This is a genomic window from Paenibacillus sp. JT22N15 (genome assembly GCF_059383755.1).
In genome coordinates this window covers 57,104-109,916 of record NZ_JBXENV010000019.1, presented here as the reverse complement: position 1 = coordinate 109,916, position 52,813 = coordinate 57,104, and the positions used below count along the sequence as shown (strand labels likewise).

46 protein-coding genes and 1 riboswitch (1 of these 47 only partly in view) are annotated in these 52,813 nt (G+C 50.9%); of the genes, 1 reads left to right on the top strand and 45 read right to left on the bottom strand.

Features of this window, described 5'->3' with window-relative positions; genetic code table 11:
- Positions 1 to 166: 166 nt before the first annotated feature.
- From AC50X8_RS28870 to yabN, 38 genes are all read right to left on the bottom strand, one after another.
- Positions 167 to 541 (bottom strand): GtrA family protein, encoded by a 375-nt coding sequence (locus AC50X8_RS28870; protein ID WP_177218100.1) that lies wholly within the window; start codon positions 539 to 541, stop codon positions 167 to 169.
- A 106-nt stretch (positions 542 to 647) separates the two neighbouring features.
- On the bottom strand, positions 648 to 4,502 hold the full coding sequence (locus AC50X8_RS28865) for a glycosyltransferase family 39 protein (protein WP_494882979.1): 3,855 nt from the start codon (positions 4,500 to 4,502) through the stop codon (positions 648 to 650).
- Positions 4,503 to 4,771: 269 nt separating this feature from the next.
- The gene (lysS, locus tag AC50X8_RS28860; protein WP_494865540.1) at positions 4,772 to 6,295 is read right to left on the bottom strand and encodes a lysine--tRNA ligase; all 1,524 of its coding nucleotides are present in this window, start codon (positions 6,293 to 6,295) and stop codon (positions 4,772 to 4,774) included.
- Positions 6,296 to 6,380: 85 nt separating this feature from the next.
- On the bottom strand, positions 6,381 to 6,857 hold the full coding sequence (gene greA / locus AC50X8_RS28855; RefSeq protein WP_056034744.1) for a transcription elongation factor GreA: 477 nt from the start codon (positions 6,855 to 6,857) through the stop codon (positions 6,381 to 6,383).
- 784 nt (positions 6,858 to 7,641) lie between these two features.
- A complete protein-coding gene (gene dusB, locus AC50X8_RS28850; protein ID WP_494882975.1) occupies positions 7,642 to 8,640 on the bottom strand; it encodes a tRNA dihydrouridine synthase DusB in 999 nt (332 codons plus the stop codon).
- Positions 8,641 to 8,770: 130 nt separating this feature from the next.
- Positions 8,771 to 8,992: a helix-turn-helix domain-containing protein gene (locus tag AC50X8_RS28845; protein WP_056034753.1), complete on the bottom strand. Its 222-nt coding sequence runs from the start codon at positions 8,990 to 8,992 to the stop codon at positions 8,771 to 8,773.
- Complete coding sequence (folK, locus tag AC50X8_RS28840; protein WP_056034756.1) at positions 8,944 to 9,495, bottom strand: 2-amino-4-hydroxy-6-hydroxymethyldihydropteridine diphosphokinase; 552 nt, start codon at positions 9,493 to 9,495, stop codon at positions 8,944 to 8,946. The genes AC50X8_RS28845 and folK overlap by 49 nt, the downstream gene beginning before the upstream one ends.
- The gene (gene folB, locus AC50X8_RS28835; protein WP_056034759.1) at positions 9,473 to 9,859 is read right to left on the bottom strand and encodes a dihydroneopterin aldolase; all 387 of its coding nucleotides are present in this window, start codon (positions 9,857 to 9,859) and stop codon (positions 9,473 to 9,475) included. Before folB ends, folK begins: the two co-directional genes overlap by 23 nt.
- A 31-nt stretch (positions 9,860 to 9,890) precedes the next feature.
- Complete coding sequence (folP, locus tag AC50X8_RS28830; protein ID WP_056034762.1) at positions 9,891 to 10,763, bottom strand: dihydropteroate synthase; 873 nt, start codon at positions 10,761 to 10,763, stop codon at positions 9,891 to 9,893.
- A 61-nt stretch (positions 10,764 to 10,824) separates the two neighbouring features.
- On the bottom strand, positions 10,825 to 11,790 hold the full coding sequence (locus AC50X8_RS28825; RefSeq protein ID WP_494882973.1) for an aminotransferase class IV: 966 nt from the start codon (positions 11,788 to 11,790) through the stop codon (positions 10,825 to 10,827).
- Positions 11,787 to 12,368 carry an aminodeoxychorismate/anthranilate synthase component II gene (gene pabA, locus AC50X8_RS28820; RefSeq protein ID WP_046234446.1) on the bottom strand — a complete coding sequence of 194 codons (582 nt, stop codon included), beginning with the start codon at positions 12,366 to 12,368 and terminating at the stop codon, positions 11,787 to 11,789. The genes AC50X8_RS28825 and pabA overlap by 4 nt, the downstream gene beginning before the upstream one ends.
- A 14-nt stretch (positions 12,369 to 12,382) precedes the next feature.
- Entirely contained in the window at positions 12,383 to 14,020 is a 1,638-nt protein-coding gene (locus AC50X8_RS28815) for an anthranilate synthase component I family protein (RefSeq protein ID WP_494882971.1), read from the bottom strand.
- Positions 14,021 to 14,317: 297 nt separating this feature from the next.
- On the bottom strand, positions 14,318 to 15,256 hold the full coding sequence (gene cysK / locus AC50X8_RS28810; RefSeq protein WP_056034771.1) for a cysteine synthase A: 939 nt from the start codon (positions 15,254 to 15,256) through the stop codon (positions 14,318 to 14,320).
- Positions 15,257 to 15,563: 307 nt separating this feature from the next.
- Entirely contained in the window at positions 15,564 to 16,535 is a 972-nt protein-coding gene (locus tag AC50X8_RS28805; RefSeq protein WP_494865528.1) for a peptidylprolyl isomerase, read from the bottom strand.
- Between the two features lie 18 nt (positions 16,536 to 16,553).
- Positions 16,554 to 17,453 (bottom strand): Hsp33 family molecular chaperone HslO, encoded by a 900-nt coding sequence (gene hslO / locus AC50X8_RS28800; RefSeq protein ID WP_056034777.1) that lies wholly within the window; start codon positions 17,451 to 17,453, stop codon positions 16,554 to 16,556.
- Between the two features lie 3 nt (positions 17,454 to 17,456).
- The gene (locus AC50X8_RS28795) at positions 17,457 to 18,227 is read right to left on the bottom strand and encodes a type III pantothenate kinase (RefSeq protein WP_056034779.1); all 771 of its coding nucleotides are present in this window, start codon (positions 18,225 to 18,227) and stop codon (positions 17,457 to 17,459) included.
- A complete protein-coding gene (nadC, locus tag AC50X8_RS28790) occupies positions 18,224 to 19,108 on the bottom strand; it encodes a carboxylating nicotinate-nucleotide diphosphorylase (protein ID WP_494882969.1) in 885 nt (294 codons plus the stop codon). Before nadC ends, AC50X8_RS28795 begins: the two co-directional genes overlap by 4 nt.
- Entirely contained in the window at positions 19,101 to 20,717 is a 1,617-nt protein-coding gene (gene nadB / locus AC50X8_RS28785; protein ID WP_494865525.1) for an L-aspartate oxidase, read from the bottom strand. Before nadB ends, nadC begins: the two co-directional genes overlap by 8 nt.
- Before the next feature lie 39 nt (positions 20,718 to 20,756).
- Positions 20,757 to 21,695, bottom strand: a complete 939-nt coding sequence (nadA, locus tag AC50X8_RS28780) for a quinolinate synthase NadA (protein WP_046234439.1) — start codon at positions 21,693 to 21,695, stop codon at positions 20,757 to 20,759.
- 416 nt (positions 21,696 to 22,111) lie between these two features.
- Positions 22,112 to 23,074, bottom strand: a complete 963-nt coding sequence (locus tag AC50X8_RS28775) for an ABC transporter permease (RefSeq protein ID WP_056034787.1) — start codon at positions 23,072 to 23,074, stop codon at positions 22,112 to 22,114.
- Position 23,075: 1 nt separating this feature from the next.
- Positions 23,076 to 24,170, bottom strand: coding sequence for an ABC transporter permease (locus tag AC50X8_RS28770; protein WP_056034790.1), 1,095 nt, complete (start codon positions 24,168 to 24,170; stop codon positions 23,076 to 23,078).
- Between the two features lie 5 nt (positions 24,171 to 24,175).
- Positions 24,176 to 25,723 carry an ABC transporter ATP-binding protein gene (locus tag AC50X8_RS28765; RefSeq protein WP_494882967.1) on the bottom strand — a complete coding sequence of 516 codons (1,548 nt, stop codon included), beginning with the start codon at positions 25,721 to 25,723 and terminating at the stop codon, positions 24,176 to 24,178.
- A 118-nt stretch (positions 25,724 to 25,841) separates the two neighbouring features.
- Positions 25,842 to 26,909 (bottom strand): BMP family lipoprotein, encoded by a 1,068-nt coding sequence (locus tag AC50X8_RS28760; protein WP_056034796.1) that lies wholly within the window; start codon positions 26,907 to 26,909, stop codon positions 25,842 to 25,844.
- Between the two features lie 517 nt (positions 26,910 to 27,426).
- Positions 27,427 to 29,427 carry an ATP-dependent zinc metalloprotease FtsH gene (gene ftsH / locus AC50X8_RS28755; RefSeq protein WP_494882965.1) on the bottom strand — a complete coding sequence of 667 codons (2,001 nt, stop codon included), beginning with the start codon at positions 29,425 to 29,427 and terminating at the stop codon, positions 27,427 to 27,429.
- A gap of 104 nt (positions 29,428 to 29,531) precedes the next feature.
- A complete protein-coding gene (gene hpt, locus AC50X8_RS28750) occupies positions 29,532 to 30,071 on the bottom strand; it encodes a hypoxanthine phosphoribosyltransferase (RefSeq protein WP_046234433.1) in 540 nt (179 codons plus the stop codon).
- Positions 30,072 to 30,120: 49 nt separating this feature from the next.
- A complete protein-coding gene (gene tilS, locus AC50X8_RS28745) occupies positions 30,121 to 31,566 on the bottom strand; it encodes a tRNA lysidine(34) synthetase TilS (RefSeq protein WP_494882963.1) in 1,446 nt (481 codons plus the stop codon).
- Positions 31,567 to 31,629: 63 nt separating this feature from the next.
- Complete coding sequence (locus AC50X8_RS28740; RefSeq protein ID WP_494882961.1) at positions 31,630 to 32,511, bottom strand: protein kinase domain-containing protein; 882 nt, start codon at positions 32,509 to 32,511, stop codon at positions 31,630 to 31,632.
- A 25-nt stretch (positions 32,512 to 32,536) separates the two neighbouring features.
- On the bottom strand, positions 32,537 to 33,262 hold the full coding sequence (locus tag AC50X8_RS28735; RefSeq protein ID WP_046234430.1) for a vWA domain-containing protein: 726 nt from the start codon (positions 33,260 to 33,262) through the stop codon (positions 32,537 to 32,539).
- Between the two features lie 610 nt (positions 33,263 to 33,872).
- The gene (gene spoIIE / locus AC50X8_RS28730) at positions 33,873 to 36,365 is read right to left on the bottom strand and encodes a stage II sporulation protein E (RefSeq protein WP_494882959.1); all 2,493 of its coding nucleotides are present in this window, start codon (positions 36,363 to 36,365) and stop codon (positions 33,873 to 33,875) included.
- 364 nt (positions 36,366 to 36,729) lie between these two features.
- Entirely contained in the window at positions 36,730 to 37,278 is a 549-nt protein-coding gene (locus AC50X8_RS28725; protein WP_056034813.1) for a S1 domain-containing RNA-binding protein, read from the bottom strand.
- Between the two features lie 103 nt (positions 37,279 to 37,381).
- Positions 37,382 to 37,693 (bottom strand): FtsB family cell division protein, encoded by a 312-nt coding sequence (locus AC50X8_RS28720; RefSeq protein ID WP_056034815.1) that lies wholly within the window; start codon positions 37,691 to 37,693, stop codon positions 37,382 to 37,384.
- A 69-nt stretch (positions 37,694 to 37,762) separates the two neighbouring features.
- Positions 37,763 to 38,365 carry a spore cortex biosynthesis protein YabQ gene (gene yabQ, locus AC50X8_RS28715; protein WP_063892552.1) on the bottom strand — a complete coding sequence of 201 codons (603 nt, stop codon included), beginning with the start codon at positions 38,363 to 38,365 and terminating at the stop codon, positions 37,763 to 37,765.
- Complete coding sequence (yabP, locus tag AC50X8_RS28710) at positions 38,362 to 38,646, bottom strand: sporulation protein YabP (RefSeq protein ID WP_056034818.1); 285 nt, start codon at positions 38,644 to 38,646, stop codon at positions 38,362 to 38,364. The genes yabQ and yabP overlap by 4 nt, the downstream gene beginning before the upstream one ends.
- A 209-nt stretch (positions 38,647 to 38,855) precedes the next feature.
- On the bottom strand, positions 38,856 to 39,617 hold the full coding sequence (locus tag AC50X8_RS28705; protein ID WP_081418787.1) for a DUF817 domain-containing protein: 762 nt from the start codon (positions 39,615 to 39,617) through the stop codon (positions 38,856 to 38,858).
- Positions 39,617 to 40,225 (bottom strand): histidine phosphatase family protein, encoded by a 609-nt coding sequence (locus AC50X8_RS28700; RefSeq protein ID WP_056034823.1) that lies wholly within the window; start codon positions 40,223 to 40,225, stop codon positions 39,617 to 39,619. The genes AC50X8_RS28705 and AC50X8_RS28700 overlap by 1 nt, the downstream gene beginning before the upstream one ends.
- 106 nt (positions 40,226 to 40,331) lie before the next feature.
- Complete coding sequence (locus AC50X8_RS28695) at positions 40,332 to 40,613, bottom strand: RNA-binding S4 domain-containing protein (protein WP_046234424.1); 282 nt, start codon at positions 40,611 to 40,613, stop codon at positions 40,332 to 40,334.
- Between the two features lie 3 nt (positions 40,614 to 40,616).
- Positions 40,617 to 40,889, bottom strand: a complete 273-nt coding sequence (locus AC50X8_RS28690; protein ID WP_046234423.1) for an HU family DNA-binding protein — start codon at positions 40,887 to 40,889, stop codon at positions 40,617 to 40,619.
- 192 nt (positions 40,890 to 41,081) lie between these two features.
- Positions 41,082 to 42,563 (bottom strand): bifunctional methyltransferase/pyrophosphohydrolase YabN, encoded by a 1,482-nt coding sequence (yabN, locus tag AC50X8_RS28685; RefSeq protein WP_056034825.1) that lies wholly within the window; start codon positions 42,561 to 42,563, stop codon positions 41,082 to 41,084.
- 355 nt (positions 42,564 to 42,918) lie between these two features.
- On the opposite strand from yabN, the gene AC50X8_RS28680 reads away from it, so the two are divergent.
- The gene (locus AC50X8_RS28680) at positions 42,919 to 43,326 is read left to right on the top strand and encodes a hypothetical protein (RefSeq protein WP_494865512.1); all 408 of its coding nucleotides are present in this window, start codon (positions 42,919 to 42,921) and stop codon (positions 43,324 to 43,326) included.
- Positions 43,327 to 43,379: 53 nt separating this feature from the next.
- Here the strand turns inward: AC50X8_RS28680 and spoVT are convergent, their stop codons facing one another.
- The 7 genes from spoVT to AC50X8_RS28645 all read right to left on the bottom strand — a co-directional run bounded on the left by spoVT (position 43,380) and on the right by AC50X8_RS28645 (position 52,669).
- The gene (gene spoVT / locus AC50X8_RS28675; protein ID WP_046234419.1) at positions 43,380 to 43,922 is read right to left on the bottom strand and encodes a stage V sporulation protein T; all 543 of its coding nucleotides are present in this window, start codon (positions 43,920 to 43,922) and stop codon (positions 43,380 to 43,382) included.
- A gap of 537 nt (positions 43,923 to 44,459) precedes the next feature.
- Positions 44,460 to 44,693, bottom strand: a complete 234-nt coding sequence (locus tag AC50X8_RS28670) for a hypothetical protein (RefSeq protein ID WP_056034830.1) — start codon at positions 44,691 to 44,693, stop codon at positions 44,460 to 44,462.
- A gap of 24 nt (positions 44,694 to 44,717) precedes the next feature.
- A complete protein-coding gene (locus AC50X8_RS28665; RefSeq protein ID WP_081418788.1) occupies positions 44,718 to 45,566 on the bottom strand; it encodes an ABC transporter ATP-binding protein in 849 nt (282 codons plus the stop codon).
- A gap of 177 nt (positions 45,567 to 45,743) precedes the next feature.
- Positions 45,744 to 47,570, bottom strand: a complete 1,827-nt coding sequence (atzF, locus tag AC50X8_RS28660; RefSeq protein WP_494865508.1) for an allophanate hydrolase — start codon at positions 47,568 to 47,570, stop codon at positions 45,744 to 45,746.
- Positions 47,567 to 51,268, bottom strand: a complete 3,702-nt coding sequence (gene uca, locus AC50X8_RS28655; protein ID WP_494882953.1) for an urea carboxylase — start codon at positions 51,266 to 51,268, stop codon at positions 47,567 to 47,569. The genes atzF and uca overlap by 4 nt, the downstream gene beginning before the upstream one ends.
- 22 nt (positions 51,269 to 51,290) lie before the next feature.
- Positions 51,291 to 51,941: an urea amidolyase associated protein UAAP2 gene (locus AC50X8_RS28650; RefSeq protein WP_056034837.1), complete on the bottom strand. Its 651-nt coding sequence runs from the start codon at positions 51,939 to 51,941 to the stop codon at positions 51,291 to 51,293.
- Between the two features lie 2 nt (positions 51,942 to 51,943).
- Complete coding sequence (locus AC50X8_RS28645; RefSeq protein ID WP_056034840.1) at positions 51,944 to 52,669, bottom strand: urea amidolyase associated protein UAAP1; 726 nt, start codon at positions 52,667 to 52,669, stop codon at positions 51,944 to 51,946.
- A gap of 49 nt (positions 52,670 to 52,718) precedes the next feature.
- A riboswitch (guanidine-I (ykkC/yxkD leader) is annotated at positions 52,719 to 52,813 on the bottom strand; it runs 55 nt beyond the window's last position.

The window sequence follows — 52,813 nt, the reverse complement described above, 5'->3', positions numbered from 1 at the left end:
AAGAACAATTTCTCTTGCTTGCGTTTCGTTCGTGTCTGCCGTATGTCTCAGCGGCGACTCATATAATATATCACGGGTGCCTAGAAGATTGCAAGTGTTTTTTCAAAAAAACTTTCAACTTTTATTAAACCCGCATTACAGCGCCTTTTTCCGGCGTTTCAAACCCTTATTTACCGCGAAAAACCCACTTCTTGCTGCCTATAAAATTGAGCACTGTCGTCACCCCTGTAACGAGCAGCTTTGCCAGCCACTCGTTAACAAGCATCTTTTCAGATACGAAATACAATAGGGGTAACGACAGGCCTAGAACCGTACAGCTCAAAATAGTAAACCTTATCGCCTGTGCTTTATCAAACTTGCGTTCTCTTCGCTGCTCCGGCCCTTTGCCGAACGTCAGCCAGGAATTCATAACGTAGCTGTTCACAATACCTGCTCCATAAGAAATCACCTGTGCACCAACGAAGTACACGCCCAGCCATACCAAGAGGCTAAACACCATAAAATCGACAGCCGTATTTACTAGCCCTATCATATTAAACATTATAAACTGCCTGATTGTTTGCCTCATTGCACCCTGGGACATGTTGCCGCTCCTTTGTCTTCCTAACTTCTTCACTCAAATGTTTGTATGGCTCAGCTTCCTGGCACTAGCCGCTATAGAGCACCCAGCTTGGGAACCAACGCAATATATGAGCCACATATGTTTTGCTGAAAGGCAAACCTGATAATACAGGATAAAACATAATGAACAGCACGACCGCTACTGCGACGTAGAGTCCTAAATATTTCCTCCACTTCGGATTTTTCTCCTCTGCCGTCTGGAACATATAGAGAATCGCCATGATCATGAATGGCACCATCGCAAAATAATGATAAATAAACGTCAGCCTTGGCACCAGCATCCACGGCAAGTATTGCGACAGATAAGCAATCCAGACGATGTACATGCGTTTATCTTTGCGCTTAAGGCTTATATAGAAGGCACCTATTACCGCGAACAGTCCCGTCCACCAAATAAGTGGATTGCCGAAAGCGGAAATCGATGATACATCATTCGCATTTTCTAAATCCTTGCCGCTATAATACCACACCGGGCGTTTCATAAACGGCCATTCCCACCACTGCGAGGAATAAGGATGCGTGGCAACCAGCTCGCTGTGATAAGAATACATATGCTCCTGCTGACTTACAAGTCCTTCAAATGTATATTTGCCATCGCCTGCGTTCAGCACCGGGATAAAGGATAGGCTGTAAATAACAGCAGGAATGGCGATATACGTCACCAAACAGCTCGCGAGCGTCAATAGCGTATTGCGCGGGAAAGCTTGAATGACGCGCTTATACGTTTCCCTCTGCTCGGCATTCCCTGTTCCCGATGCAAGCGCACGCTTGGAAGCCGCATATTGCTTGTAGCGTTCGAACAAGGATAGGCCCAGCATAACGGCAAGCCCTGCCCCGCCGTAAAGGACGATCCATTTGGACGCAGCACCTATGCCGAATACGACCCCTGCGAGCGATAGCGGAACGAGCGTCTTCCTTAGTGCTACTAAATAGAAGTTCATTCTATAGTAACGGTACATGAAGTAGAACATCAGCATAATGAAAAATACGGCGTACACATCGATCGTCGCAATGCGCGTCTGTGTGAAATGCATGAAATCGGCCGCCAGCAAAATCGCGCCAGCCGCTGCATAAACCGTGCGGTAGCGGAACAGCCGCAGCACGAATATATACATAAGAGGAATCATCGCAATGCCGAACAGCGTTCCAATAATCCGCCAGCCGAAGGGGCTGAGCCCGAACAGCTTGATACCGATGGCGATGAGTATTTTGCCCAATGGCGGATGTGTATTTTCATATACGGGCAAATCCTCAAGGAACTCATACGCAGTACGTGCATGATAAATCTCATCGAAGTATGAGCCGTTCCAATAGGTCGACTTGTAAGCTGCCGAGCTTTGCTCATCAAATAGATGCTCCACAGGGCCAAAACGCGGGTCCTCGGCCGCTGCCGCATTAGAGCCGATATAAACAATGTCTCCAATAGGCAGCGGCTGATCGCTTCCGTTCGGATAAAAGGCCATTTCCTGCAGCGAGAAACCAGTTGAAGCAACCGTAACCTTGGCATATCTCGCGCTCACATTAAGCGGCTGGACGACCCATTTTAGATCATCGCCGATTTTCAGTTCGACTTCTACACCGCCGCTCCACGCATCCGGTGAATTTCCGAACTCCAGCTTGAGCTTGCCGGCTCCCACGCCTCCGAACATATTGACCCGTTCCAACTGCTGCGTCTGGCCAAGATCAACATAAAAGCTTTGGCCATTCTGCTGCGGCTTCCAGCCTGTATTCAGGCTGTTGAACGAGCCCAAATTAAGCAGCGCCACAATCGCATAGACAACAGTAATGCCGCCCATCCACCACCAGTCCTTGCGGGTGAGCTTATTGCCGCTCTTATCAGAGGTAGAAGCCTGCAGTTCCTTGCCCTTAGGAGTGCTCTGCGGCTCCAGCTCCTTGAGTGCCTGCTGGTCCGCTTCCCGAAGTTCTTCCTGCGTCAGCGGTGGAACTGGTTTGGGATCATTTTTCACATAGAGAGAATAACCAACATAAAGCAAATAGGCGAACACACACAAATTCGTAATGGAGCACAAAATGACAATGCCGTCGGTCACCGTATGCTGACCTGCCTCGCTAAATGCAAGCACGTACCCGACATTAATGAAATGCGTGACACTGAAACCCATCATGAGATGCAGCAGCCGCCGATCCTGCGACTCGATATAGGCGAAAACATACAGCAAGATGACAGGGAACAGATAACGCTCATGCATTTTCGTCGCAAATAGAAACACGATTGTGATGAGAACGATCGCAATAAAATAAGAGATGCCCAGATTGCGCTTTGGCTTGCCCTTGAAGGAGAACCATATTGCCGCCACAACAGCTAGCACTATGGCAATATTGCCCCATGTTTTATAAGACAACAGCAGCCAGCTGCTGTCCAGTGAAGCCCAGTTGCCTCCCGTAAGCGCGTATAAGTTGAACGCATTCAACGTTGCGTACGGATAGGAGGATAACGTTGCTTTGTAAAGCTCAATAACACCCATCAGACCGCCATTATTCAAGAAAAATGGAGCTGCAAGCACTAGAAAAGCAATCACGCCATAAGCGACGCTCATCAAGGCGCGCTTCCAATCGCGTTTATGCCAATAAGCGAGCAGGACAACCGGGGCGAAAATTAAAGCCTGTGGTTTAATGAGCACAGCAAGCGCGAACCAGATACCGCCTCGTTCCAGACGCTCCCCCGCCATGCTGCTAATGGCCATAATGAGAAACAGGGTGAAGAAGGAATCCACCTGTCCCCAGCCTGCTGAATTGATCCAAATCGCCGGGTTAAAGACATAGAGCAGGGCAAGGCCTGTCGCTGCTGCCGGATTGAGCTTTGTTTTGGCAAACCGGTAAATGAGCCAGCTGGACACTAGATCGGCCACGATGGCCGGGAGCTTGAAGAGCAGCGTTGCTCCGCTTGTATCCGGATTTATGCTGAACCATGACTTGATGGCAGCAAGAACATACAAAATGTAGACGTAGCCCGGCGGGTAGTCTGCAAAGACCCCTTCTTCATAAAACTGCTGTACGCCATTCTGATAGGCGCGATCCGCCCAGTACATAAAGGTCTTAATATCGTTGACGTAGCCCGGCACCTTAATCGCAACCCATAGCCTGAAAATAAGAGCTGCTGCCATAGCGGCAATCAACCAGCCACGATAGGAAGTGCTGGATTTGCCAAGCGGCTGCGTCCGAAGCATTTTTCGATAGAGAAAAACAAACAAGAGGCCGAATAAGGCCGATATTGATAATACGGGAAAAGCGGATATCTTTTTCGGGTCCATCTTTTCAGCATCTGTCGCTCCGCCCCCACCACCTGTCAGCTGCGATGGCTCGAAGGACATGATTTGAACGTTTTCAGGCTTTGCTGGAAGCTGCTCCATTTTCAAATCGTCGAACAGCGCTGTTCCCGTGTTCAAGCTTCCGTAGCCGCCCAGGCTGATGCCCATTTGCAGCTCCTTCTGTTCTGGGCCTGTCCGGCCGTAAAATTCGAGCAGCTTCCACTCGCCCGCCGTATCAGTCAACTGTGGAAATGGATCGCCCACTCCTACAATGAACAGATTTGCCCCGATTGCATCGCTCTTTGCATCTGAAACCTTGACCCAGCCGCTCACATGGTAATAAGCGTCCGGACTTACGGTCAGCTTCTGTATCCATTTGGCATGGTTCGGCTGAAAGTTCTGAATCTTAGCTGCGCCGGTGCCTGAATAAACATCGGACTGCTCCAGCGTGAAGCGCGATACGCTCTCCCCAGCCTCCCACACATCCTGCGTCCATGACAAAGGTACACCGGACTCCGCATCCTCGAAGCCAGCATTATGTATAATATTAAATTCCTCCGCGAACACCTGCTTGCCGCCATAAGGCAAAAAACTGAATAAGAGCATTACCATGCATATGACCAACCGCAAACTTCTCATTGAACCTTTCAGCAACGTCTGTTCACCTCTGATTTCTATAGTCATTACCTCGCTAAGATAGCTTTTTTTGTCTGAAAATACATATTCACTTTAAAGGAAAATACGGCACGGGTCAATGGACGGAGGCGGCATCAGCTTGTTGCCTGACATAAAGCACGTTTCAACAGCTTTCCTAGCCCTATTATAGAAAAAAACCTGCTGAAGCCACAGGCCTCAACAGGTTAGTAGAAAAATATGATCGGCTATTCGCCCGCCAGATTGCGCATATGCGGGAACAGCAGCACGTCGCGGATGGAAGGCGCATCAGTCAACAGCATGACCAGACGGTCGATGCCGATTCCTAGTCCGCCCGTTGGCGGCAAGCCGTACTCCAGTGCACGGATGAAATCGTCATCCATCTCATGCGCCTCATCATTGCCCTGCTCCTTCTCCAGCAGCTGCGCCTCAAAACGTTCGCGCTGATCGATCGGATCGTTCAGCTCTGTAAACGCATTGGCATGCTCGCGCGCCACGATAAACAATTCAAAACGATCCGTGAAGCGCGGATCAACCGGGCTTTTCTTCGCCAGCGGCGAAATCGCAACCGGATGGCCCGTAACGAAGGTTGGCTGAATGAGCGTATGCTCACAAAACTCTTCAAAGAACGCATTCACAATATGACCGAACGTCATATGCGGCTCAACTTTGACGTTATGCTCCTTCGCAATGGCATGCGCTTCTTCATCCGTCATTTGAACGCTGAAGTCAACGCCTTTGATTTCCTTAACTAGATCAACCATTGAAATACGGCGCCATTGCGGCGTCAGGTCGACTTCTTGGCCTTGGTACATGATCTTGGTAGTGCCGAGCACATCCTGCGCGATATGCGCGATCATGTTTTCAGTCAATGCCATAATATCCTTGTAGTCAGCGTAAGCCTCATACAGCTCCAGCATCGTAAATTCTGGGTTATGGCGCGTCGACATGCCTTCGTTCCGATAAACGCGGCCAATTTCGTAAACCTTCTCCATGCCGCCGACAATGAGGCGTTTCAAATGCAGCTCAATCGCGATACGCATATAAAGCTGCATATCAAGCGCATTATGATGCGTGATGAAAGGACGTGCGGATGCTCCGCCCGGAATCGTATGCAGCGTCGGCGTTTCCACTTCCAGATAGTTCTGGCCATCCAGGTAGCGTCTCATCGATTGGATAATGCGGGAGCGAGAGATGAACGTTTGTTGAACATCAGGATTCACAATTAGATCAACATAACGCTGGCGGTAGCGCAGCTCGACATCCTTCAGTCCATGGAACTTGTCCGGCAAAGGCAGGAGCGATTTCGTAAGTACGATCACTTCCAGCGCTTTTACCGATACTTCGCCGGTATTCGTCTTGAATACCGTTCCCTTCACGCCAATGATATCGCCGATATCAAGCAGGGTGAATGCTGCGAATTGGTTTTCCTCAACCGTATCCTTGCGCGCATAAATTTGAATTTTGCCGCTTAGATCCTGAATGTGGGCAAAGCTCGCTTTACCCATGCCGCGCTTCTGCATAATCCGGCCCGCAATGCTTACCTGTTCGGCTTTCTCTTCCAGCTCTTCCTTCGTAAACGACTCATAAGCGGACACGATGTCCTTCGCATTATGCGAACGCTCGAATTTGCTGCCGAATGGATCGATGCCGAGCCCTCTCAGCTCGTCCAGTTTATCACGGCGGATTTGCAGCAGCTCGCTTAGCTCTTGTTCTTGTTCATGACCTGTCTCGGTGTTCTGATGTTCCAACTTGATTTCATCTCCTAAGGCACCGCTTTAACGTTCAAAAAGCTTCCGCTTAAGGAAGCTTTCTGAATCAGACACAGTGCAAACCTTATTTTTTAATATCGACGATTCTATATTGTATAACACCGGCAGGTACGCTGACATCAACGACCGTGCCTTCCTTTTTACCCAAAATCGCTCTGCCTACAGGGCTCTCATTGGAAATCTTATTGTTAAGCGGATCCGATTCTGCGGAACCGACAATGGCATATTCCATTTTATCGCCAAATTCCAAATCTTCTACAGTTACCGTGGAGCCGATGCTGACCACATCTGTATCGATCTCATCGCTGTTGATGATCCGAGCGTTGCGGAGCATTTTTTCCAACGTAATGATACGACCTTCGATGAAGGCCTGCTCATTCTTAGCATCTTCATACTCGGAGTTTTCGCTAATATCGCCGTAGCCAATCGCGATCTTGATCCGCTCAGCTACTTCGCGACGCTTGACCGATTTCAGCATCTCCAGTTCGTCCTCAAGCTTTCTCAAACCTTCCTGAGTCAGAATGATCTCTTTATCGCTCATCTTTCCGATTCTCCCGTCGTGTGACCAATTTTCATACCAGGTATGAATTCACTGTTAATTAATATATTACGCTCCTCTTGCCTCAGACCAGCTGAGGGAGCAGATAAGCCGCGTTGACTATAGTCATTAAGGTTATATTGCACGATTATATGCAATGTTCTCCTGAATGTCAATCAAAGCCAAACGACTGGAACGACTTTCGCATAAGGCCTCTTGAAAGCGTTGCCCTCCATATATGTACACCTGGCTGCAAGGAACACGCCGCTTGTAAAAGCGCCTGTGCTTGAACCCTTTATTTCAGTTGGCAGGACAGCCACACGGCCCTTCTTTTTTATTCGTTGCAAAACCGTACAATCCTTCCTAACTCGTCTGCAAAAAACACAAAGTTCCAAATATATAAGGTTTTTTACATAACCTTTCCATTTTCTCATAAGCCGCCATGGCTCTCCTCATCTATTACCCAAGGTGAAACGGCTCGCGCCGTTCTATGAAAAAATAACAAATGTTTTGTCGTTAGGCGTCATACGAGCATAGGCAGGAGACTCGCCTTTACAACCTTTTATTTTAAAAAAAGGCAGGCCTCTGAACGTTCTCAGATAACCTGCCCGTTTATTTCATTTGTAAATCAAGTATAGGGATTGTCGAATTTCCGAGCAGCCGTTTCCTGAACAGCCTGATCGTGCAAGGTGAAACGGCTGGCGCCTTCCTTTGGCGGCGCAACGCGTTTCATTCCGAGAAATATAGAGAAAGGATCGCGTTAGGATATCCTTTCCTATATTTCAAGCTAGAAACTTGCAGCAGCCAGACCTTGCTCCTCGAGCGACACCAGATACTGATCCAAAATGTCCACCATCCGGTCCCGGCCGGTTTCTTCCATAATAACATCCTTGACGCGGGCACCGCCCGGCAAGCCTTTCAAATACCAAGCCAGATGCTTGCGCATTTCCCGTACGGCAACCGCCTCGCCCTTCAGGTCAATGAGACGATCCAGATGAAGAATAGCAACCTGCATCTTCTCGCGCGGCATTGGATCGGGCAGCAGCTCGCCATTCGTCAAATATTGAATGGTCCGATACAGCATCCAAGGGTTTCCAAGCGCACCACGGCCGATCATGACGCCGTCGCAGCCTGTATGCTCCAGCAAGCGCCTGGCATCTTCAGGTGAAAAAACATCCCCGTTGCCGATTACCGGAATCGACACAGCCTGCTTCACATCGCGAACGATGTCCCAATTCGCTACACCTGTGTACTGCTGCTCGCGCGTACGACCGTGTACGCTGACCGCTTTGCCGCCAGCACGCTCAACGGCGCGCGCATTTTCCACCGCATAAATATGCTCGTCATCCCAGCCGATGCGCATTTTCACCGTTACCGGTTTATCGACAGCTTCTACTACGGCAGAAACCATCTCGTAAATTTTGTTCGGGTCAAGGAGCCAGCGCGCACCAGCATCGCATTTCGTTACCTTAGGTACCGGGCAGCCCATATTGATATCAATAATATCAGCATTGGTTTGCTTATCCACGACCTTCGCCGCCTCGACCAGCGATTCACGGTCACCGCCGACAATCTGCAGGCTAAGCGGCTTCTCACGCTCGTCCACGAACAGCATTTCCCTCGTCCGCTTATTGCCGTGCAAAATCGCCTTGTCGCTCACCATCTCCGCGTACACAAGACCTGTTCCAAACTCTTTCGCAATTAGACGAAAGGCTGGATTACACACGCCGGCCATCGGCGCGAGTACAACTCTGTTCTTCATCTCGATGTCGCCGATTTTCAGCATGCTTCTCCACGCTCCTTCTGGTTTGTTCAAATATAAGCATTTATAAGTTATACCCTTATAACGGGCTTATACTTCACCCGCGAAACGGTAGCTATACCGCCAGAGGACGGCGTCAGCCGTTTACGCTTGCTTACGCGTTTCCATTTGATTCCGAATCCGTCAACTCTTCATAGCTAACGCCAAGGGTGTTTGATATATGAATCAATAACTTCGCGTCCGCCTTGCGGGTGCCGCGCTCAAGGGAGCCTAACACCGCTACCGACACGCCAAGTACTTTTGCTAATTCCTGCTGTGTATAGCCCTTTAGCTTACGAAATGCCCGGACTCGCTGTGCCAATTGATGATTTTCCATAACATGATGCCTTCCTTTCCATCCTGAAGCGCTGAAGCCGCGGCCGCAGCCACCTGTTCCTTAAGCGGATGGGACTGCTCGATTACATCACCAAGCGGAACGAGCACGAAAGAACGTTCCATCATTCGCGGATGCGGAAGTGTCAGCTCCTCGCCATCCATCACGACATCAGCATACAACAGCAAATCGAGATCTATAGTGCGCGGCCCCCAGCGTATATCTCTAACACGCCCAAGCTGCTGCTCGGTATCCAGCAGAACGTGCAGTAAAGCAAGCGGGGACAGCGTAGTTCGTACGGCGATAGCCATATTCAGAAAAGGGGGCTGATCCGTATAGCCGACCGGATCGGTCTCATATACGCCCGAAACGCGAAGCACTTCGATGTCTGGGCGGCCGCTTAACTGCTGGATCGCTTGCAGCAAAAGCTGCTGCCGATCCCCTACATTTGAACCGAGAGCCACATATGCATCTGCGGGCGAATTAAACGGAGACAATGCGTCCATCAGCATCCCGCTTTCTGCGCAGCTCTACCGTCACGCCATCAAAATGAATGTCGAACGGCGGGTTCGGCTTCGTCACACGAACCGTTACTTCATTTATCATAGTATAAGCCGCCAGCAACTGGGTTGCAATGCTACCCGCTAAAGCCTCGATCAATTTAAACGGCGTTCCTTCGACGATTTTCTTCGTTAGCGCATGCAATTCGGCATAATTCACCGTTGCTTCCAAATCATCCATCGTTGCCGCTTTCTCCAAATCCATCAGCAGTTCCAGATCAACACCGAATTTTTGCCCCAGCCTGTTCTCTTCCGCAAAAACACCGTGATAACCGTAAAACTGCATGCCTTTCACAAGCATTCTATCCATAAGCTTACGCCCCTTATACTTATATCTGAAACTATGAATAACGCGGGTAGGTAATCGCATCCGACATTATAGCTGTTCTTTTATTCGCGCGCACATCATGCACCCTGACGATTTGACAGCCTTGAGCAATGCCCAGCGCCGTCGTCGCTGCCGTACCCTCTACCAGCTCTTCCCTTGGCAACTCTAGCGTCTGCCTAATGAAGCTTTTGCGTGAAGTGCCCAGCAGTACAGGATAGCCAAGAGCGTGCAGCTCGGCGAGCCGTCCTAGAAGCTCCATATTTTGCTCATGGGTTTTGGCAAAGCCAAGACCGGGATCTAGCCAGATATGCTCCTCTTTCACGCCCGCATCTCTTGCGATTTCGATGCTTTCTTTCAAATCGGCAATAACATCCTCCACAAAATCGGCTGCCAGGTAGACGGGATTCGTCCGATTATGCGTTAAAATAACTGGGCAGCCGTATTCCGCTGCGGCTGCCGCCATATCCGCATCAAATTTGAGTCCCCAAATATCATTAATAATCGTAGCCCCTGCGGCGAGCGCGTGACGTGCTGTCTTTGCCTTATACGTATCGATCGATATCGCAATGTGAGGCAGCGCAGCACGGACAGCTTGTATGACCGGAATAACGCGGCGCAGCTCCTCCTCAGCATCGACCGGCACAAAGCCCGGGCGCGTGGATTCGCCGCCGATATCGATAATATCAGCGCCTTCTGCCGCCATCTCCAATGCACGGCTGGCAGCCGCCTCCGCTTCATTAAACTTCCCGCCATCGGAGAAGGAATCGGGTGTCGCATTCAAAATGCCCATAATCAGCGTGCGCTTGCCCAGCTCCAGCTGCTTCCCTCCAGGCAGCTCATAGCTCCTGCTGTAATATTCAAGCTTGCTTTCTCTTGTTATATTCATAAGTTCCGCTCACACCTTTAGCTATTCTAGTCTTCATGCGCAGCTGATTGACGCTTCCACCTTACTTGCTTCTCATCGTATCGGAGCGGTAAGCCTTTAGCAGCTGGCGCGTGATCGGGCCGGCCACAGTCCCGGCTTTCCCGGCTTCCGCTTCCGCCTCAAGCATGGCTGCATTTCTGGCCTTTCCGGAGCCCGCGCCGCTTCCTGCACCCGCCTCTTTGCCAACCTGCACCAGAGTGCCGTCGGGACCTGATAACCGCGTCACTGGCACCAGTTCCTGAACGGAGCCCGTCAGCCAAATTTCATCTGCCCCAAGCAGCTGGTTCCAGCTGTAATAGCCTTCCTCCACCTGGAAGCCTGCCGCACGGGCCAGTTCCATAACGCGCTCTCGCGTAATGCCAGGCAAAATGCCTGTATCAACCGCGGGCGTCCGAATGACACCATCCTGGGCAAAAAAAAGATTGCTGACGATGCCCTCCGTCAGCAGGCCAGCACCGCTCAGCATCATTCCTTCTGCTCCCGGCGAGGCATTGCTCGCGGCCAGCTCGCGCTTCGCTATAATATTATTCATATAATGCAGTGATTTAAGCCGAATCTCGCCTTCTGGCGTATTGCGCTTCGTATGCAGCAGCCTAAGCTCGCGGCCATGCTCATAAAGCGCGGCCTGATAAGGCGGCAGCGGCTTCATCAAGATCAGCTCCTGCGGCTGCTCATAATCGCCCACCGGCAAGCCTAGCCCGCCATCGCCTGCTGTAACGGTCAGCCGGACATAACCATCCTTCAGCTCATTCGCATGAAGCAGCTCGGCGATCCTCGCCTCAAGCGCACTTTGATCCGCTTTGTAGCGAATGCCCAGTGACAAACAGCCCGCCTCCAGCCGCCGCAAATGCCGTTCCAGCAAATAAGCGCGGCCGCCATAGGTCCGGAACGTCTCGAACAAACCCAAACCGTACAAAAAGCCGTGATCATATATTGAGATCACAGCTTGACCGGCATCCATGACAACGCCGCCAAACGCGACCTTCATCGCGGCGCGCCTGTACGAATTTTCAAAAAGTTGCGCAGCAGCGTCAGCCCATGCTCGGAAATAATCGATTCCGGATGGAATTGCACCCCTTCAATCGGGTATTCTTTGTGGCGAAGGGCCATAATTTCGCCTTCCGCTGTTTCTGCACTGATTTCAAGACAGTCTGGCAGGGTCTCTTTTTTCACGATAAGGGAATGGTAACGGGTTGCGGTGAACGGCGAAGGGATGCCTTCAAAAATCGTTTTGCCGTCATGCACCATTTGTGATGTTTTGCCATGCATCAAACGTTCAGCGCGAATGACATCGCCGCCAAAAGCTTGTCCAATCGCCTGATGGCCAAGGCACACGCCGAAAATCGGAATTTTTCCTTTAAAATGCTCAATGAGCGACAGGCTGATGCCCGCTTCGTTCGGAGAGCAAGGTCCCGGAGAAATCAAAATATGATCAGGTGCCAATTGCTCAATGTCCGCCAGCCCCAGCTCATCATTTCTTTTCACAACAATGTCCTCGCCAAGCTCGCCTAAATATTGCACCAGGTTGTAGGTAAACGAATCATAGTTATCTATTACGAGAATCATCGCATGCGCCCCCTCTAATGTTTGCGCCCGCTTGGCGCAGCCTGCCTGAACCGTTCACTATACTCAATCGCCTTCCACAGCGCCTTCGCCTTGCTTAATGATTCCTTATATTCGCGCTCCGGCTTGGAATCAATGACGATGCCTGCTCCGGCCTGAATATGCACCATGCCATCTTTGACGACCATAGTTCGTATGATAATATTAAATTCCATATCGCCATTATAGTCAATCCATCCGAGCGAGCCGGTATAAGGACCACGCCTTACAGGCTCCAGCTCTTCAATGATTTCCATCGTGCGGATTTTGGGAGCGCCTGTTATAGTTCCGCCTGGGAAAGTAGCCGCAATCACATCGTAAGCATCCTTGCCCTCGGCAAGCCGTCCCTCCACTTGGGATACCAAATGCATCACATGCGAATATTGCTCTATGACCATCAGCTCTTCCACTTTCACCGTGCCGTAAGCCGAAATCCGGCCCAAATCGTTGCGCTCCAAATCGACCAGCATAATATGCTCGGCGCGCTCCTTCTCGCTCGTCCGCAGCTCCTCCGCCATGAGCTCGTTTTCCGCCTCTGTTCGGCCGCGTCTGCGCGTTCCGGCAATTGGGCGGGCTGCAAGCAAGTCGCCGCGGCGCTCAACGAGCAGCTCCGGGGAAGCCGAAACGAGCTGAAAGTCAGGACAGCGCAGAAAGCCCATATATGGAGAAGGATTAATGAGACGAAGCCATTCGTACAGCTCTTCTGGCTGCACACCCAGCGCCCGGCTCTGCCTCACCGATAAATTAACCTGAAATACGTCGCCTTGCCCGATGTAACGCTGAATTTGCCGAACAGCCTCCTCAAAGGCTTCCTTCGAAAAACGCGTACTGATCCCGCCCATCTCATCCAGATTGCTCTGGAGGGAATCGTCCGTGGCAAGCTGCAGACGCTCTTGACGCAGCTGGCGGCTGTCGCTTGTGCTTGAGCTAGCAGCATGATTCACGCCCCGCTGTCCATTCGCTTCGCTTCCGAACCGCTTCTCCCAATAAACGGCCATCTCATCGGCCCGCGAGCAAGCTTGCGCATAAAGACGCCGCAGCTCCTCTTCACCCGCATCGCTTGGCACAAGCGTATGCACCGCGCAATATAGCTTCTTGTCGCTATGATCGACAATCCACAGTTCATTTAAACGCAGAAATAAATAATCCGGCAAATTCAAGTCGTCCTCCGTCAGCTCCGGCAGCCGCTCAATCGAACGAATGACGTCATAGCTCCAAAATCCGACACAGCCGCCTGTCCATTTCGGCATGCCAGCTGCTTCAAGCTTCGGCGCGCGATAAGGCTCCATCCAGCTCCGCACCACTTCGAGCGGCTTGCCTTGATAGCGTACGACTGAATCAGCTGCCTGTGAAGCATCGGCGAGATCTGGGCTCAACGCCCGGGCTTCCGCCTCCAAACCTTTGCCGCGAATGACGCTTTCCGGCTGCAAGCCGAGATACGTATAGCGTCCGCCCTTGCCGCTCTCCAGCACAAAAGCATACGGCGATGCATCCCGCCATGCCTCTTCCCATGAAGCGACGCCTTCTTCTCCAAGCGGCAGCTCCCGCAGCAGTGGAAAAGTCGTATACTTCTGCTCGGCGTGCCACCCTAACCAATAGTCCAAGGCGGTGAACATCACCTTCCAACCCCCGATCGACAAGCATGTTTATTTTGCCTAGTATACAGAATACCCGCCCAAAAGGAAAGAGCGCTGCCACCATATTCATGCGGCCCATTACGCCCATCAAGCGTAAACGGCTGCAGCCGTCCTCTGGCGGCAAAGCTGCCGTGTCGAAGGTGAATGCTAAGCCGTTTATAAGGGTGAAACTTATACATTCTTATAATTGAAAAAAGCCCTCCACTCAAATGAATGGAAGGCCAGTCAAACGGTACACCGCTCCAATTAAGGCACGGCCCCGCTTGGTCATAAGTGTTAGTTCTCGAAGTTGAACAGCGGCGTACTGAGGTAACGCTCACCGTTACTTGGAACAACCGCGATAACGCGCTTGCCTTTGCCGAGTTCCTTCGCTACTTTCAAAGCAGCATAGATTGCAGCACCGGAGGAAATTCCGCACAAGATGCCTTCTTCTTTCGCAGCACGGCGTGCGTAGTCGAATGCATCATCATTTTCAACGGTAATCACTTCGTCGTAGATCTCACGGTCCAAAATCGTCGGCACGAAGTTAGCGCCAATACCTTGGATTTTGTGAGGGCCAGGCTGTCCGCCCGAAAGCAGTGGGGAAGCCGCTGGCTCAACCGCGTAAATTTTAATATCTTTGAAGTTCTTCTTCAGCACTTCGCCAGTACCCGTAATTGTGCCGCCAGTACCAATGCCCGCTACGAATGCATCCAGCTTGCCGTCCAGGGAGTTGATCGCCTCAACGATTTCTGGGCCTGTCGTCTCGCGGTGGATTTTCACATTCGCTTGGTTATTGAACTGCTGCGGGATAAAATAGGACGGGTTTTCTTTCGCCAGCTCTTCAGCTTTGCGTACAGCTCCGTTCATGCCTTCCGAACCCGGCGTCAGAACTACTTCTGCACCATAGGCACGAAGCAGGTTGCGGCGCTCAATACTCATCGTCTCAGGCATAACAAGAATAGCTTTATAACCTTTAGCCGCTGCTACCAAGGCAAGACCGATACCTGTGTTGCCGCTCGTAGGCTCAACAATTGTATCGCCTGGCTTAATGACGCCTTCCTGTTCAGCTACTTCGATCATGCTGATTGCGATACGGTCTTTTACGCTCGCACCTGGGTTTTGATATTCAAGCTTCACATAAATTTCAGCGCTGTCCTCAGGAACAAGACGATTCAAGCGAACTAGCGGTGTATCACCAATTAGATCAGTAATGCTTTGCACGATTTTTGCCATGTGTCATACTTCCTCCTTATTCCGACTAATTCAGTTGGTTTTTTAACTAATTCCATCTTATCAATGAGTTGTATTCGTTGTCAATACCTTCATTTCCTTCAAGCGAAAACGGCTGGCTAACGCCATCCCCGACGGAAAAAGTTCCGTTTTGCATTGAAATATAAGCCTGATATAAGTAGAAGCCTTATAAATGCTTATATTTTGAAAAAGACGGATTGTTCGCCCATTTTCCAAACGTCTGGCGAATACGGCTATATGATGCTCCAATATAATGGAAGCTTATAAACAAACCTAAAATTTCTTATATTTACGGAAAGGTGACAGCATCATATTTGTCCAATAGCTGCTGCTCAATTTGGCTTAGCGAAGGAGCCTGTGATAAAGCCAGCTCTTTGCGAACAAGTTCATGCAATTGCTGCCCCTGTGGCTTATCCGTTGTATGACGCTCCATCAAACGAATAATGGCATAACCTTCGGCAATGGCTATCGGGCCGGCAATCTCTCCCGTACCCAGCTTGCTTGCTGCTGAAAGAATCGCCAGCTCATGAAACGGGTCATTCGCATCAATAAGGCCTAAATCACCGCCAGCCTCTGCCGTAAAAGCATCTATTGAGTTTTCAGTCGCGGTTTGCGCGAAATCCGCTCCTTGGGACAGTTTGTCCAGCACGCGGTTCGCCTCTTCCTTATTCGCCGTCACAATCCAGGATAAGCGATATTGCAGCTTGTCGCCGTACTGTTCCTCATGATCCGCAATGTAGCGTTCAACCTCAGCGTCCGGCACGTCCACTTTTTGGATCGCTATTTTTTCAGTCAACAGCCTGTACTTCACATCCTTCAAAACTTCCTCTTTGGACATGCCAAGCTGCTGATCCATGACCCGGTAAAAATCCTCTTCGCTATCGTACCCTTCTGCCTGCTCCTCCACAGCTCTCTGCTGTTCCTGAGCGGTAACCTCAAGCTGCTGCGAGGCAGCTTCTTGGTCAATGGCGCTGTGAATCATCATCAGCTTGAGGGTGGCTTCGCCATATTGCTCGCTGAGCCTGTTCATCAGCTCGCTTACCCTAATGCTGTGATTGCCAATGATGGCAATAATTTTATCGTTTTCCGAGCTGCCGGGTACTATCTCATTGCCCGTCTCCGTACGTGTTCCCGAATCCGGCTCATGCTCTGGCAGCCCTTCAGAAAAAGGCGACAATCTCACTACAACAACTACACTGAGCACGATCATGCACAACGCCTGAATGACGACGATCGTCCTGACTACACCGATTTTGTTCATTGCCCGGTAGCCTCCATCTTAATGGATCGGCTTCGGTTTGGCTTGGTCGAGCAATTGCTCCAGCTCAGTACGGTTAAACTGGTAAGCTTCATTACAGAAGTGGCATACGACCTCTGCTTTTCCTTCTTCTTCAATCGTTTGCTGCAATTCCGATTCGCCCATGCTGATCAGAGTCTGCTCTACGCGCTCGCGCGAGCATTTGCATTGAAAACGCAAATCCAGCGACTCATGGATGACAGCATCGTCGCCGACGACCCATTTGAGCAGCCCTTCTGGCGTCTCGCCCTGATCGAGCAGCGCAGTGACAGGAGGCATCGCACTGAGCGCTTTCTCCAGCTTTGTAATTTCTGCATCCGTAAGTCCTGGCATCAGCTGTACGATAAAGCCGCCAGCGTGGATGACGCGGCCATCCTCATCGACCAGCACGCCTAGCCCAACTGCGGAAGGCGTCTGCTCCGATACGGCAAAATAATAGGTGAAATCTTCGCCCAGCTCGCCGGAAACAATCGGAACGCTGCCGCGGTAAGGCTCTTTCAGGCCTAGATCCTTTGTAATATGAATATAACCGCTATGGCCTACTGCACCTGCAACATCAAGCTTGCCCTGCGCATTGCTTGGAAGCAGAACGAGCGGATTGTCCGTGTAGCCTCGCACTTCTCCATGAGCATTTGCATCAACAACAATTTGTCCCATTGGGCCATCGCCCTTCACTTGAATCGTCAGCTTTTCTTCGCCCTTCAGCATGGCGCCCATAATAGCTCCGGCTGTTGCCGTTCTGCCGATCGCCGCCGTTGCTGTCGGCAGTGTACCGTGCCGGCGCTGCAGCTCATCGACCAATTGCGTTGTACGGGCAGCGAAAACACGAATTTTGCCTTCCCATGCCGTGCCGCGCACCAAAAAATCTTTCCTTTGCTCCATCGTCTATCCCTCCTGATTCCGTTCATATATAATACGCAAGCCTTCTAATGTCAGAAGCGGATCAACTTCATCTATCGTTTCCGATTCTGAGCTAATTAACTCAGCCAAGCCGCCCGTCGCGATGACACGCGGCGAAACTTTAAACTCCTTGCGAATTCTGCGCACGATACCGTCCACTTGTCCAGCATAGCCGTATATAATGCCCGCCTGCATAGATGTGACCGGATTGCGGCCGATTACGCTTGGCGGCTTCACCAGCTCAATGCGCGGCAGCTTCGCCGCCCGCTGATAAAGCGCCTCTGTCGAGATAGCAATGCCCGGCACAATGGCGCCGCCCAAATAGCTGCCAGCGGCATCAATGTAATCAAACGTCGTTGCGGTGCCAAAGTCGACGACAATAAGCGGGCTGCCATATTTGACGATGCCCGCCACCGAATTCACGATGCGGTCAGCACCGACCTCGCGAGGGTTTTCATACCGGATATTGAGTCCTGTCTTCACGCCTGGGCCGACGATATACGGTTTCTTGCGCAAATACTTCATGCACAGCTGCTCCAGCGTCCGCATCAGCGGCGGAACGACGGATGAAATAATGACGCCTTCCATCTGCTCCAAACGCATGCCGGCAAAATGAAACAAATGATGAAAGTTGATGCCATATTCATCAACTGTAGCGGAACGATTCGTGCTGAGCCTCCAGTGATGGAGCAGCTCCTTGCCTTGATAAATGCCCAGCACTATATTCGTATTGCCGACGTCAATGACGAGAATCAAGACATTGCCCCTCCCTTCTTCGCATTAAGGTCGAGACTAATATCAAGCGATTGAAAGGAGTAGGTAAGGCCTCCTACCGAAATGACATCTACACCGCAAGCGGCTATGCCGTAAATCGTATCAAGCCGCACATTGCCCGAAGCTTCTACAATAACATGTGGCGAGCGCTGCTTGATTTGCTTGACAGCTGCCTTCATCATATCTTGCGGCATATTGTCGAGCATAATAATATCAGCGCCGCATGCAATCGCCTCATCGACCTGCTCCAAAGATTCCGTCTCCACTTCAATCTTCATCGTATGGGGAATGCCTGCTCGCGCTGCTTCCACCGCTTCCCGAATACCGCCTGCGCCCTTAATATGATTATCCTTGATCATAACGGCATCATACAAGCCAAACCGGTGATTCGAGCCGCCGCCTACGCGAACGGCATATTTTTCAAGCAAGCGATGGCCTGGCGTCGTTTTGCGCGTGTCGACCAGCCTAACCGGCAAGCCCTGCAAAGCCGCTACAAATTCGCTTGTCTTCGTCGCAACGCCGGACATCCGCTGCATTAAATTAAGCGCAAGGCGCTCCCCTGTCAGCAGACTATGGATGCTGCCCTCTACTTCCGCGAGCACGGTGCCTTTTTCCACATACTGCCCATCCTCAACCTTCGCCGTGAAGACCAGCGAGCGATCAACGGTTTCAAACACAAGGCGAGCAATCGGAATGCCGGCAATCCGTCCATTTTCCTTTACATGAATAACAGCCTTCGCCTGCGCCCCGCGCGGAATCGTCATAGCGGTCGTTACATCGCCGCTTCCGATATCTTCCGCAAGCCAGCTGCGTATTTGTGCGCGCAGTGCTTCATTATAGCCGTCCAGCGTCGTCTCAAACATTGGTTAACCGCTCCTCTGTCCTCCCGTATACACGGTGCATTACAGTATGCTTGCGCCAAGCCTGATCATTGCGCTCCGGGAAGTCCTCACGGTAATGCGCGCCGCGGCTCTCCTCCCGCTGCAAAGCGGATTCCGCCATCAGCAGGGCGCATGTCAACATATTGGCAAATTCAAATTCTTCCCGCTTGGTCAGCATCGCTTGAAAAATCGGAAGCTGGCGCCGCAGCTCTTCAAGACCCTTCTCCAAACCCTTCGCATCACGCTGCAAGCCTGCGTACCTGACCATAATCTTTTGCAGCTTCAATCTCCGCTCCACAACGGCCTGAATCGGCACGCTGCTGCGCGGTACGCTGCTCTCTATTATAGGCTGAATCTCTGCATGCTCTGCAAGTTTATCAATCGCCTCGACGATTCGCTTGCCGAAAACGACCGCTTCCGACAGCGAATTGCTCGCTAAGCGATTCGCTCCGTGAACGCCTGTCGAGGAAACCTCGCCGCAGGCGAACAGCCTTTTAATATTGGTTTCCCCATCGAGATCGGTTTTAACGCCGCCCATCATATAATGTGCAGCAGGGGCAACCGGAATCCAATCCGTCGTCAGATCCAAACCATAACGCAAGCAGAATTCATAAATATTCGGAAAACGATGCTTCACCATATCCGGCGACTCATGCGTCACATCCAAATAAACGAAGGTTGATTTCGTGGCCTCCATCTCGCTAATAATGGCGCGGGCCACCACGTCACGCGGCGCCAGCTCCAGCTGAGGATGGTAATGCTCCATAAAACGCTCGCCCCGCGTATTGCGAAGTACGGCTCCCTCGCCGCGCACCGCTTCTGAAATCAGGAACCGCGGCGCCCCTGGGTAGCATAGGGAGGTCGGATGGAATTGAACAAACTCTACATCCTGTATATAAGCTCCTGCCCGGTAAGCCATTGCGATCCCATCGCCTGTGGCTACTTCAGGATTCGTCGTGTAACGATAGAGCTGGCCGGCTCCGCCAGAGCATAAAATGGTCGCCTTGCCGCGCACAAGCAGACGCGAGCCGTCGGGCTTTTGCACAACAGCGCCAACACATTCTCCATCATTAGTCACCAAATCGATGACAAAATGGTCGTCCCAAACTTCAATACCCGGCTTAGACAACGCTTTCTCCGATAAGGCTCGTACAATTTCGTAGCCCGTCGCATCCCCATTCGCATGCAAAATACGGCGCTGGCTGTGAGCGCCTTCCTTCGTCAGCGCAAACTCGCCATTTTCCAAATCGAACTGCGTGCCCATTTCAATGAGCTGATTTACACCCTCTGGCCCCTCGTGCACAAGCACATTGACCGCATCCTCCGAGCACAAGCCCGCTCCCGCAATCAACGTGTCATCGCTGTGATAAGCGGGTGAATCATCCTCCGATATGACCGCGGCAATGCCGCCCTGCGCATAGCGGGTGTTGCTGTCCAGCAGCGACTTCTTCGTAATCATCAGCACGGAATGCCGATCACTTGCCCGAAGTGCGGTAAAAAGACCGGCAATGCCGGCCCCAATCACAATAACATCCTTCTCGATTACCGGCAGTTCGTCTAAATTGATGTCTACAAGGTATCTGGGAATCATTTTTCGCGCCTCCAGGCATAGGAGTAGCGCATGCTGCTCCTATTTCACGAGTAACATGCGCTCCAAGGACAAGCGTGCTTGATCCGCCACATGCGGCGGTACATAGATTTGCGGCTGCATCGTTTCGAGGCATTTTACTAGCTTTTTGAGGTTATTAACCTTCATGTTCGGGCAGACCAAATATTTAGATGCAAAAAGGAATGTTTTGTCCGGGCTGTCCAGCCGCAGCTGATAGCCAGTGCCATCCTCCGTGCCGACGATGAACTCCTTGCAATCCGATTCCTTGCAGTATTTAATAATCGCTGTCGTACTGCCGACAAAATCACCCAGCTCCACCACTTCAGGGCGGCACTCAGGATGCACAACAAACTGCGCATTCGGGTGTTTCGCCTTCATTTCCTCTACATCCTTGACCGTCAACATGTCGTGCGTGTTGCAGTAACCTTCCCAGATAATCATATTCTTATCGGTTTTCTGCTGCACGTAATGCCCAAGGTTTTTGTCCGGTACCCAAATGACGTCTTGGCCTTCCACGGAGTTTACAACGTTAACCGCATTTGCCGATGTACAACAAATGTCAGTCTCTGCCTTAATTTCGGCAGATGAGTTAATATACGTAACGACGGTCGCATTCGGATGCTGGGCTTTCAGCTTGCGAAGACCATCGACATTGACCATATCCGCCATCGGGCAGCCTGCACGCTCGTCCGGAATAATAACCGTTTTGTTCGGTGCCAAAATTTTTGCGCTCTCGCCCATAAAATGCACGCCGCAAAATACGATAACATCCGCGTCCGTCTGCGCCGCTTTTTGTGCTAGCAAAAAAGAATCTCCACGGAAATCTGCAACCTCTTGAATTTCATCACGCTGATAATAATGAGCAAGAATGATGGCGTTGCGCTCTTTCTTCAATTGCATTAGCCGTTCCCGCAGTTCGCGGTTCTGCTCCGCCTTGCGTTCAAGTGCCAGTGCTTCCACAGTTAATCCTCTCCTCTTATGAGGGAAGGGCAAGCTGATTGCCCATTCCAGATATGGCTACTTCCGACTTTGTGAATTGATGCACAAACCTAAAAAGTCGTTCGCCTTTCATTTGACCTTTACGGTAAATTCATTTGATAAGGTTTAATTTACTCCAGGCAGATCATGCTGTCAATGCGTTTATGACAAAAGTGTGAATTCCCATTAAAAATAGCGCCTGCCGCAGCTGAACTTTCCATCATTGGCGACTATTGTGTATAAATGCAGCATTTACGCACATAGTTATCAACAAGTTATCCACAATCGTGGATTTTCTGTGACTAACCTTGCGCAAATAATCAGAATACAAAAAACTTCCCTTGGATTGATCACGACATACGTGAAATCCATGGGAAGTTTGGAGATCTTTGATTCTATTAGCGTTTTGCCGGATCGTATGGTTCGCCAAGCGAGCCTGGAGCAGAAGAACGTCCTACTGCACCTACGAGTACAACCAACGTCAATACGTATGGCAGCATATAGAAAAACTCGGTCGGAATTTGCTGCGACCAATCGAACAGTTGGGCAAAGTTGCGAATCGCTTGCGCGAAGCCGAAGAAAATAGCAGCTCCCGCAACGCCAAGCGGATTCCATTTTCCGAAAATTACAGCCGCGATAGCGATAAAGCCTTGGCCCGAAATGGTATTATGGGCAAAGTTGCTCGTCGTTGTTAACGTAATGGTCGCACCGCCAAGACCTGCAAGTGCGCCGCTAAGCAGCACGCCGATATAACGGTATTTTGTTACGCTGATCCCCACTGTGTCGGCCGAGCTCGGGTATTCTCCGACTGCGCGAAGGCGCAAGCCGAAGTGCGTTTTGTACAGTACAATATAGCTGATAATGACAAGCAAAATAACAACATATGTCGTCGGATAAGCTTTAAAGAACGCCTCTCCAAAAAACGGAATATCTGATAAATAAGGGATTTCCCATTTGTTGAATACATGAGTCAGCGTTGTTGTCTGTCCCGAACCTTCATACAAGCTCTTCGTCAAATAAATCGCGATGCCCGCTGCCAAAATATTAATAACGACACCGACTATCGTCTGATCCGCCTTAAATGTAATGGTAGATACCGCATGTAGAAGGGCAAATATCACCCCATATATAGCTGCCCCCACTAAGCCTATCCACGGAGCAGATTCCTCATAACCAGCTTGTATCGCATAGTCGGTAATGACTGCTGCCGCGAACGCGCCTGACACCATCAGGCCTTCGAGACCGATATTAATAACGCCAGATCGCTCAGAAAAGAGACCACCGAGACCGGTAAAAATAAGCGCCGTAGAAAATACAAGCGTAACGTTAATAAGCTGACCCAATATTTCCAGTGCATTCATATTAGATCGCCTCCTTACGCTTGTCTGCACGTCGTCCAAGGAATGGTTTTATGAAAAACTTTACTATGCCATGCGAAGCAATAAAGAAGATGATCGAACCAATAACGATTCGAACGAGCTCTGGCGGTACGCCCGCTCCAAAGCTCATACCCGCAGAGCCATAGCTGAGACCACCGAACAGTATAGCACCGAACAATACGCCAATTGGCGTATTGCCGCCAAGCAAAGCAACCGCGATACCATCAAAGCCATAGCCCCAAGGCGCTGCTAGAATCGTCTGATAGCCAAATACGCCCAGCGTCTCAAACACGCCTGCCAGCCCCGCAAACAAGCCGCTAATAAACATCGACTTTACAATGGTGCGATTGACATTGATCCCTGCATACAGCGCTGCGTCAGGGCTTTGACCCACTGCTCTGAGCTCATAGCCCTGCTTCGTTCTCCACAGAATAATATAAAATACACCAATACCGAGCAAGGCAATGACCGTGCCCCAATGCATACGGGCATGATCCATCGCATCGGACAACCAGCCAATCGATACCAGTGCAGATTCTTGGATTGGATCTGATTTTTGCTGCCCTTTTGCCACAAAAAATGCGCGAATAATGTAATTGGACAAATAAAGCGCGACCCAGTTCAACATGATGGAAGAAATAACTTCGTTAACGCCGCGAACAGCCTTCAAATAGCCGGTCAAGGCCGCCCATAAGCCTCCGCACAGCGCTCCGACAATAATAGCAAGCGGAGCATGTAGAAACCACGGTAGGTCAAGCGTAATCCCTATGACGGTTGCACCAGTCATACCCATCATGAACTGGCCTTCTACCCCGATATTAAACAGGCCCGTACGGAAAGCGAAAGCAACCGCTGTACCTGTGAATATCAGCGGGGTAATTGCACGAATAGCCTCGCCCATATCGTAAGGACTGCCAAATAGCTTTTTGATCAGCGATTGGTAAGCCAGTATAGGATCGAACCCGCCTGCCAGCATGGCTATCGCCCCGCATAACAGACCCAAAATGATAGCCACCAAGGGGACGAGGAAAGATGTTTTATTGAATGTTTTTCCAGCAATTCCTTTGACTTTATCCATGGTTGCTATCTCCCACCTTTGCTCGGCTGATTCGCCGCCGAATTGCCTGCCATCATTAGACCCAGCTGTTGATCATCACGCTGATCAGCATCGGCATAGCCCATTATTTTACCTTCATACATAACCGCAATGCGGTCAGACAACGCGTACAGCTCATCCAGCTCGAACGATACAAGCAAAATCGCTTTACCTGCATCCCGCGCTTCAATCAGCCGCTTATGCACATATTCAATCGCACCTATATCCAAGCCACGAGTCGGCTGCACAGCTATGAGCAATGATGGGTTTTTCCAGAGCTCACGGGCTATAATAGCCTTCTGCTGGTTGCCGCCCGACAAGGAGCGGGCCTTCGCCCCAATACCTGACGAACGTACATCAAACTCCGTTACTAATTGATTCGCAAGCAAGTCTATTGCTTTATAATCGATAAAGCCGTTTTTGCCGAACTGCGGATCAAAATACGTATCCAGCACCATGTTTTCGCTGAGCGTGAAATCTAGTACCATACCATGCTTGTGACGATCCTCTGGAATGTGGCTTACGCCTGCAACGGACAACTGGCGCGGCGTTTTATTGATCATTTCCTTACCCTGAAGCTTTACAGATCCGCCTGATGCTTTACGCATTCCTGTAATGGCCTGTACGAGTTCACTTTGTCCATTTCCATCAACACCAGCAATACCCAAAATTTCGCCCGCACGGATATCAAAGGCTACTCCGTTCAGAACAAGTTTTTTCTCTTCGCCCTTCATCGTAAGATTGTCGACGGAAACGATAAGCTCTCCAGGCTCTTTCTTAGTCTTTATAGCCTGGAAATTAACATCGCGGCCTACCATAAGTTCAGCAAGCTGCTGCTCATTCGTTTCTTTGGTCGTGACGGTACGCACAACCTTGCCACGACGAATAACCGTAACGGAATCTGCAAGTGCCATAACCTCTTTGAGCTTATGCGTAATCAAAATAATGGACTTGCCTTCGGCAGCCAAATTGCGCAAAATGCCAATCAGCTCTTCGATTTCCTGTACGGTCAGCACCGCTGTCGGTTCATCGAAGATCAAAATTTCGGCCCCGCGGTACAAAGTTTTCAAAATTTCCACACGCTGCTGCATGCCCACCGTAATATCTTTAATCCGCACCTGCGGATCTACTTTCAATGCATAACGCTCCGAGATGGAACGGACTTTGTCATTTGCTTGCTTATAATTGACGAATGTGCCAAACTTGCGCGGCTCATTGCCAAGCACAATATTTTCAGCCACCGTAAATGGCTGTACGAGCTTAAAGTGCTGATGCACCATGCCAATTCCGAGTTCAATCGCCTTACCTGCACCTTCAATAACTGTTTTATTGCCGTTAACCCAAATTTCTCCTTCATCCGGCTGATAAAGCCCGAACAAAATGTTCATCAATGTGGACTTGCCTGCACCATTCTCGCCCAGCAATGCATGGATTTCGCCTTTCTTGAGCTCAAAATCAATCGAATCATTGGCTACAAGACCGGGAAAGCGTTTCGTAATCCCCTTAAGTGTGACAGCCGCTGCACTTTGTTTCATCCAGTTATCCTCCCCGGTTTGTTAGCTCCCAATCTCAAAAAAGGACAAGACCAGCTCATAGCAGGTCTTGTCGGCTGTACATAATAAACAAACGACATCTAAATAGATTGATTGAAAATTATTTAATATCAGCTGGAACTACAAGCGATCCGCTAATAATTTGTTGTTTGTAATCTTCAACTTTTTTCATAATTTCTTCAGAAACGTTAGGGTTGTTTTCTGGCAGACCTACTGCGCCGTCTTTCAGACCAAGAACAAGCGATTTGCCGCCTTCCCATTTGCCGTTAATCAGGTCATTAGAAACTTGGTAAATGGCAGCTTCAACGCCTTTAAGCATGGAAGTAAGTGTGACTTCGTTGCCGAATTCGATCGATTGGTCCTTATCAACACCGATTACCCAAACATCTTGGCCTGCTTTTTTACGAGCTGTTGCTTCGTTAAATACGCCGTTACCAGTACCACCAGCAACTTGGAAAATAACATCTACGCCATCATTGTACATAACAGCTGCTGCTGCTTTACCCAAGTCTGGTTTGTTGAATTCACCCGTGTAGTTGCGAATGATTTTTGCATCAGGATTTACTGCCGCTACACCTGCGTTGAAGCCTGCTTCAAACACAGTTACGCTTGGGATTTCCATGCCGCCCACAAAACCAATTTTATTCGATTTTGTTGTCAAGCCAGCAACTACACCTACAAGGAACGAACCTTCGTTAGCTGCGAAGTTAACAGAAACAACGTTTGGTGCGTCAACAGCGGAGTCGATGATGCCGAACTTGGAGTCTGGATTGTCTTTCGCTACTTTACCCATTGCATCTTGGAACAGGAAGCCTACGCCCCAGATCATATCGTATTTCTCAGAAATGAATGCGCGCAGATTCGGTTCCATATCAGCGTCGCCTTTACTTTCAAGATATTTCGTCTCCGAACCTGTATCTTTAGTTACTTTTTGCAAGCCATCCCAAGCGCTTTGGTTGAAGGATTTATCATTTACGCCGCCTGTATCTGTAACCATACCGATTTTGAGCTTAGCACCTGCTGCTGCCGATTCTTCAGGTGCAGCAGACGCTTCAGGCGACGCTGCTCCGTTTGTGCCAGAAGTACCCTTGTTGCCACCGCCACAAGCAGACAATACTAATGCGAACATAAGAACAATAGACAACATAAAACCTAAACGTTTTTTCATCTTCGATTTCTCCCCTTAATATAGATGTGTTGTAACTGCAACCTGCTTGCTTCTATTATTGTTGTTGTGCTTGGCTGCTATTCTCTTTATTATAATTGCTTATCTACATACGTCAACATTTTTACGTCATGTAACATGACATAGAAATTTTGTTCACGTCTATATCTCACAATTATTTAACATTTGTGCCAAACACGCCATTAAAAACCTCACACACACCCGACAAAACCAAATAATGGCTACGTTTTACCTCTATTATTATAGGCTAAACCCGAACATTAATAAAGTAAAATTAATCAGGCGTAAACGGCTGAAGCCGTCCTCTGGCGGCAAAGCACCGTTTCGAGGGTGAAATATAAGCCCTTTATAAGGACGTACCTTATAAATGCTTTTATTTCAAAAAAAGACAGCTATTTTCTCGGTCACTACTGAGAAAATAGCTGTCTCCATAAACAACGGGAAAGGACGCTTGTTCAACGACCGACTCTACCTGGTTTAAAACACGTCCTTATCCTGTTTATTTTGGTTCTTCCTCATCGTTCGGTTTATCATCAGGCTTATCCAATGAAGGCGGAGTAATTTCTCCCGCTTCTCTTGATTGAATACGAACCTTTACATCGCCAATCGTATCGACGATTGGTTCAGTCGTTGGTTCAACAGCAACACTCTCTGCTTCGCCTTCAGCCAATTCAAGCGTGCCTGTTTCGATCAAACGTTTAATTTGATCCATTTCAAGCGTCTCTACAGACAGAAGCGTCTCCGCAATGGTGTGAACTTCTTTCGATTTCTCGGTGAGCAATTTTTTGGCACGCTCATAACAAGCTCCAATAATCGCTTGCATTTCTTGGTCAATTTCGTAAGCGATCGCATCGGAGTAATTTTGTTCATGGCCGATATCACGTCCAAGGAACACCTGTCCTTGCGAGCTTCCGAATTGCAATGGACCAAGCTTGTCGCTCATTCCGTATTCCATAATCATCGCACGAACGATGCTTGTTGCTTGTTTAAAGTCACTGTATGCGCCTGTGCCGATTTCGCCGATAAACAATTCCTCAGCTACACGTCCGCCAAGCAAGCCTGTCACTTTATCCAACAGCTCCTGCTTCGTTACGAGCATCCGATCTTCCTTCGGCAGCATGATGACGTAACCGCCAGCTTTACCACGAGGAATAATGGTCACTTTATGAACGAGATCCGCATGCTCCAGGAAGAATCCAATAATCGTATGTCCAGCTTCATGGAAAGCAACAATGCGCTTCTCACGATCGCTGATTACGCGGCTTTTCTTCTCTGTACCTACGATAACGCGGTCAATCGCTTCATCAACCTCAACCATTGCAATGTCTTTCTTGTTGCGACGGGCAGCAAGCAGTGCTGCTTCGTTCAGCAAGTTTTCAAGATCCGCTCCGGAGAAGCCTGTTGTACGTCTTGCGATAATATCCAGCTTGACGTCCTTGTTAAGCGGCTTATTGCGGGAATGCACTTTAAGCACCGCTTCACGGCCTTTCACATCTGGACGATCTACCGTAATTTGACGGTCAAAACGTCCCGGACGCAGCAACGCAGGGTCCAAAATATCAGGGCGGTTCGTCGCTGCAACGATAATAATGCCTTCGTTCGCTCCAAATCCGTCCATCTCGACGAGCAATTGGTTGAGCGTTTGCTCACGCTCATCGTGACCGCCGCCAAGACCAGCGCCACGTTGACGGCCAACGGCGTCAATCTCATCAATAAAGATAATACATGGTGCATTTTTCTTCGCATTTTCGAACAAATCACGGACACGGGATGCGCCGACACCGACGAACATTTCCACGAAGTCCGAACCCGAAATACTGAAGAATGGCACGCCCGCTTCACCAGCTACTGCACGGGCAAGCAACGTTTTACCTGTTCCCGGAGGACCATTGAGCAGAACACCCTTAGGAATACGGGCACCTACCAGATTAAACTTACGCGGATCTTTGAGGAAGTCAACAACTTCAACAAGCTCTTGCTTCTCCTCATCCGCCCCAGCCACATCCTCGAAAGTGATGCGCTTCTTCTCTTCATTGTAAAGCTTAGCGCGGCTTTTGCCGAAATTCATGACTTTACCGCCGCCGCCTTGCGCTTGATTCATTAAGAAGAAGAACAGAACGAATATAATCACAAACGGAATGATGGAAGTAAGGAGTGTAAGCCAGACACTTGGCGTATCCATTGGTTTATACTGTAACTCAAAACCGTTTTTCACTGCGGCTTCACGCAATACCTCGCCTGAATCAATCCCTGCACGCGATGTGAACTGTATGCTCTTCGCGCTTTCGGGCTGTTTAATGTATTTACCAGAAATATAATAAGACTGACCATCGTACTTTATCATCATTTCCGCGACGTTGTTCTCATTAATAGCAGCGCGAAGCTGATCATATCGTATTTCGACGGTAGTATCATTCTGATTGCTGATAAACTGAATAATCCCGACGGTTACCAAAAAGATGATCAAATAAAATCCAGTGTTACGGATGATCCGATTCATCTCCTACCTCCTCTCAAGACGCTTTTCATATTTTAACATAGCATGACTTTCCATCACAATAGAACCACTTGGAGGACAGCCATACTGGCTAAGCCCATTTAAGATTACTTCTCGTACACTTCCGGTTTCAAAACGCCAATGAACGGCAGGTTGCGGTAACGCTCGGCAAAATCAAGGCCATAACCGACAACGAATTCGTCCGGCAGCGTAAAGCCCGTGTAGTCCGCTTCGAGATCTACCGTACGGCGCGCTGGCTTATCGAACAGCGTAGCGACCGTAACCGATTTGGAATTGCGACGCTCCAAAACATCAATCAAGTAGCTCAGCGTCAAGCCGCTGTCAATAATGTCCTCAACGATGAGCACATCACGGCCTTCAACCGATACATCAAGATCCTTAATAATCTTGACCACACCTGAGGACTTGGTCGATTGACCGTAGCTCGACACCGCCATAAAATCAATTTCCAGCGGAATTGTCATTTCCTTAATCAGGTCGGACATGAAAATAATGGCCCCTTTAAGGATACAAATAACGAGAGGGTCACGCCCTTCAAAATCCTGACTGAGCTTCTCGCCCATCTCACGCACCTTGGCCTGAATCTGTTCTGCATCGTACAGCACTTCTTGAATGTCGTTTAACAACGGATTAATCCCCCTACAGTACTTATGTTTATGAGTGTAACAGTGCTTCTTATTCTTTCGTCAGACGAATGAATAATAGTTCCTTCGTGCTTGGGCTGATAAGCGCATGGCCTGATCGCCTGATGCCTGGAATCCACAGCAGCCGCCCGTCTGCATCAAATAGCAGGGGATAGCTTTCACGCTGTGAAGGAGGCAGCTTTTCGTCAACGAACATATCTTGCACTTTTTTAGACCCATTTAATCCTAAAACTTGAATTCGGTCACCACGGCGCCGATTTCGTACAGTCAGCGGAAATGCAAGCTGCTCCATATCGAAGCACGCTTCATGGCGGCCTGCCAGTTTCCCAGCAGCCTGATCATCAGCTGTCCGCCGCTCAAATACGAGCTTCCAGCCGCCCGCCTCTACCTCTATGTATTGCTGGGTCAAAGGTGCAACTGCAAGCGCATAGTCCGTATTCACGTCCACCTGTTTCGGCAATCTGACAAAACGCATATGGTCGTATTCACGCAAACAGCGCAAGCCGTTACCAATATCCATACGCCAGGTGCTTGAACTTTCGGGCGCTGCGGCAAGCCGCATAGACTCGATATGCTCGAAGGAGACCACATCAGCATCCCTCGAAAGATAATCTAATATTAGTTTAATCAATCTCCTTTGTAAAGCGACATGAAGGCCTGCCAAACGACTGCAGCTTACAGAACATTCCTCCGGCTCCGTATAGGCTAATTCTTCGAATAAAGCTTTAGTCTGGCTATCCAGCCATTCATCCTCGGCCCCCGCCACTTCAGCAAGGCGGCCAAGCGATTCGGACAGCTGCGGATTGAAGCTGGATAACTGCGGAATTACATCCAGACGGACAACATTGCGAAAGTAATGGCGCTTCTCGTTGCTGCTGTCCTCGCAATACGGAATGCCATAATGATGGCAGTATCGTAAAAGGTCTGTTTTGTTCTTACGCATGAGGGGGCGAATGAGTTCCACGTTTTTTTCTCGCCTGCGCAGCGCCATCCCAGAAAGCCCCGAAATGCCGCTCCCACGAATGAAATGCATGAGCACCGTTTCCGCTTGATCATCGGCATGATGGGCAAGGGCAATCGCCTGCGCGCCCCACCTCTCTGCAACCTCATGCAAATAGGCGTAGCGTTTCGCGCGCGCCGCCGATTGTGCGTTCATTTTTGTTTCTTCTATATAAGCAGGCAAATCGAGTTCTGCCAGCTCAAAGGGCAGCCCAAGCTCGCCTGCATAGCGCCGAACAACCTCCGCCTCCAGCGCCGACTCCTCCGGCCGAAAGCCGTGATTCACATGAGCCGCCACAACGCTTATGGCCCCGCTTGACTTCAGGCGGCTCATGAGATGCAGCAGCGCCATGGAGTCAGGTCCCCCGGACACGGCAACGACTATGCAGTCTCCTTCACTCCACAGCCGTTCAGCCGCTGCCAGCTTCTGGACTTCGGGAAGCATATCGATTCCTATCGTCATTTCCTCTTCCCTCATTCCCTTCTGGCCGCCGCCTTCAACAAAAAAGCTAGCGAAGCCTTCCTATAACATCTTATGTCATTACATACCCACGCGAAGCAGCCAATAAACCGATACAGCCAGCATAATCGCCGAGCCTGCAACTAGTCCTTTAAGCCAAAAAGGAGTCGGAGCAGTCTGCTTTCCGTTCGTTCGGTGCATGAGCAAGCGCCATGCCTCCGCGCCTTCAGAAGCATCTGCGAAACGGCCCGCAAGCGCTTCTGCGAGCCAGCCCGCAATCGGCTTCAGTGAAGCATTGGTTGCGATGAGCTGCTCCAAATCCTCGGTCGAACGGTTTTGCGGGAGCAGCGTCAAGGTAAGCTGGTGCAGCCGCTTCGGGTCGTGCATCTGGATGCACAGCACCGCGAAAGAAAATAAGTCGTATTTCAAATCGGCTGCCCGAGACCCTGCATTCCAGTAGCCGCGGTCATAAATTTCAGTAAACTGGCGAATGCTCTTTCCTACCGCCGTCACCCCGCCGTAATCCACCAGCTCGACATGCCCATAATCGGCTACCATCACATTTTCCATCTTCAAATCGCAAAATACCCAGCCCTTGCTGTGAAGCTCCGCCAGTTTATTCAATAAATTGAGGCTGACCAGCGGGAACCATTCCTTGCCGTTTTGCAGCAAATACGCAGACAAGTTCACTCCGCGCACATACTTCATAATATAAAAAGGGTAATCTCGTCCATCGGAGCCTTGCAGATCATCCACATCATACAAGAATGCAGGCGCCTGGCGCCTTCCCTGCTTCGCAAGCGTCTGAAGCACATTAATTTCCGACTGCAGGTCGACCGCGTCAGCGCCTACCTTAAGCGCGACCCAGCCCTGGTCCGAGTGGACCAAGTACACTTTGCCATTGGCGCCTTCCCCAAGCAGACGCTCGACCCGATACTTACGGCGCTTCCATTTTCCAGTCACCACAGTGCCACGGCGGAGACTGATTCTAAACGACGTAGTCACTCATCATCCCATCCGTTTCTTCTCTGCTCCTCCTACCATAATCCCCCTGACGATAAAAATCAATGACCTGCATCAGCGCAGGACCCGTTGGCGTCGTTCCGCTCATTTGCAATTTTGGAAAAATGGACTGCGCTCCCGTCAAATTATCCGTCCAGCCCAAATCCATTTTGCACTCCTCTCCATGCCTTCCGCCTGGAAAATGAAAGACAGCGATTTCGCTTTTCCCCTGCCTTGCTTGCAGGCTCAGCATCAAGTCGCGGATCGCTTCTTCTACCGCAATGAGCTTTGGCTTCATGCTGGCGCTGGCGTCGATAAGCAGCGCCACCTGCAGACTTGAGCTTTCCCCAAGCTCGTCCATGACCCTCACGACCTCGCTGCGTGTCTCCGGCGGCAAATCCTCTATCGCCCCGCTGCCCAGCACATGCTTAAGCTCCTTCTGCACAGCCAGCTGAATCGTCTGTACGACCGTCTTGCGCGTCATCATTTGAACAGTCTGCGCCAGCTGGCGCGTATGAACCATTCGGCTGATGCCGCCGCCAGCTCTTGCGATTTCCTCAATCTCCATGCTGCCGGATTCGCCTGCATCACCATGATCAAGCACCCCAACGACATTGACCGCAATACCTTCCGCCTTCGCATGCGCCGCTGCTACAATCGGACTAAGCCCTACATTCGAACAACCATCGGTAATAAGCAAAATTTGTTTCATCCCTATCAATCTCCCTTCACAAGCGTAAACGGCTTTGCCATCCTCTGGCGGCAAAGCTTTCGTTTCGCGATGAAATATAGAGAAAGTATGGCGATATCATATACTTTCCTATATTTTAAAAAACGAATAAAATCAAGCGTAAACGGCTGAAGCCGTCCTTTGGCGGCAAAGCTTCCGTTTCGCGTTGAAATATAAGAATTTATAAGTGTGAAACTTATAAATTCTTATATTTGCACAAACATCCACGGATCAGCTGCCCACCCTACATAGGAGACAAGGAGCTGATTCTATCAGTTTTGCCCATTTTAAGAGAGATAAACGGCTATGCGCAGAAAAAAACCAGCGTTTATTCATAGCCGCTCCCCTTTGAAGCCCGCTATGAATGAACGCCGGTTCGGCTAATCACCTCCAAGAAAACACTTTGTTTAAGCTCCCTAGCTCCCGACCAGCTACTTCACCTCCGTTTAATATGTGAGCCAAGGTGAAACGGCTGTCGCCGTCCTTGACGGCGCGGCGCGTTTCATTCCGAGAAATATCCTTTCCTATATTTCTAGCAAATCGTCCCGATCTTCTCTCCTTTCTCCTTTTTACTATCCCATTCTTACATAAGCTAGCTTACCGTCCGCGGACGCTCCATCCGCGTCAGCCCCGGCCAGCGGAATGCCGCCCACTCCGGCAAATGCTTGTCCACGCGTGCCACCAGTACGGTCATATCATCGATAATCTCCCCCTTATGATGGCGCACAACCGTATCGAGCAGCACATCCGCCATTTCCTGCGGGTCCTCCGTTTTCAGCTCATGAATAATTCGTTTCATCCACATCTCCTTATTGACCGCATGGCCCGGCGCATCATAAATGCCATCGCTCATCATAATGAGCGCATCTCCCGGCTGTAGCTGCATCGATATCATATCCACATCAATATCCTGTAAAATGCCGATTGGCAAATTGTTAGCCGTAACTGGAATCACTTCCTTGCCGCGCTTAATAAAGCTCGGCGTTGAGCCGATTTTCATAAACATCGTTGAGGCGGTATAAAGATCGATAATGGCGAGGTCCACGGTTGCGAATACTTCATCTGAGGAACGCAGGAGCAGGATTGAGTTGACCGATTTGACCGCGAGCTTCTCGTCCATACCCGACTTGAGCAGCTGCTGCAAAATCGACAGCGCTGCGCTGCTTTCTTGGCGCGCCCTCTCTCCATTTCCCATGCCATCGCTAATCGCCACGGCAAATTTGCCGTTGCCAAGCTCCACCATGCTAAAGCTGTCGCCTGACAGCAGATCGCCCCCTTTGGCCGCACCAGCAACGCCCGTTTCAATTTCAAATACTTTGGCGGAGCCAAATACGACTCTTGTTGCTTCTCCATTTTTCTCCGGTTCCTCCTCAAGTTTAACTGCAATATGCTCACCTAAAATATCCGTAAGCAGCGGCGCAATAATTTTGCGACACTCATCATATCCCTTGCTAAATGTATGGTACAGCTCAATATCAACATTGCCCTCCTCCAAATTAATCACTTCAATTTCTCGAATTGACAGGCCCAGCCCCTCCAGCGCCTCCCTAATTTGCTCCTCCTGCAAATGCAGCGTTTGTCCCTCGCGGCGAATTTCCTTCGCCAAGTCCTCCATAACCTGGGACACGCCGGTTAATTGCTCAGCCACCAGCTGACGGGAGTCGAATATTTGCTTCTTCCAGTGCATATTATTTTGATAAAGCTCGTACTGCTGCTTCATGACAGACATCACCTGCGTCGACTTGGAGCAATGGGCAGTCCACGTTCGCGGCATATCCTTGGCTCCAGGAGCCCGCTCCTGCTCGACCGTCGTCATCATCTCGGTCATCACTTTATAGGTTTGATAAAATTTATCCCCCCAGCATGCGTTTTGCCGATGGCAGCTAGCACAGCTTCGAGCCGCCACCTCATTCATAAAATGAGTAATCTCGTCTTCGCGGTTCATCGTCACGACACTGCCATTTAATTGTCCGAAGCTTCGCGAGAGCTGCCGGAACATCTCCGAATATTGCGTGACCCGCTCCGCCGTCACTTCCCGCACCCGCTTCGCATATTCATGCTGCGACTTGGCATGCTCATTCGTTCCCGGCACATAGCGGGATATCGTCCGGATCATGACCCGCGGCGTCAAAATCAGCATGATAGCTGCTGTAACGGATTCCCAAGTGGACGCCATCACATCGCCTTGGCCGCCTACGTATACAGCTAGAATGGACGTCCCGAGCAGCATGCCGAAGGCTACGGCCATCTTCCCTCCATCCCTTAGCAGCCCCGCTAATAGGCCCGCAAATGCCAGCAGACTCATCTGCACAATGGCGTTAAAGTCCGCAAGGCTGAGTATGAGCCCCGCGATGACTCCAACCGATGCACCAAGCGGCGCTCCCCCAGCAAGCGCGAACAGCACCAGCATATACCGCGACATAATATGCTCCACCGACATGCCGTAAATCACCCAACCAACTGCCCCCGTCATGACGGAAGCGAGCAAAATCATTAGACATATAATTTCCTCGCTCCGCAGTGCCGCCGTTTTCTTAGACATGGTCAGCACCGGTATGGCCTGAATGAACACGAGTGTGAGAACGAAGCCAAGCGCCGCTTCCACGACAACCAGCATGATGCTGTACCAGGTCAGCGTGTCCAAGGTGAAGGCATGAAACAATTGGACGAGCAAGGTGGCGGTAAATACGAGCAGCGGAGCCGAAGCAAGCTCAGCTTTCTCATAGGCTTCGAGCCCCTTGAACAAAAGAAATAATGCCGCAATTTCCATCGCAATCCAGACCGGGGAGGGTGTGACCGCAAAGAAGCTCCCCACCACCACTGACAGCCCAACCCAAGCAACCGCATCCTTTCGAAGAAAATAAATGACGGCGAAATAAGCGGCGGCAAACGGCATAAGCGACTCCAAAATGACGGCTCGTCCAAGCAAAAAACCAACAGCAACAAGCAGGAAGGTCCATTTTTTCGCCAGCACCAGCTGAATAAATCGCTGCGAGGCAACGCGCTCCTTGATTTTACCGATTCGAGGCTGCAGCCATCCTTCTTTCTTTCCTCTGGGAAATACGAGTACACTTTCCTTGTTCATCCGCAGACACCACCATTTCCGAATGTATTGTGTTTCCCATTATAGGAGGTCGTCCACAGGAAGTTTGTCAGTTTAACGTAGGCGGCCCAAAAGTTTTTTCCGACAAAATCAACTGCCCTCGCAGTCCTTGTCAAAAGCAAATTTCCGCTTGCCCTGACTGGGCTCATGCCGTCCTCTTTGCAGCCATTGCCTCAAACAGCTTCAACAAAAACCGTCTATCAGTACTTCCATTTGTTGGCGAATATACAGGTGAATGTGTCGGTATTGAAAGAGTAGGGGAGGAAAAAACTTTGAGGCGGCACATAAACGCAAAAAAAGCAGAACCATAAAGGCTCTGCTCTTGTCATTAAAATATGGCTCTTACTTAAACCCGCTTGGCTCCGCGTCCACCGCGTTTGCCTTCGGTATTCTTCTTCAGGGAGGAAATGCGTTCTTCACTGTCTTTCAGGAAGCGCGACACTTTATCCTCAAAAGTTGGTTTTCCGTAAGCTGGTCTCCCGGCCTGCTGCTTGAATGGACGTCCACCACCGCCGCCACCGTGTCCTCCACGGTCGCCACGATCCTGACCGCCACCACTGCCGCCACGATTAAAGCGTTCTCCGCCGCCGCCACCAGGCCCGCCACTTGGACGAGAGCTTGGACGTGATTCGCGTGCAGGAGGCAGTTGGCCTTCTGGTCGATCAATTGCCTGTTTAATGGAAAGTCCAATTTTTCCGTCTTTGTCAACGTTAATCACTTTGACCTTGACCACGTCTTCGATCTTCAGGTGATCTTTCACGTCTTTGACGTAATTATCAGCAATTTCCGAGATGTGAACGAGACCTGTGACACCTCCAGACAAATCAACGAATGCCCCGAAATGCGTAATGCCTGTCACTTTGCCCTCTAACTTCGCGCCTACTTCAATTGCCATAAAATAAAATGTTCCTCCCTAAAAGTTTCGCTTAATGTACTATTAACGTGATTATAACCGAACGGAAGAAGGAAGGTCAACAGACGTTCACCCGTTTGTGCGTCTATTTAACCACCTGTATCTGTTGTTCGCCCTCTTTAACCATGCCTTGACCTTTGGTTGCCAGCTGGGCAATATATTCCGGATCGTTAAGCCGCTCAATTTCCTGTTGCAGCTGCTGCGCCTGATTTGTAGCTTCTTCCTTCTGTTTCATTACAGCTGCAAGCCGCAGTTCGGTAGCGTTTTGCTGCTGGATTTGTCCAAAGAAGGTATAAGCCGCCCAGCCCATGAAGAGGACAATAAACATCATCCACATCTTGATCCGACGCTTGGAGCCTGGATTAACGGTTAACTTGTTTGCTGCTGCTGTCGCCAATTGCTTGTACCCCCTTAAGAAATTGAACCAGATGCATCCATCACTCGATCTGCTCCATGCCATGAAAACTTAGAATAACTTCCGCCAAAGCGCAACTACGCGTGCAACCGCTGCCTTAAAGCGCTCTGTAAGCTTAAGCTTATCGGCGTACTTGATAATTAGGCGGTTCAACGGTCGTATGATAGGACCTAATACCCACCATAGCAATAGCCATAATGGACGAGTCAATTTTAACATAATTTTTAGAACAAAAATAGTGAAAGCAGTCCCAAATCCCAGTGCTACAATACCTAATTTGTATATCAGAAGGATCGGCTTAATAATGACAAATTCCACCGTTTTGACAATTCCTCTGATGAGTGCGCGGATGGCGCGAATGATGCCCTGTACCAGTTTGATGACTGGCTTGCTAAACAGAAAGTAATAGCTGGTCACACCTATTGCCAGCCCTAGGAAAACGTACGCCCGCACCTCGCCATTGTTGCTTGCGTACAGCACACGAAACACGATAATCGACGCCACCAGCCAGTAAATAATGTCCAGAACCGGCAGCCACCACCGTGGAAACCGCAGCTCATTCGACACCACACGATAGCCGTCAAAAGCGACTCCCATGCCGATTCCTGACAGAAGCATCATCGCGAGCGTGTACCACTGCATCGTCAGTGTCACTTAAATAATTTACCAAATATGCTTTTGGATTTGCTTGGGGCATTGCCGTCCAGATAGGCGAGTGAATGAACGAGCCCCTCTATAGCGACAAAGCCTTGCTCCAGGCTGAGATGCTTAATATGCAGGTTCTGCCCTTTAATCGTCAGGAAGCCCAGATCGGTTTCCAGCAAAAACTCCTCGCTGTCAAAGCTCTCCACGTTTAATACGCCGGTAATCTCCAGAAGCTTTCGATTGAGCATCTTCACTTCCTGACGCTTCTGTCCTTTATTCTGTTCCACCATTGACCCGTCCCTCCACTTCAAAAGCGTAGCTTATGCTAAAGCTTATGGGAGTGGGACGAACTTTAGAACCTGTCCAGAGGGACAAACCTATGGAATCTATGAAAGGGCTCATGAAAATAGAGCTGCTACCGATATATACCCTATTCTATGATTTTGAAACAGCAGAATGCCTTGCCTTCCTATCTATTAAAAGAAAGCTTCTATTGCGCTCAGCGGGCGCTTTTTACCCGTTTCAGCTGGGCTACAATAATGATGCTGATCACGACGAGCAGCAGCCATGAGCTGATTTTGCTCACATGAACGAGCGTCCATTGCTTTTCCTGATCCGGATAGGCCCATGCCCCGAAAAAAGTCATAATATTTTCCGCAATCCAAATAAAAAAACCGGTTAGAACAAAAGCCAGCGTAAGCGGCATCTTATATACAGCTTCCCCTAGCTTGAAGTGGACGCTGGTACGCCAGAATACGATAATCAGCCCCGCCATCAGCACCCATCTGAAATCCCACAAATAATGATGGGTAAAAAAGTTCAAATATATCGCTGCGCTGATCGCTACCGCATACGCCATTTTGGGCCAGCCCACCATCTCCAGATGGAGCCTGCGCCAGGACTGACAAATATAGCTTGCTACGCTCGCATACATGAAGCCGCTGTACAGCGGAACATCGAATACTCTCGACCAGCCTTCGCCCGGATACGTCCAAGAGCCCATTTTCACCTTATACACCTCAAGCGCCAGGCCGATAATGTGAAACAGGCAAATAACCTTCAGCTCATCCCACGTCTCCAGCTTTGTAGCTACCATAACAACCTGCATGGCCAAGCAGATGAGCAAAATAAGATCATAACGGGCGATACCCGGCACATGGACGTAATGCGTAAGAGCCATAGCCCCGAAGATTGTAACCGGAAACAGGCAGTTCAGTGCCTGCAAGTAGCCGAACAACAGCAGCTTTTTCAGAAAAAATATCATTTCGCCGCTGCTTCATTAACCACGCCGCTCAAATGCAGCGCACAATTAAACTTCTCGCATGTCCAGCCGCCTGCGGCATTCGCATAAATCGTCGAGATGGACGTATTTTGAAGCGGCTCGTTCTTATAGGCATCCGGCACAAGCTCCTTCAAGCAGCGGCCGATGAGCGCACCATGGCTGACGATGAGTACATTTTCACCCGGATGGTTAAGGGCAATCTCCCTCAGCACCTCGCTGCCACGACCAACAACGGATTCATGGCTTTCACCCTGCCAGTCCATTTCCCGCCAATCGGCTCCCCACTTCTCGATGCGCTCTGCCTCCGTGGTGCCCTCCAGCAGGCCGCCTCCCATTTCCCGCAGCCGTTCGTCCTGCTTGACCGCCATGCCGCCGCCCAGACGCTTTGCCACCGCCTCAGCCGTCACAAGCGCCCGCTGCAGATCACTGGAGTAAATATGATGCCATTCCTCCTTGCTGAGCCGCTCCGCCAATACCTCCGCTTGCTGCAAGCCTTCCTCATTCAACGGAATATCCGTAGAGCCCTGCGCTCTCCCCTCGACGTTCCATTGCGTAACCCCATGTCTAATCCAACCAATTTTCGTCATGCTCCACTTTCCCTCCTTGATTTGCTCCGTCCATGGTTATATACGCAAATTTATAAAAAAAGGGCCGCTCTGCACATAATTACCATGCGCGAGCAACCCTTTATCTTTATTGCCATTCAAGATCATTGTCACGCGGACGCTGTTCTTCCTTCAGCACCGTGTAGAGCTCACCGGCTTCATCCTTGCGGGTCGTTTCGGCAATTCGCTCAATTCGAACGGTTACCGTCTTCTGCCCGTATTGGATAGCAAGCTCATCCCCAACCTTTACGGCGCTGCTCGCTTTCGCTTCGCGGCCGTTGATCCAGACGCGTCCCTGCTCGGACACATCTTTAGCGACTGTACGCCGCTTGATCAGGCGGGATACTTTGAGAAACTTATCCAGACGCATGAATTACTGGATAGCTTCTTTCAGCTTGTTGCCTGCTTTAAATGCAGGAACTTTCGATTCTGGAATGTTAATCTCTTTGCCTGTTTGTGGGTTGCGGCCAACACGGCTGGAGCGTGTGCGCGTTTCGAAAGTACCGAAGCCGATCAATTGTACTTTGTCTCCACCAGCAAGAGCATCTGTTACTTCTCCAAGAAAGCCGTTAAGAACAGCCTCTACATCACGTTTAGTCAAACCGCTTTTTGTTGCAATGTTGTTAATCAAATCTGTTTTGTTCATTCTAAAATCCTCCTAATAATAAGCTTAGCTAATGGTATAGCCGCACAGTACGGCCTACGTTCGTGAAAGTTTGAAACTGTTACACTTACGAAGTTAACTTATTCTGCTTGCCGACATGAATTCCTGCCGCTGACCGCAAATTTTTTTCACGAAAAGTGCGGAATCTTTGCTGCTATTAGCGAACCGCGTCCCTTACTGTCGCTTTGCTTCTTCCCACCAGCGGTCCATTTCTGTTAAATCAGTCTGGTCAAATGTTTTGTTGTTTATACGAAGCTGCTCTTCAATATAAGCAAAACGAGACTTGAATTTCCGGTTTGTCATCGTCAAAGCTTCCTCTGGATCCGCATGGATGAATCTCGCTGCATTGACGACGGCGAACAGCAAATCGCCTAGCTCACCCGCCTGCTCCAGCTCGTCCTTCGAGGCAATCGCTTCACGAAGCTCGGAGAGCTCCTCCTGGATTTTATCGAGCACAGGCCCAAGATCATCCCAGTCAAAGCCGACCTTCGCCGCTTTCTTCTGAAGCTTGTATGCCTTCATCAGCGCCGGAAGGTCCTGCGGAATGCCGTCTAGCTGCGACTGCCGGCTGGCAGCTGTGCCATTGCGCTCCTTCTCCTCGGCCTTCATCTGCTCCCAATTGCCAAGCGCCTCATCGGCATCCGCAGCGCTGCTTGCGCCAAATACATGCGGATGACGGAACAGCAGCTTCTCGTTCAGCGTCTCAATGACATCATAGACGGTAAACGCGCCCGTCTCCTCCTCCATCTGGCTATGCAGCATCACCTGCAAAATCACATCGCCGAACTCCTCGCGCATTCCGTCCGGATCATCATTATCTATCGCTTCAAGCGCCTCGTAAAGCTCTTCGATAAAGTTTTTGCGGATAGACGAGTGCGTCTGCTCCCGATCCCATGGACAGCCTTCAGGGCTGCGCAAAATGGCCACAATCTCATGAAGCCGATCAAAAGAGCGGTTCAGCACCGCATCCTCCGTCGTACGAGGCACGTACAGCAGCGATAGATTGCCAAAGCCTTGTGTACGATCAAGCTCATAGAGCGGCACGCGAATAATCTGCTCCTCGCCGGCAACACCGAGTGCATGCCCGATGACAACCTCGAAGTCGTCGGGATAACGCTCCATTAAAGCCAGCTTCACGTCGGATGCGGTAAACGCATCGTAAATTTGCCCAATAATCGTATGTACGCGCGGTTGAAGCATGGCGGGCTGAAGCTCTGCGGCATCCAGCAGTGCAAAACCCTCAATTGGATCTATGCCGAGCCGGATAAACGCTTGATCCAAGAAGCTCTCGCCGCCGATAATGTCGAGCTGCACGCCCGCAGCTGCACAGCGCTCGCGAAGCAGCTGCACCGTGCGCTCTGCGACCATCGGATGCCCTGGTACGGCGTATACGAGCGCCCCTTGCAGCGATTGAGCCTCCAGCAGCAGCGTGGCCGCTATCGCCTCATATACCTCCGGAAACGTATCATGCTGCTCGTACACGGAATCAAACGAGGTATACGCTAGCTCATGCTCCTTGAGCAGCGATATCGCCGGATGCTGCTCCGTCCTGACATAGACGCGCGCTGCCTGCTGGAGTCTGCGCCATACGCCAAGCGTCATTTGATCGGCGTCGCCAGAACCGAGGCCAACAACCGTAATATGCGGTTCACTCATTATTCTCCCACTCTCCTACAATTGGCTTGTCCCATTAGTATACTAAAGAAGACGCTGCTACTACAAAAAAGCGGACAAGCACATTTTAATCAATTCCTTTTTATGGAAAATTGAGGTATTATCTAGTCGAAGGGTTCGATGCCGTTCGATAAGCCCTCTATAACCAGAAAGGCGGAGAATTAATTTGAAGAAATCCTTAATTTTAATAACGACATCTGCAATCATCGGAATCGGCACACTAACTAATCTGTGTTATTTAATCATCCAAGCCAAGGTTAATAAAAAAAATGGCGTTTATATGGCTTAAACTGGGATGGATTTTTCCCAAATTACTCGCAAGGCACATGGTAACTAAATGAAAAGGACCTATAATAATTTAAATGCCAACGAGCAAAAATTGCATAAATTCTCCAGCATTGCCTCATCACTGCTTTATGGCTCCTTATTCGGCTACTCGCTCAATAAAGACATTTTTTTTATTTGGCTCATATTGATGCTGTGCGGCGGAATCGCTCTTTTACATGTAAAAAAGTGGATTAGGACAGAACTGCGAACAAAAATGATGACCCAAATCATCGTGTTCACCGTCCTGTTGGATGTTTGGATCGTTTCTGACTTCATTCCTGTGCCTATGCTGATTAAACAACTCGTTTTTTTAATTGCTTTTTGTATATTGGGCTACAAATATTTCAAGCTGCTTTATGCAGGCGAGCTCGCCGTTCAAGATGATGCCGCTATAAACACGCAAAAGCCCGGTGCTTAAACAGCTAACCTGCTGTGTGCACCGGGACTGTTCGTTTGTAGGGACAGCCTGTCCTACTGCTCCATTTGCTTCGCTAAAAAACCAGCAGCGGTCTCAGCCATTTTTTGCTCCATAATCGACATTTTCACAGCTTCATCCTTACTCAGCAGCACCACGGTACCGATCGGATCTCCGCCTGCAATAATAGGTGCTATAACGAAGGCTGAAAAAGTGTCACTTATATCTTTAATCATCTCATAAGCGCCAGGAGTCGTTTCGGCTACAGCCTTGCGGTTCTCCATGCAGCTCTCCAGTATCGGCCCAACCTGCTTGTCTAACAGGTCTTTCTTAGAGGCTCCGGCTACCGCAATAATCGTATCCCGGTCAGAGATGAGCGCCACGTGATTCGTGCTCTCGAACAGCGATTCTGCGTATTCTTTGGCAAAATCCCCGAGTTCGCCAATAGGAGAGTACTTCTTGAGAATAACCTCCCCATCGCGATCCACAAATATTTCAAGCGGGTCACCTTCCCGAATGCGTAGTGTCCGGCGAATTTCCTTCGGAATAACTACACGCCCAAGATCATCAATGCGGCGTACAATTCCAGTTGCTTTCATTTCATGTTGCCCCACTTTCCTAGAGGATTTTAAGTCTACTGGGTACGAACTACCTGTCTAATAGCGTAAACGGCTATCGCCGAAATGCAGCGGCAAAGGCTCGTTTCGCGCTGAAATATAAGCGGGTTATAAGCAAGGAACTTATAAAGTCTTATATTTTAAAAAACACGGCTAACAGGCGGGAAGCCTCGAATGCTGAAGCAGTCGTTTTTCGATGCATGACGAAGGCCGCCATTCGAATGACCGTTCTTTACTTGATCAAGCCAGGCAACTCGTTTGCTGTGAATCTGACCATAGTATTCATCCGCTCCCAATTTCTTATGCACGCACCTTGAACAGCAACCCTTCAAATCATTTTACCCTTTACATCCCCTTCATTAACACCGCCTTTCAGCACTCCTGAAAGGCGGCAGGCAGCTCGTTCCCGGACTAATTTCCTAGTTCCAGCGGGCGAATATTCACGAAATTTTTAAATATTTGTCGCTTCATCCAGCTCTTGGCCAGCAGCTCCACCATTTTGATTTAACCCTGATCCGGTTAAGCTTTTCGTTCTTGCCCTCCGCAGGCCTCCTCTTTTCGCCCTTCTTCTCCCCGAAAAGAAAAACATCCCGCTGCTCCATTAAGAGCGGCAGGATGCCTGAATAACATGACGGTAGCAAGCAAAGCCATAGCCGCAAGCAGTTTGGGACGAGCCTTGAGAACCTCGGCAGTAGGAAAATTCCGCTGATCTTTCTGTTCCTCTTCCAGCACAGCCCTAGTCAGTTTCTCCATTATTAACTCCTCCTTTAAAATCACTCAATCATGCTTCAGCAGATCGGCAAGCTCGCGCTTTAAAGCTAAAAATGATTGGTGCTCACGCACTTCTGGCGAACGCTCCGCAGGCAAGTTCACTTTAAATTGCTTTAAAATCCGCCCAGGGCCAGCCCCCATTACGACAATGCGCTGCGACAGAAAGATGGCTTCATCAATATCGTGCGTAATGAAAAGCACGGTGGTTTTCTCCTTTTGCCACACATCCAGCAGCATCTCCTGCATCTCCAGCTTGGTCTGGGCATCCAGCGCGCCAAATGGCTCATCCATCAGCAGCACCTTCGGGCGATTGGCAAGCGCCCTGGCAATGGCCACACGCTGCTTCATTCCCCCTGAAAGCTGCTTCGGATATGACTTGTCGAACGACTCAAGGCGGATGATTTTGAGCCAATAATTGGAGATCGCCCGGCGCGCAAGCGTGGGTACCCCTTGCAGCTTGAGACCATATTCGATGTTTTCACGCACCGTCAGCCACGGAAACAGCGTGTAGCCTTGAAAGACCATGCCTCGTTCTGCACCGGGCCCGACAATCTCTTCGCCATCCAAAGCAAGCATGCCGCTCGAAGGCTCATCAAGTCCGGCGACCATGCGAAGCAGCGTAGATTTGCCGCAGCCAGACGGGCCCAGTATCGTCAAAAACTCATTGGAGCCAATAGTGAGCTGAATATCACGCAGCGCTTCAAAGCTGCTTTTTTTCGTTTGGTATACCTTATGGAGATCGCGGATTTCGATCGTTCCGCTGCCAGCAGCCGCTACGGCAGCTGGCGCGTGTTGCGCCAATACATTCTCCTTCGGCTGCTCTTTCTCTTTCGCTTTCGCTGTTACCGTCGCCATATTCAAACGTGATCGCCTCCATAAGCGTTCAATTTGCGCTGCCTAGCCTGCTTGCGTTCCAGCAAGCAAACCGGCATCGGATTTGACTAACTGCCGCCCGATTTGTCAGGTAATCTAACAATTTTAATTAGAATACCGCAAATTTTTACTATTTGTCAATTTATATGTTAGGTTTATTTACATTATACTTGTAGCCTGCTCATATTTTCGCCAGCCGCCATAAGCCGAAATTCGCTCTGCCCCTCCAAGAGCATAGCCTTCACAAATAAAGCCCGGCACCTCTTCTCCATGCTCCAGCTCCACTTTTCCTATGCCCAGTGGCGCCGGTATAAGAGCCGCGAACTCGCCGAAACGCGCCAGCGGCATTCGCCAAAGCTCCAGCGCGACCGATACGCCACCTCGATCCAGCTTAATCATGCCAGGCTTTGCCGGCGTCGTAGAAAGCTTAATCAGCTCATATTTAGCCGCCGTGCTCGCTTCCCTGACAAAGCTCGCTCCGAAAGCGTGCATTTGCCGCTCTAATGCGAATCCGCGCATATGGAGACCGCATACAGCCACTAGCGTCGTCTGATCGGCGTCGACGGTTTCGGATGGCACTGCTGCAACTGCGCTATTTTGACTGCACTCCGTCCAGCCCGACTGCCCAGACTCCATTGTCTGGTTGGCATACAGCCTCCCCAAGCCTTCAAGCAGATGCTCTTGATCCGCTAATGCGAACAGCGTTATGCCAAAAGGCAACCGCTCCGCTGCCTCCCCCGAGGGAAGAGCTACCGCACTTAGATCGAGCAAATTGCAGTGGTTCGTAAAAGCGCCCATTGCCGTATTCGTCTGTATAGGCTGCTCGCGCACCTGCTCACGCGTCCACGTTCCGCCACAGGTAGGCATAACCAGCACTGCATCATCGAGCAGGCTCTTTGCCGCCAGCTTGAAGGCTTGCAAGCGATGCATGGAAGCAAATACGGAAGCTGCCGTATGGCGCTCAGCAGCTCCCGAACGAAGCACCTGCTCCGTTGCAGGCACCGTAATTCCGGGATGGCTTTCGATAAAACTGCCCAGATCAGCCCAGCGTTCTGCCACCCAAGGACCTTCATATAGCTCAGCTGCCGCTTCCGCAAACAAGCTGCAATCCACATTTTCAATAGCAATCCCCAGCTGTTGCAGCTGTTGAACGGAGGCATCCCATGCCTGAACGTAATCGCCCGCATACGGTCCATAAAAGGCCGGACGCTCTAGCGGCAAATACAGCTTGGACGGCAGGCCGCTCGCAGAGCGCGCAACCTCCCTTGACCATGGATCAGCGGGATCGAGGCCGCGAGCGGAGCTATCGACGGCGAGCGCATCATCTATACTGGGGGCGAATACCGTCACACAGTCCAAGCTGGCGCAGGCAGGCACGACGCCCTTGGTCGGCCACGCGCCAAGGGTCGGCTTATAGCCGACAAGCCCGTTCAGCGCAGCCGGCACCCGGCCGGAGCCGGCGGTGTCTGTGCCAAGCGAGAATACCGCTTGGCCGCGGGCAACAGCGACAGCCGAGCCGGAGCTCGAGCCGCCGCTGATCAGCTCGGGGCGCAAAGCATTATGCGCCTCGCCGTAAGGGCTTCTCATGCCGACCAAGCCGGTGGCGAATTGGTCGAGATTGGTTTTGCCCAGCGGAATGGCTCCCGCCCGAACTAAACGCTCCACTACAGTGGCGTTTTCTTCTGGCGTATAGGCAAATTCCGCACAAGCTGCCGTTGTCGGCCAGCCAGCAACGTCGATATTGTCCTTGATCGCGAAAGGAATGCCCCAGAGCGGCGTTTTTGCCGGATCAAGCAGCGCGAGCCGCTCCAAATAAGGGCGCAGCCGCGCAAGCGCAGGCGGTGTAATCCAGATGTTCATTGCGGCATCCCGCTCGGAACGGCGGATGATTTCTTCAATAACCGCCTCAGGAGCAAGCTGCTTGGCGGCATATTTTTCACGCAGCCACTGCATCGTAAGCACTTCAGGAAAAGTAACAGCCGTCATACGAGCGACACCTCTTTCTGGATTTGCATAATGCCAGCAACAAGCTGGCCAGTATGAACCTCATCACCAGGCTTGACATAGATCGAAGCAACGACCCCGTCACAGGATGCCTGCTGGGAAAACTCCATTTTCATGCTTTCGACAATGATAAGCGTATCGCCCTTTTTCACCTGATCACCCGGACCTACGAGCACTTTCCAGACGCTTCCCGGCATATTGCAGCGTATAGCCTCCGCTCCCGCAGGAAGCTCCTTTTCTTCGCCTTGAGCCGCACCATCCTGCTCAGACACATATTCCGCAAGCCCAAGCGCCTTCCAGCTATCGCGCTCTGCCTTGAACGCCGCCTGCTGGGTGTCGCGGAACGATGCCGCATCCTCTTCAATAGAAGCAAGAAATAGCAAATAGTCATTCAGTTGAAAGGTCGTCTCCTTAATTTCGACATCAAAGCGCCCACGCGGGAAGTCCTCACGCATCTTCAGCAGCTCATCCGCAGCAACCGGATAAAACTGAATTTGGTCAAAAAACCGCAGCAGCCACGGCTTGCCCGCCGTAAAGCTCTTCGTCGCCTGCAGCTTATTCCACATTTGAATCGTGCGCCCAACAAATTGATAGCCGCCCGGCCCTTCCATGCCATAGACGCACATGTAGGCTCCGCCAATTCCAACTGCATTTTCAGGCGTCCACGTCCGCGCCGGATTATATTTGGTCGTCACCAGACGATGCCGCGGATCAATGGGCGTAGCAACTGGCGCACCCAAGTACACATCGCCCAAACCTAGCACCAGATAACTGGCATCGAAAACGATTTGCCGCACATCCTGCCTATCCTCCAAGCCATTGATCCGGCGAATGAACTCTATATTGCTCGGGCACCATGGAGCATCCGGACGCACCGTTTGCTGATAGCGGTCTATCGCCAGCTGCGTGGACGGATCGTCCCATGACAGCGGAAGCCGCACAATTCGCGATGGAACTTCAATGGTCTCAAGCGGCGGCAGCAGGCTATCCAGCTCCAGCAAGCGGCGGCAAGCATCGCGGGCCGTGATGCGAGTGCGATCGATATGCACCTGCAGCGAGCGAATGCCCGGCGTAAGATCAAGCACCGGAAGCGAAGCATCCGCCCGTATGGCCTCCATCAGCACATGCACCTGAAAACGGAGCAAAATGTCCAGCTTCAGCTCGCCATATTCCACGAGCAAATTCTCATCCCCACTGCACCGAATAGCGATGGGAAAACGCCGCCCCTCCTCCTCGCTGACGAGCAGCGGATAGGACGGCGAAAGCAGCTGCCCCCTAGGCTCAGGAAGCTTCAGCTCTTGAAGTGACGCCATGTCGCCTTCGCCAAGCGCCCGCAGATTAGCTTCCTGTGCCTCGCGCAGCACATCAGCCTCTTCAAGCGTCAATAGCTGAAAATAGACCTTGTCGCCGGGATGCAGCTGCCCCAGCTTCCAAAATTCGGCCGAAGCCGTCGTAACCGGACATACAAAACCGCCGAGGCTCGGGCCATCTGGCCCCAGCAGGATCGGCATATCGCCCGTCAAATCAAGCGTTCCCACAGCATAGGCATTGTCGTGAATATTAGAAGGATGCAGCCCCGCCTCTCCGCCATCCTCTCTAGTCCAAAGCGGCGCTGGGCCGATTAAACGCACGCCTGTGCGGGAGCTGTTAAAGTGAACCTCCCACTGCGTTTCGGTTAACTGCTGCAAATATTCCGGCCGCAAAAATTCCTCTGTACAATGCGGTCCCGGTATAACGCCGATTGTCCATTGCCCTGTAATGGCCGGACGGTACACAGGAGCAAACTCCACCGCTAACGGTGCGGATAAATAGTCTCGCGACAGCTCCGAGCAATGTTCAGAGAACGCCATTTCATGTGATAGCATGCTGCCAGCGCCGTGCACTCTCAGCACATCCCCAGCTCGCAGCGCCCGGCCGCCATGACCGCCAAAGCCGCCCAGCGTAAACGTTGCAGCACTACCCAGAATAAGCGGCATATCCAGTCCGCCTGCAATTTGCAAATACGTCCGAAGCCCCGCCGCCGCCTCGCCGAAGCTGAGTACCTGACCCGCCTTTGCTAGAATAGGCGCATACAGCGGAACAAGCTCGCCATCCAGCTTCGCCTGCATATCAGCACCCGTCAGGCAAAACCGCATTGCACTACGGAAGCGATAAGAACCTCCGCGCAATGTCAACTCCAGGCCCGCTGCCTGATCCGAATTGCCGAGCAGCTTGTTGCCGAGACGGAAGGAGTAAGGGTCCATCGGTCCGCATGGCGGCACACCGACATCCCAATGCCCGACTCTTCCGGGCCAATCCTGCACCGTCGTCTGCACGCCGCCATCCAGCACCTCAATGGCTTGCTCCACTGGCGCAAAGCCCTCCAGCATCCGTGTATAAACAAGCCCCTCCTTGCAAGCTGCATCCTCAAGCAGCGCCTGCACATATTGCAAATTCGTCGTCAGTCCGTACATCCGCGTCTGGGCCAGCGCCTCGCCCAATTTGCGCAAAGCATCGTCGCGATCCGTGCCGTGCACGATAATTTTCGCCAGCATCGGGTCATACAGCGTCGTAATGGTCATGCCATCTCTCACCCATGTTTCATTGCGCGCCTGCTCCGAAAATCTCGCTTGATCCAGTTGCCCCGCACTCGGGCGAAAGCCCTGCAGGCAATCCTCGGCGTAAATCCGCGCCTGAATGCTATGTCCCTGCGGCTTCTTCACGAGCGTATGCAAATCGCGCAGCTCGCCCGCCGCTTCCCGCACCATCCATTCCACGAGATCGAGGCCAAGCACTTCTTCCGTAACACCATGCTCTACCTGCAGCCGCGTGTTCACTTCCAGAAAATAAAAAGCGGCCGTTTCCGGGTCATATAAATACTCCACCGTCCCCGCACTGCGGTAGCCCACTTCGGCAGCGAGCCTCGTTGCCGACTCCATCATGGCCGCGCGGACACTATCCGGCAAATGGGGCGCCGGGCTTTCCTCCAGCACCTTCTGATTGCGCCGCTGCACGGAGCAATCCCTCTCACCGAGCGCAACAACCTCGCCATAGCTGTTGCCGAAAATCTGCACCTCGACATGGCGCGCTTTGGCGATGTATTTTTCCAAAAACATGCCGCCGTTCTTGAAATTCGTCTCCGCCAGATGACGAACCCCCTCATAAGCAGCAAGCAGCGCCTGCTCATCGTCACACACCCGCATACCGATACCGCCGCCGCCTGCCGTGCTTTTCAAAATAACCGGGTATCCGATTTGCTCCGCACGCAGCACCGCTTCTTCCACACTGTCAATCAGCTCGGTTCCCGGCAGCATCGGAACACCCGCCCTTGACGCCAGCTCACGAGCGGAGTGCTTCAGCCCAAACTGCTCCATTTGCTCCGGAGTCGGGCCGATGAATACGATGCCGCGCTCGGCGCAAGCACGGGCAAAGTCTGCATTTTCACTCAAAAATCCATAGCCCGGATGAATCGCCTCCGCACCTGTTGCGATCGCCGTCTGAAGAATGAGCTCCGCATTCAAGTAGCTCTCTTTGGCGGGACCATCCCCAATCCATACCGCTTCGTCGGCGTTATCGACATGCCTGCTGTCTTGATCTGCCTGCGTGTAGACAGCAACAGATTGAATGCCCAGCTTGCGCAGCGTGCGCTCGATTCTCACGGCAATTGCGCCACGATTAGCAATCAGTACCTTTGTAAACATAGCGACCTCTCCCCGCATTTATTTATTCGTTCCAGATCAGCACCTGTACAGGTGTTGGGTTATAGGCATTGCAAGGATTGTTAAGCTGCGGACAGTTGCTGATGAGCACCGTTGTCCTGCCGTGCGATTGCATCTCTACGTAATAGCCAGGCGCGGATACGCCGTCCGCAAACTGCAAGCCTCCTTCAGCGGTCACCGGCACATTCATGAAAAAATTTACGTTCGGCGCCAAATCGCGCTTTGTATAACCCGCCTCCCGCTTCGACAGCTGGAGCATGAACGTATCGCGGCAGTTGTGCATATGCAGCTTTTCATGGGCATATCTCACCGTGTTGCTCTGGGCAGAGCAGGAGCCGCCAATCGTATCGTGGCGTCCGCATGTATCGGCAATGATCGTCACGAGCGGCTTGCCCGATTCCGCCCGCAGCACCGACCCCGCCGTTAAATATACGTTCGCTTGCCCCGCAATCGTCGCGATGGCACTATAGTGATCTTCCGGCTGATCAGCGTCGTAAAAAAGCGTGTCCGCCGCCTGATTGCCTTCCAGATCGACAATTCTGAGCACTTGGCCAGGCAGCAGATCATGCATCCAGCCATCACCCGCCAAAATCGTTTTACTGTATACAGCCTCCGCTACCTTGCGCGGGCTTTCTATCAGATTAAATGCGGCCATTATTATTCGCCTCCTCGTAAAGCATCGTATTCCCACGTATTTTCAAACGCACGGCGATTTTCCGCACGATAATTCACACAGTAATCATGCTCCCGGTCTACCGCTTCCGCAGCCAATACTTCAATCAGCACAGGAACCGATGGATAGCCCCTTCTTGCATCGAGCGGATTAGGCGTATTCGATAACACTAGCAGCACATCCATTTCCGTCCTAAGCGTTACAGCGCTGCCCGCCTGGCAATGATGCTCCGCATAATGCATATCACCCTGCTCGTCGCAGCTGATTTTGGAAAACCAATTGACGACCGGCATTAAATCTCTGACACCCATGCCGCTTCGCACGAGCTCCACCGCCAAATTTTCCTGCCCGCTTCGCAGCCAGCCGTTTCGAAGCTCCTGATAAGTCGTCGCACCATAGCGCTCATCCGTCAGCTCGCGGCTTGTGTAGCCGCCAAGCGGATCATGCCAGCCAAGCTCATCTTCTACAATGCTGACCATTGCGCGTCCGTTGTCGCTCATCAACACATTCCCTTTGGTCAGATGTGAGGTATGCTGCGCCTTAAGGGTATCCGGCATATTGTAGCGTTCATTCAGATCTGCGGCACTGAACAGCATGGCAGACACATTAGCCCCACCTTCAAGGGCAGTCAAACGGATGAGCCTCCCCCGTCCAATAACACCTGACCACTTGCCTCCAGCTTCAATTGTCTTGCTCCACCCTTTACTCATTTCCACTCCGCCTCCCCGTGAATATAAATAAAAAAAGCCTGGGAGATTGATCTCCCAGGCTTTTATCCTTCCGTGTTATACAGCGATTCGCGCCAGCAGCGCTTATATTCGACTGTATGCCGTCTCTCGGACCAGGCTTAGCTT

Bases quoted from the DNA above. Each gene is read 5' to 3' on its own strand.
- AC50X8_RS28870 (WP_177218100.1), bottom strand. From the start codon at position 541: ATGTTTAATATGATAGGGCTAGTAAATACGGCTGTCGATTTTATGGTG.
- AC50X8_RS28865 (WP_494882979.1), bottom strand. From the start codon at position 4,502: ATGGTAATGCTCTTATTCAGTTTTTTGCCTTATGGCGGCAAGCAGGTG.
- greA (WP_056034744.1), bottom strand. From the start codon at position 6,857: ATGAGCGATAAAGAGATCATTCTGACTCAGGAAGGTTTGAGAAAGCTT.
- dusB (WP_494882975.1), bottom strand. From the start codon at position 8,640: ATGCTGAAAATCGGCGACATCGAGATGAAGAACAGAGTTGTACTCGCG.
- AC50X8_RS28845 (WP_056034753.1), bottom strand. From the start codon at position 8,992: ATGGAAAATCATCAATTGGCACAGCGAGTCCGGGCATTTCGTAAGCTA.
- folK (WP_056034756.1), bottom strand. From the start codon at position 9,495: ATGGACGCATTGTCTCCGTTTAATTCGCCCGCAGATGCATATGTGGCT.
- folB (WP_056034759.1), bottom strand. From the start codon at position 9,859: ATGGATAGAATGCTTGTGAAAGGCATGCAGTTTTACGGTTATCACGGT.
- folP (WP_056034762.1), bottom strand. From the start codon at position 10,763: ATGAATATAACAAGAGAAAGCAAGCTTGAATATTACAGCAGGAGCTAT.
- AC50X8_RS28825 (WP_494882973.1), bottom strand. From the start codon at position 11,790: ATGAAGGTCGCGTTTGGCGGCGTTGTCATGGATGCCGGTCAAGCTGTG.
- pabA (WP_046234446.1), bottom strand. From the start codon at position 12,368: ATGATTCTCGTAATAGATAACTATGATTCGTTTACCTACAACCTGGTG.
- AC50X8_RS28815 (WP_494882971.1), bottom strand. From the start codon at position 14,020: ATGTTCACCGCCTTGGACTATTGGTTAGGGTGGCACGCCGAGCAGAAG.
- cysK (WP_056034771.1), bottom strand. From the start codon at position 15,256: ATGGCAAAAATCGTGCAAAGCATTACTGATCTAATTGGTGATACACCG.
- AC50X8_RS28805 (WP_494865528.1), bottom strand. From the start codon at position 16,535: ATGAACAAAATCGGTGTAGTCAGGACGATCGTCGTCATTCAGGCGTTG.
- hslO (WP_056034777.1), bottom strand. From the start codon at position 17,453: ATGGAGCAAAGGAAAGATTTTTTGGTGCGCGGCACGGCATGGGAAGGC.
- nadC (WP_494882969.1), bottom strand. From the start codon at position 19,108: ATGTTTGAGACGACGCTGGACGGCTATAATGAAGCACTGCGCGCACAA.
- nadB (WP_494865525.1), bottom strand. From the start codon at position 20,717: ATGATTCCCAGATACCTTGTAGACATCAATTTAGACGAACTGCCGGTA.
- AC50X8_RS28775 (WP_056034787.1), bottom strand. From the start codon at position 23,074: ATGAATGCACTGGAAATATTGGGTCAGCTTATTAACGTTACGCTTGTA.
- AC50X8_RS28770 (WP_056034790.1), bottom strand. From the start codon at position 24,170: ATGGATAAAGTCAAAGGAATTGCTGGAAAAACATTCAATAAAACATCT.
- AC50X8_RS28765 (WP_494882967.1), bottom strand. From the start codon at position 25,723: ATGAAACAAAGTGCAGCGGCTGTCACACTTAAGGGGATTACGAAACGC.
- AC50X8_RS28760 (WP_056034796.1), bottom strand. From the start codon at position 26,909: ATGAAAAAACGTTTAGGTTTTATGTTGTCTATTGTTCTTATGTTCGCA.
- ftsH (WP_494882965.1), bottom strand. From the start codon at position 29,427: ATGAATCGGATCATCCGTAACACTGGATTTTATTTGATCATCTTTTTG.
- tilS (WP_494882963.1), bottom strand. From the start codon at position 31,566: ATGAGGGAAGAGGAAATGACGATAGGAATCGATATGCTTCCCGAAGTC.
- AC50X8_RS28735 (WP_046234430.1), bottom strand. From the start codon at position 33,262: ATGAAACAAATTTTGCTTATTACCGATGGTTGTTCGAATGTAGGGCTT.
- spoIIE (WP_494882959.1), bottom strand. From the start codon at position 36,365: ATGAACAAGGAAAGTGTACTCGTATTTCCCAGAGGAAAGAAAGAAGGA.
- AC50X8_RS28725 (WP_056034813.1), bottom strand. From the start codon at position 37,278: ATGGCAATTGAAGTAGGCGCGAAGTTAGAGGGCAAAGTGACAGGCATT.
- yabP (WP_056034818.1), bottom strand. From the start codon at position 38,646: ATGGTGGAACAGAATAAAGGACAGAAGCGTCAGGAAGTGAAGATGCTC.
- AC50X8_RS28700 (WP_056034823.1), bottom strand. From the start codon at position 40,225: ATGACGAAAATTGGTTGGATTAGACATGGGGTTACGCAATGGAACGTC.
- AC50X8_RS28695 (WP_046234424.1), bottom strand. From the start codon at position 40,613: ATGCGTCTGGATAAGTTTCTCAAAGTATCCCGCCTGATCAAGCGGCGT.
- AC50X8_RS28690 (WP_046234423.1), bottom strand. From the start codon at position 40,889: ATGAACAAAACAGATTTGATTAACAACATTGCAACAAAAAGCGGTTTG.
- yabN (WP_056034825.1), bottom strand. From the start codon at position 42,563: ATGAGTGAACCGCATATTACGGTTGTTGGCCTCGGTTCTGGCGACGCC.
- AC50X8_RS28680 (WP_494865512.1), top strand. From the start codon at position 42,919: ATGAAAAGGACCTATAATAATTTAAATGCCAACGAGCAAAAATTGCAT.
- spoVT (WP_046234419.1), bottom strand. From the start codon at position 43,922: ATGAAAGCAACTGGAATTGTACGCCGCATTGATGATCTTGGGCGTGTA.
- AC50X8_RS28670 (WP_056034830.1), bottom strand. From the start codon at position 44,693: ATGGAGAAACTGACTAGGGCTGTGCTGGAAGAGGAACAGAAAGATCAG.
- AC50X8_RS28665 (WP_081418788.1), bottom strand. From the start codon at position 45,566: ATGGCGACGGTAACAGCGAAAGCGAAAGAGAAAGAGCAGCCGAAGGAG.
- atzF (WP_494865508.1), bottom strand. From the start codon at position 47,570: ATGACGGCTGTTACTTTTCCTGAAGTGCTTACGATGCAGTGGCTGCGT.
- uca (WP_494882953.1), bottom strand. From the start codon at position 51,268: ATGTTTACAAAGGTACTGATTGCTAATCGTGGCGCAATTGCCGTGAGA.
- AC50X8_RS28650 (WP_056034837.1), bottom strand. From the start codon at position 51,941: ATGGCCGCATTTAATCTGATAGAAAGCCCGCGCAAGGTAGCGGAGGCT.
- AC50X8_RS28645 (WP_056034840.1), bottom strand. From the start codon at position 52,669: ATGAGTAAAGGGTGGAGCAAGACAATTGAAGCTGGAGGCAAGTGGTCA.